We start from the raw sequence: 57,671 nt of genomic DNA, 5'->3' as shown, positions 1-57,671 counted from the left end.
CGACGTCGAGCCGGCGGCCTTCGTGCCGCTCGGCCGCCGGGACCAGCCCGAGCCGGCCACCCTGCTCGCCGCGCTCGCCGCCGTCGACCTGCGCGGGGCCGGGGTGGACTGGCCGGCCCTCTTCGCCGGCAGCGACGCCGCGCGCGTCGAGCTGCCCACCTACGCCTTCCACCACGAGCGCTACTGGCCGGATCCGCCCGCCGTCGACCTGCGTCAGCCGGTCGCGCCGAGCGACGACGAGGAGTTCTGGGCCGCCGTGGCGGAGGACCGGCCGGCCGCGCTGGCCGCCGCGCTCGGCCTGGACGCCGACCGGCAGGAGGCGCTCGCCGAACTGTTGCCCGCCCTGGCGTCCTACCGGGACCGGCGACGTCGCGGCTCCGCGCTGGACGGGCTGCGGTACCGCGCCGACTGGGTCCGCGTCGCCGTGCCCCCCGCCGCCGCGGCGACCGGCGAATGCCTGGTGGTGGCCGGGGCGGGGACCGACGCCACGGCCGTGCTGGCCGCCCTGCGCGCCGAGGGCCTGGACCCGGTGCTCGTGCGCGTGGGCGACGACCCGGACGAGGTCGCCCGCGCCCTGCCCGACGGGGGCGCCCCGTCGGTCGTGGTCTCGCTGCTGGCGGCGGGGGAGCCGGCCGGGGCCACCGGGACGGTCGCGCTGGCGGGGACGGCCGCGCTCGTGCGGGCCCTCGGCGGCGCCGGGAGCGACGCGCCGGTGTGGACCGTGACCCGGGGAGCCGTGGCCGTCGACGCGGCCGATCCCGCGCCCGGCGTCGCCGGCGCGTACCTCTGGGGTCTGGGTCGGGTGCTGGCGTTGGAACACCCGCGCCTGTGGGGCGGGCTGGTCGACCTGCCGGCGGAGCCGGACGACGCCGCGCTCGCCGCGCTCGCCCGGCTCGTCGCGGCCGGCGGCGACGAGGACCAGCTGGCGGTGCGCTCCGGCGGGGTGTACGCGCGGCGGCTGTCGCGCGCCCCGGCCGGTGCCGCCGCCGACGCGGACTGGCGGCCCCGGGGCGCGGTCCTGGTGCACGGGACCGCGGCGGTGCGCACCCCGCACCTGCTGCGGTGGCTCGCCGACCGCGGCGCGACCCACCTCGTCCTCGCCGGCGCCGGGGCGCCCGCCGCCGCGATCGGCCGGGACGTCGCCGTCACCGTCGTCGACGACCTCGACGGGCTGTCCGGGGCGCTGGACCGGCTGGCCGCCGCCGGCACCGTCGTCCGCACCGTCCTGCACGTCGCCGACTCCGACGGGGCCGGCGACCCGGTCGCGGCGCTGGACCCGCGCGACCTGGCCCACGCCGTGGCCGCCCGCACCGCCGCGGTGGAGCTGCTCGACCGGGCCTGCGCCGGCCGGCCGGTCGACGAGTTCGTCGTCTTCACCTCCACCGCCGCCGTCTGGGGCAGCGGCGGAGCGGCGGTCGCCGCCGCCGCCGGCGCCGGGCTGGAGGCGCTGGCCGCCGGCCGGCGCGCCGCCGGCCACCCGGCCACCGTCGTCGCATGGGTGCCCTGGGCGGACGAGGTCACCGACCCGGCGCAGCTGCGCCGCCGGGGGGTCCGCCCGCTCCCCGCCGAACTGGCCGTGTCCGCACTTCAACAGGCCGTGGGCCGCGGCGACGACCAGCTCGCGGTCGCCGACCTCGACTGGCCGGCGTTCGTGCCGGCCTTCACGGCCGTACGGCCCGCTCCGCTGCTGCGCGGCGTGCCCGAGGCGGCGGTCGCCGCGGACCGGGACGCCGGCCGCGATGGCGAGGCGACCGACCCGGCCCGCGTGCTGCGGGACCGGCTGGCCGGCACCCCGGCCGGCGATCGGCACGGGATCCTGCTGGACCTGGTCCGGGCGCGCGTGGCCACGGTGCTCGGGCACGCCTCGCCCGGGGCGGTCGAGGCCGACCGGGACTTCCTGGAACTCGGCTTCGACTCGCTGACCGCCCTGGAACTGCGCGACGCGCTGCGCCAGGAGACCGGGGCGGAGCTGTCGGCCACCCTGCTCTTCGACCACCCCACCCCTACGGCGCTGGCCCACCACCTGCTCGGCCAGCTCGTCGGCGCGGACGCGGCCGGGGCCGCCCCGGACGCCGCCGGGGGAGCCGCCCCGCAGAGCGCCGGTGGTGGCCTGCTCGGTGGGTTGTTCAACCAGCCGAAGGCGCGCGAGGACCCCGCCGGGTACGCCGAACTCCTGGTCAAGCTCGCCCAGTTCCGGCCCAGCTTCAGCGAACCGGCGCAGCTCACCCGCCCGGCCGGCATCCTGCGGCTGGCCGAGGGGGATGCGGGGGCGCAGCTGGTGTGCTGCTGCACCATGTCCCTGCTCTCCGGCGCCCACGAGTACGCCCGGCTCGCCTCCGGATTCCGGGGGGTGCGCAACGTCTGGGCCCTGCCCAACCCCGGGTTCGGCGTGGGCGAGGAACTGCCCGCCGACCTCGACGCCCTGCTGCGGGTGCACGCCGACACGGTGCTGCGCGCCGTCGGCGCCGGCCCGTTCGTGCTGGCCGGTCACTCGGGCGGCGCGATGGTGGCCAACCTGCTCGCCGGCGAGCTGGAACGCCAGGGCCGGGTGCCGGACGCGGTGGTGCTGATGGACACCTACCCGGCGAACAGCGAGGTGCTCGGCGGGTGGGTGCCGCAGCTGCTCGACGGGATGATCGACCGGGACAGCGCGTACACGCCGATGGACGACTGGCGGACGACCGCGTGGGCCGGCTACCTGCCCCTGTTCCTGGACTGGCAGCCGACCGAGATGGCGGCGCCGACCCTGCTGGTCCGGGCCAGCGAGCCGTTGGGGGAGTGGGACGGCGAACCGGACGGCTGGCGCTCCCGCTGGCCCTACCCGCACGAGGTGGCCGACGCCGCTGGTGACCACTTCAGCATGGTCGCCGACCGGGGGCCGGAACTCGCCGGCACGCTACAGCGGTGGCTGACCGCGCGGGGCCTGTGACCGTTCCCGCCCCTGGCGTGCCCCTAGCGCCCCCTATCGGCGCACACACATCTATCGGACCGACGTTTCAGGACGGAGCATGACGACGTGGACGAGGCAGTGGTGGTCACGGAGCTGGTCAAGCGGTACCAGCCCAACATGCCACCGGCGGTGGACGGACTGAGTTTCTCCGTCGCCGCCGGTGAGGTCTTCGGCCTGCTCGGGCCGAACGGCGCGGGCAAGACGACGACGATCGGGGTGCTGACCACTCGGGTGCGGGCCACCTCGGGCCGGGCCCGGGTGTGTGGCGCCGACGTGATCGGCGCGCCCGCCGTCGCGCGGCAGTTGCTGGCGGTCGTACCGCAGCGGGTGAACCTGGACCGGGCGCTGACCGTCCGGCAGAACCTGCTGTTCCACGCGGCGTACCACCGGGTGCCCCGGGCGGAGCGCATCCGGCGGGCGGACGAGTTGCTGGACCAGATGGGCCTCAAGGACTTCGCGAACCACCGTACCGACTTCCTGTCCGGCGGCCTCGCCCAGCGCACGATGATCGCCCGCGCGCTGATGCACTCGCCCCGGGTGCTCTTCCTCGACGAGCCGTCCGCGGGCCTCGACCCGCAGTCCCGGCTCTTCGTGCACGACCGGATCGCCGAGCTGAAGCGGGCCGGGGTGACCGTGGTGGTGACCACGCACGACATGGACGAGGCGGAGAAGCTCTGCGACCGCGTCGGCATCGTCGACCACGGCAAGCTGCTCACCCTGGACACCCCGTCCGCGCTGACCCGTACGCTGCCGGGCAGCAGCACCCTGACCCTCGTGGTGACCCCCGGCGCCCCCGCCGAGGAGGTGCGGGCCGCGCTCGACGCGATCCCGGACGTGGAGCAGGTGGAACACTTCAAGGTGGCCGCCCCGGCGCCCGCCGCCGCGCCGGCGTTCCCCGGCATGCCGGCGATGCCGATGCCCGCGCCGGCCCCCGACGCGCCCGCCGATCCGGACGCCCCGCTCTCCTTCCGGGTCTACACCAGCGGTCAGCCGGCCAACGCCATCCCGATGGCGATGAAGATCCTCGCCGACCTGGGCTGCGAGGTTCGTGACCTCAACATCGGCCAGCCCAGCCTGGAAGATGTCTTCATCCACCTGACCGGAAGGGAACTTCGGTGAGCGTCGCCGCCCCCGCCCCCCCGTCCGCGCCCTCGACGGCCGCGGCGCCGCCGCCGGTGAGCGCGCTGGACCAGTTCGCCACGTTCCGCGCGGTGCTCTCGCGGGACCTGTTCGTCACCGGCCGGGAGCTGGTCGGGTTCCTGCTCCAGGTCTTCATCCAGCCGCTGTTCATGCTGCTGATCTTCGGCAAGGTGCTCAGCGACCTGGGCTATGCCAGCGACGACTTCTCAAACGTGCTGCTGCCCGGCGTCATCGCGCTGAACGCCTTCCTGATCGGGCTGGAGAACACCGCGCTGCCGATGATGATGGACTTCTCCTTCACCCGGGAGATCGAGGACCGCCTCCTGTCGCCCATGGCGATTCCGTTGGTGGCCCTGGAGAAGATCGTCTTCGGCGGCATCCGCGGCCTGATCGCCGGCGTGGTGCTGATCCCGGTCGGCATGCTCATGCTCGGTGTCACCTGGCCCTGGGCGGTCGTGCTCAAGGTGATCGGGGTGTTGGCGATCGGCGCGCTGGTCGGCGCGGCCGTCGGCCTCGCCTTCGGCACGCTGGTGCCGACGCAGCACATCCAGATCATGTTCACCGTGGTGATGACCCCGATCATGTTCACCGGCGCGACCCAGTTCCCGCTGCTCGGCCTGGACTCGCTGCGCTGGTACCAGGTGATCTGCTCGCTGAACCCGCTGACCTACATCAGCGAGGGGACCCGGTCGCTCGTCGGTCCGCCGGGGGTCGAGTCGCTGCCGCTCTGGCTGTCCATGTGCGTCCTCGCCGGGGTCTTCGTGGTGTTCTCGATGATCGGCATGCGTGGCTTCATGCGCCGCGCCATGGACTAACTCGACAGGATCCGATCCGCCGATGGCCCGAGCCGCTCCTGCGGCCCGGGCCATCGGCGTCGGTGTCGCCGGTGACACCTCGGCCCGTCCGGCCCGCCGGATCGCGAGACCCGGCAGCTGCCCTTCGTGGTCAGCGTCTCGCTGCCGCCGTCCAACTTCCTCCAGGAGCAGCTGCCGTCGCGCTACCCCGCCCCGTTCTCGGGGCTGCCGGAGCGGATGACGCCCCGGCAGCAGGCGGCCAACGTCGGCGACGACGAGCTGACCCGATGGCTCGACGAGCACCCCTCGGTGGTCTACGTCGGGTTCGGCACCATCATGCGACTGTCGCGCCGGCAGGTGGACGCGATCGTCGAGATCGCCGACCGGCTCGGGCCCGAGCACGCCGTGCTGTGGAAGGTGCCCGCGCGCCAGCAGCACCTCCTGCCGCCGGCGGAGCGGCTGCCGGGCAACCTGCGGGTGCTGGCGTGGGTGCCGTCGCAGCACCGGGTGCTGGCCCACCCGCACGTGCGGGTCTTCTTCGACCACGGCGCCGCCAACGCCATCCACGAGGCCGTCCACTTCGCCGTACCGCAGCTGGTGATGCCCTTCTGGCTGGACTGCCCCGACGGGGCGGTGCGCGCGGTCGACAGCGGGGTGGCGCTGTCCGTCGAGCGCGCCGACTCGCTGGACGTCGAGGACGTCCTCGGCAAGCTGGAGCGGCTGCTGGGCGAGGAGACGTTCCGGGCGCGGGCGCGGCTGTGGAGCCGCCGGATGCGGCAGGCCGGCGGGGTCACCCCCGCCGACCTCGTGCTGCGGCACCGCGACGAGGCGGCGGCCCGTCGTGGCGTCGGGCTGGCCGTCGGCTGAGCTTCCGGTCGTCGTACGCGTCGCAGGGGCGCGGTGGCCCACACCACCGCGCCCCTGCGACGTCCGTCAGGACGCGGCGCCCTGGGTCTCGTCGGCCAGCGCCTCCGCGTACGCGACGAGCCGGGACGGCAGGTCCGTGCGCCGCTTGACGTCCAGCTTGCGGTAGACCCGGGTGAGGTGCTGCTCCACCGTGCTCACGGTGATGAAGAGCTTGCTGGAGATCTGCCGGTTGGTGTGCCCCTGGGCGGCCAGCGCGGCGACCCGCCGTTCGGCGTCGCTCAGTCCGTCGTCCGGCTCCTGCATCTCGGCGGCGGCCGGGTACGCCGGCAGTCCGCTGCCCGGCTCCCGGCGGATCAGCCGCTGGGCCAGCACCGACGCCCCGCAGTCCTGGGCGAGCTGGTAGGCCCGGCGGACGAGCAGTCGGGCGCGGGCGGAGTCCCCGGCGCGTTGGAGCGTCTGACCGGTGTCGCCGAGGGCCCGGACGAGTTCCAGCCGGTCGCCGCTGGACTGCAACAGGTTGACCGCCTCGGAGAGCAGCTTGCGCCGGTGGTCCTGGGCGGCGGTGGTGGCGAGCAGCCGGAGCGTGCGACCACGGGTGCGGTCGTCGACCCCGTGCGGCACCCGCAGCTGCTCCTGGAGCAGCTGGGTGGCCTGCGTCTTGTTGCCGACGCTGAGCTGCACCCGGGCCAGCTCCAGCCGCCACGGCACCAGTCCGGCCGCGTCGATGCCCCAGGTACGCATCAGCTCGCCGCAGCGCCGCAGGTCGGTGGTGGCGGCGTGCGGCCGGCGCACGGCCAGGTGGTGCCGGGCCCGGGCGGCCAGGTAGTGCAGGCCCAGCGGCGTGCGGAACATGCCGGGCGGGACGGGGTGGGCGAGCCACCGCTCGGCCTCCGGGAACCGGCCCGACTCGGTCGCGCAGGCGACCAACGTGGCCAGCGGGCCGGCGACCGCCACCCCCCAGGCCGGGGCGGGCATGTCCTCCAGGGCGGCCCGCGCGTGGTGCTCCGCGCCGGGCAGGTCGCCGACGCGCAACGCCGCCTCCGCCCGGACGGCCCGGATGACGGCCCGCCACACCGGGGCGTGCTGGGCGGCCGGCCGGCCGAGCAGCACGTCGCCCCAGACCGCGGCCCGGTCGGACCGACCCGCCCAGAGCAGCGCCAGCAGGGGAGCGGTCAGCAGACCCAGCGCGCCGTCGTCGGTGTGGTGGCGCTGGAGAAGCTGCTCGGCGGTGGCCACGGTGTCGTTGTCCGCAGCCGGCGTCAGCGCGGTGCCGAGCACCGTCACCGCCTGGAGCAGCGGGCTGATCGTGGTCGGCGCGTTCGCCGCCCGGCTCCAGGTGCTCGGGGTCTCCCGCACGGTGGCCAGGTGGTCCGGGTGGGAGAGGGAGACCAGCAGCTGCATCATCCGCAGGCGACCGGCCGTGCCGGCCGAGGCGTGCTCCTCGTCCGACGCGACGGCGCTGACCGCCTCGGCGGCCTCGTCCACCCGGCCCTGCCAGAGCAGGTAGGGCACGGCGGACAGGCCCGCGTCGGTGGACCAACCGGCGGCCCGCGCCGTCTCCACCAGCTCGGTGAGCTGCCCATTCACGGTCAGCGGGTTGATCTGCCAGCGGGCGTTCACCAGCATCTCGGTGGTGGCGGTCCGCTGCTGCGCGTCCACGGGGGCGCGGGAGAGCAGGCGCAGGCAGGCGGCGGCCACGTCGGGCCGGCCCGACGCCAGCGCGTGGCCGGCGGCGTCCTGGAGCACCGGCACCATCCAGGGCGCGCTCGCCGCGCCGGCGGCCACGAGGTGCTCGGCGACCACGCTCGGCTCGGCGCCGTGGTCGTGCAGCACCTCGGCGGCCCGCTGGTGCAGGCTGCGCCGTTCGTCGGCCGACATGTCGCCCAGGATCGAGCGCAGGATGCGCGGGTGGCGCAGCTGGTCGGCCTCCATCAGACCCGAGGTACGCAGCACCCGTACCGCCGGGGCCGTCGACTCGGGCACCACGTCGAGGAGGTGGCCGAGCAGTTCGGTCGTCGCGGGCCGGTTGAGCACCGCCAGCGCCTGGGCCACCCGGCGCACCCCCGGCTCGTGCCGGTAGAGGCAACCGAGCACGGCCTGGTCGAACGCGTCGCCGACCGACGGGCCGTAGTCGTCGCTCGTCTCCCCGCTGGCCTGCTCCTCGAGCAGCGCCCGGGTGAGCAGCGGATTGCCACCGGTCATGCGGACGCAGCGTTCCGCCGTCCGCCGGGCGTCGGCGTTGTCGGCTTCGCCGCCGACCAGCCGGGCGACGGCGTCGACGGTCAGCGGTGGCAGGCCGATCCGGGAGAAGTGCGGCTGGCTGAGCAGCTCGGCCCGGAACAGCGGGTGCGGCGGGCGCAGCGTCGAGGCCTCCGCGAGCACGACCATGATCCGGGCGTGGCGCAGCCGGCGGGTCACGTAGAGAAGGCAGTGCAGCGAGGCCGGGTCCGCGTGGTGCACGTCGTCGACGGCGAGGACCAGGGGCCCGGCGGCGGTCAGGTCGAGCAGGGCGGCGAAGAGTCCGTGCAGCAGCGGCGCCCAGGCCCGGTCGCCGTCGGCCGCCTCACCGCCGGGCTCGGGCAGCGGTACGGCGAAGGTGCCGTCCCGCATCAGCTTCTCGACCCGGGCCGCCGCCTCCGGCGTCAGCCGTGCACTGTGGAACAGCTGCCCGATCACTCCCAGGTGGAGCCCCCGCTCGGCCCGGGAGCCCGCGGCGCTCATCACCTGCCCGCCGGCGCCCGCCGCCCACTCGCTGAACGACTCCAGCAGGCTCGTCTTGCCGCTGCCCACGGCGCCGGTGACCAGCGCGACGTGGCCGCGCTGCTGGTCCTCACAAGCTCGGAATGCGCGCCGGAGACGGGTGGTCTGTTCCTCTTGCTGCACCAACACCAGCGTGTCAGCCCCTCTCGTACGCGGCGCGGGACCGGGAACCCCGGTGTGACCGACGCCGCCTCCCCCTTGCCGGACAGCCGCCCCCTCCACCCGCGTCTTCCGGGTAGGGGTGGAGCGCACCGGGCCGCCGTGCCGGGTGGACCTGGAAATCTTTCGCCGGACCCGGGGTTCTCGCCGTACGGTCCGCGTGCTGAGGGGAGTCTGGCACCGGCGCGGGTGTGCGACAACGGGCGCGAGACCCCATCGTTTCGCGCACAAACCTGCGGCCCTGAAACGCATTTAGGGGTTGCGCGGAGCGCGGTGAGGGGTGTCGAACTCGACCCGGCGGGGGAGGTGGCCACCCGATGAGTGGCTGGTGTCGGGTGTGCGGCTTGATGGTGTCACATCGGGCGTCGCGACGCACGCCCGCTTGCACGGACCGTGGCGGGGCGCGGACACCCGGCGACGGTCGGCGGGGGCGGAGTCCCCAGTGAACGGCCGGCGACGATCGGCGGAAGGCGGGGTGAACGGCCGGCACCGGTCGGCGGAGAGGGCGGCGGAGTCCGCGGTCGACAGCCGGCGACGACCGCGGAAGCCGGAATGAACGGCCGGCCGACGATCGGCGGTGGTGTGAGCCGAGGGCGCACAGCGCAGAGCACCACGTGACCAGCGGCCGTGCTGGTCGGGGCGGTGGTCGAGCGGCGGCGGTCAGCGCCGCCGAGGTCCGGCGGTCAGCGCTGCCGAGGCCCCGAGGGCCGGTGGCCCGGGTCGTCCAGAGCGCGCGGCGGTGGGTCCAGGACCGTCGCGCCGGGTCGGTTCATCCGCAGTCGGGCGGCCAGTTCGCTGCGCGAGTTGACGTCCAGCTTCCGGTAGATCCGGGTCAGCCGCTGCTCGATCGCACTGACCGTCAGGAAGAGCTTCTCGGCGATCTCGCGGTTGGTGTGCCCCTGGGCGGCGAGGGTGGCCACACTGCACTCCGCGTCGGTGAGCCCCTGGACGACGACCGTCGCGCCGGCACCCCCGGCGGCGCCGCTCCTGGCGGTGGAGAGGCCGGGCCGCAGCATCGGGATCCCGCACTCCTCGGCGAGCAGCCGGGCCGACCGCGACGCGGCGCGGGCCTGCCGCCGGTCGCCGACCTGCTGGTAGGCCTGACCGAGGTCGGCCAGGTTGTGCGCCAGCTCCATCCGGTCACCACACTGCCGCAGCAGTCGGACGGCGCTGCGCAGGTGCGGGATCCGGTCCGGCCCGTCCTCCGTGGCGGCCAGGACCCGCAGGGCGGCGGCCCGGTGCCGGACGTGGACGGGACGCAGCCGGGCCAGCTCGTCGCGGACCAACCTGCCGGCCTGCTGGCGGCGGCCCATCCGGAGCAACGCCCGCGCCGACTCGGTCCGCCACGGGACGAGGCCCGAGAAGTCCAGCCGCCAACGGTTCATCAGCTGCCCGCACAGCTGGAAGTCGGCCAGTGCGGCCTCCGGGCTCCCGGCGGCGAGGGCGTGCATCCCGCGGGCCTGCAGGTAGTGCAGCCCGATCGGGGTCTCGAACATCGCCGGGGGCACCGGCACCTGGAGGGAGGCCGCCGCCGCGTCGAGCTGGTCCATGAAGGTGAGGGCCCGTACCCGGACGGCGAGCGGTATGCCGATCACCACCCCCCAGCCCTTCGGCGAGAGCTGGTGCAGCGCCTCGTCGGCCAGTTTCTCCGCGCGGGGCAGATCGCCGAGCCGTCCGGCGACGGCTGCCCGCAGGGCCGCGAGCGTCGCCGACGGGGTGGGGTAGCGCGGGGTGGCCGGGTTGCGGTTCAGTCGGTCGCACCAGTCGTCGGCCAGGTCCAGCCGGTCGGCGTAGATCATGGCGATGAGGGCGCAGACGGCGGTCCACATGTTCGGCTCGTCGTCCAGCCCGGTGGTCGACAGCGCCCGCTCGGCCTGCTCGACCGCGCCGGCGTCACCGCGGTCGAGTACGGCGGAGAGCAGGGTGGCGCCCTCGATCCCGCGCTTGACCTTGGCCAGCGTGAGCGGGTCCCGGGCGGCCACGGTGGGCGCCGGGCGGTCGACCATCACACCGGGGTAGAGGGTCGACATCCAGGCGGTGGTGACGAGCAGTTCGGCGGCGGATCTCGCGTCCGCCCCTTCACTGAGGTGGTTGACCAGCTCGACGGCCTTGTCGATCTCACCGTGCCAGAGCAGGTAGTGGATGGGACCGGCGGCCTGCTGGCTGCCGAGGTGCCCGGCGCGGATGGCGGTGACGACGTCGACCAGGTGGGGGATAGCGGCCTGCGGGTCGAGGCGCCACTCGGCGCGGGCCAGCGCGGAGCGGATCCGCGCCCGCAGGCATTCGCCGGCGCAGCCCCGGTGCGCGCGGCGCAGGTATCGCAGCGCGGTCTCCACCTCGCCGTCGTTCAACGCCTGCTCGCCGGCGTCCAGCAGTGTCTGCGCCATCCAGGGCTCGGCCAGCTCGTCGATCCCGACCAGATGCGGCGCGATCCGCGCCGGGACCGCGCCGTCGTCGTGCAGCAGGCAGGCCGCCTCCAGGTGCAGCCGTGCGCGTTCCTCGGCGGTCATGCCGTCGATCACGGCCTGGCTCACCGCCGGATGGCGCAACCCCTGCTCGGTGATGAGCCCCGCGCTGGTCGAGTCGTCGATCGCGCCGAGCGCGGCCCGTGACCGTGCGTCCACGAGGTGGGGCAGCAGGTTGCCGTGCAGCGGCTCGCCGGTCACGGCCAGTACCCGGGCGGCGTCGAGCACCAGGTGGTCGCAGCGGTACAGGCAGCTCAGCACGGCCTCCCGGAACGACTCCCCGACCACCGGGCGGTCGGCGGGCCGTGGCGCGGCCTCCTGGTCCTCGGCAAGCGCCTGCACCAGCAGCGGGTTGCCGCCGCTGATCCGGTGGCTCTCCTCGGCGATGGTCCTGGCGACCGGAACGCCGAGTCGCTGGGCGAGCAGTTGGAACGTCCCCTCGGCGGTGAGCAGCGGCAGGCGGATGCGCTGGAGCCTCGTGGGTTGCAGCAGCTCGGCGTGTACGTCGGGACGCCACGGCCGGGTGCGCGGCGCCTCCGTCAGGATGATCAGCACGGGTAGACCGGAGATGCGGCGGGCCACGTAGTCGAGGCAACGCAGCGACGGCACGTCGGCGTGGTGGACGTCGTCGACCGCGATGACCAGCGGCCCCTGCGCGGTCAACTCCAGCAGGGCCCCGCCGATCGCGGCGGTGGCCAGGGCGGTGTCCTCGTGGTCCGTGTCGTCGGCGTCGGCCCAGGTGAGGGCGCCCGCGTCCAGCAGCCGCCCGAGGCGGGCCCAGATGTCGGGATTGCCGGCCCCGCTCAACGGCGCCGCCCGGACGAGCTGCCGGACGACCTCCAGCGGGACGGTGCGTTCGGCGCGGGAGGCGCTCGCGCCGAGGACACGCGCCCCGGAGTCGCAGGCCCGCCGGGCGAAGGTCTGCAACAGCGTGGTCTTGCCGGAGCCGACCGGACCGGTCAGCACGGTCACGGTCCGGTTGGTCGGGGAGGCGTCGTTCCGGAACAGGTCCGTCAGCCGGCGTTCCAGCATGCTGAGCAGGCACGACCGCTCGGTCAGCTCCATCGACACGGCCCCCGGAGGAGCGTGCGGTCCGCGGTCACCGGAGGGGCCGCCCGCCCTGCGCGCCCCTGGAGCTCGACGAAATCGGAGACCGGCAATTCTTGACCCATTCCATTATTAGCAAATATAGACGACCGTCGAGCATAGCTCGCGAACCATCGACCGACTTGACCTGCTGGGTGACTCCGAGTCGCGCTCCCATCAGTGTCGGCGATATTCCCCGGGCGTCCGGGCCGGTCTCCCCTATCGACCGCCGTGATGGTGGGAGTATGGCAGTTCGGCAATTGGGCGGCAAGCCGAGGTTTGTAAAGGATGGGCAAACATCGGTTCTGTGTCCCGTCGCCCGACCGGGCCTTCGGTGCGCCGTTGACAGCGGAAAGTCGCGGGGCGGTCCCGTAACGTGACAGCATGCCGTTGCGGTCCATTGGTCACGCCTTTCCGACCCGCTCGGCGATTGGCGGACGCGTTCTTGCGTGCTAAGTGTCCGGTGCGCTTCCGTGGCGTCGCCGCGACGGGGCCCGATCGTCGACCCGTCGTCGACCCGGCGGCGGGGGCCGCCTCCCGTCGTCGGCGTTCCGGGCCGTCCCCGCCGCGAGGTGGGCCGGAAGCCCCGGAGGTCATCCCGTGTAAGCGCTGCTCAACTCAGTGTCAACATGGCCGACGGCCGGTCCGGCGGCCACGTGCACGGCTCGGCCCGGCGTGGGGGTCTCCCGCGTCCGGGAGGGGCGCCGACGCGTCCCGCCTGTCGGGCCGGACCGGCAGGGAGCCGCTCCGATCCCGGGCGTACGGCGCGACAATTGTTAAGGGTTCCCGATTGTTGCGGAGTGCAACATTGTCGGTCCGAGTGCGACTGCGGGCCGCCGGGTCGGGGCCGGGGATCGGGACTCGGCACCCGCCGCCGGCGCGCCACTGATTCGGACCTTTGGGAAATTCGCCGATTATGTTGTTAAAAAAGAATTATGCGGCCGGCGATCTGTCGCCGGACGTTGGCGGCGCCGTGTGGGCGACGAAATGCGATCGGACAATGGTGACAGGCATCAATGCATCGACGATTCCTGCGCCCCCGTCGACAATTTTGCGTCAAAAGTCGACTCCAATGTCCTTCGCTCCCGGCGGCTTGTCGTCCATCCATAGTGTCGGCCACGGGAAAGGGTGGCCGGCCCTGCCGTCGCCGAGAACCGGACGAGATCATGTCCTACCTGGCCTGTCGGCCTCGCAGGGGACCCCGGGCAGGGCGGCTAGGGGTTGTGCCGGGCGGATAGCGCGGCCTAATTTCGGGGCACCCGTTTCCACCATCGGGATAGCCGGATATGGGGCCACCCGCGCCCCATGACCTGAAGGGTTCTGTGGCCGTCGTGATGTCCCACCTGCCGCCGCGACTCGTTGTCGCCCTCCGCAGGGGATAGCGCAGATGACACTGCTGCCGGCGCTGCGGGGATTCGGCGCGGACCGGGCCGATGCGGTCACGGTGGCCGGCGGCACGCTCTCCAGCGAGGCCCTGCTCGGCTGCGTCACCGCGGTAGCCGACCGGATCAGGGGTGCGGTCGCGGTCGCGGTCGACGGCACGCCGACCCTGGAGACGGTGGTCGGAATGCTCGGCGCCGTCCACGCGGGCGTCCCGCTCGTACCACTGCCCCCCGACGCCGACGAGTGCGAACGGGGCCGCATCCTGAGGCAGTCCGGGGCGACGGTGCTCCTCGGGCGTAGCCGGTCCGAGACCCACCGGCTCCCCACCGTCCCGGTCGACCTGCGCCAGCGCTCCTCGACCCCGCACCCCGAGCCGGCACCGGGCACCGACGCCGTCATCCTCTACACCGGGGGCGCCGGCGGGCCGCCGCGCGGGGTGCGCATCTCGCGCCGCGCCATCGCCGCCGACCTCGACCTGCTGGCCGGCGCGTGGCGGTGGAGCGAGGAGGACGTCGTGGTCCAGGGCGCGCCGCTGTTCCGGGCGTACGGCCTGGTCGTCGGCCTGCTCGGCGCGCTGCGGGTCGGCAGCCGCTTCGTCCACCTCGACCGGAACGCCGCCGCCGGACCGGTCGGCACCATGTACCTGGGGTTGCCCGAACAGTGGGCGAGGATCGCGTTGAACGCCAGGTGGGCCCGGTCGCTGTCGGCGGCGCGGATCCTGGTCTCCGCGGACGCCCCACTGGCCTGCGCCGTGGCCGAACGTCTCCGGCTGCTCACCTCGCACACGCCGGTCCAGGCGTACGGCACCACCGAGACGCTCATCGCGCTGACCGGGCGGGCCGGCGACCCCACGGCCGCCGGTGCCGTCGGCACCCCCCTGCCGGGGGTGGAGACCCGGGTGCTGGACCGCGAGGCCCGACCGGTGCCGGCCGACGGCGAGTCGGTCGGCGAGTTGAGCATCTGCGGGCCGACGCTGTTCAGCGGCTACGTCGGGGGCGGGCGGGGTTCTGCCGCCGGCCAGTGGCACGCCACCGGCGACCTGGCCACCGTGGCCGCCGACGGCTCGTACCGGATCATCGGGCGGCGCGGGCTCGACGTGGTGCACAGCCGGGGCCGGCGGATGCACGCCGGGCAGATCGAGGAGGCGTTGCTGAGCCATCCCGGGGTCCGCGAGGCCGCCGTCGTCGGCACACCGCACCACGCGCTCGGCGAACAGGTCACCGCGTACGTCGTCGCCGAGGGGCTGACCGCGCAGATGGTCATCGACCACGTCGGTCGGTACCTCTCGGCGGGTCAACGGCCCCGGCGGGTGCACTTCGTCGACGAGCTGCCGCGCAGCCCGCTCGGCCGGATCAGGAAGTCCCTGCTGATCGCCGCCGGTTGAGCCGACCCGGCCGTGGGCGGGGCCCGGTCGGCCGCCGCCCCGCGCTCAGCCCTCCACCCAGCCGTGCCGCCGCGCCAGGTCCAGCATCCGGGCGCGCACCGCCACGATCTGCGCCCCGGTCAGGTCCGACACGGAGGTCACCAGCGCCTCGGTGGTCTCCGTGCAGAAGGCCCGCTCGGAGAGCACGTCGCACAGGCCCTCGTCGTCCTCGGCGCCCTGCCCGCTGTCCCTGCTGCGCCCGCCGGCGAGCGACCCGGCGGCCCGGGAGGGCCCCGCGGCGCCGGCCGCGCCGGTCCGCTCCGCTGCGGCGCCGACCACCCGCACCAGCACGGCCTTCGGGCCGCGATCGGTCCCCACCGCCTCGTACTCCACCGGGACACCGGGCGTCAGCGCCCACTTGTCGCCGTCCAGCATGTTCGCGTGCACGAACACGTCGTCGCTGCCGTCGTCCGGGGCGATGAACCCGTAGCCCCGCACCTCGTCGAACCGCACCACCTTGCCAGTGAGCATCGCTTTCCCGCATCCATCCGACCAAAATCCGCGTACCCCGCCCGTGGGACCGGGGCCCGCCCCCAGACTGGCAGCCGCCCGCGCGGCCCGGCACCCGTACCCGACCCCTATGGTGCACGGTACCGCCGGTGCGGGGGCGGCGAGGGTTGCCACAGCGCCTAACATCGGCGGACGTGATCGAGCAGATCCTGCCTCCCGCCGTGGCGGTGGCCGAGGCCTTCACGGACCCCGCCGGCCTGACCCTGTTCCCCGAGGAAGAGGCGCTGGTGGCCCGGTCGGTGGAGAAGCGTCGCCGGGAGTTCACCACCGTGCGGCACTGCGCCCGCACCGCCCTCGGCGAGCTGGGCCTCGCGCCGGCGCCGATCGTCTCCGGCGCCCGTGGCGCCCCGGTCTGGCCGGCCGGGGTGGTCGGCAGCATGACGCACTGCGACGGCTACCGGGCGGCGGTCCTCGGCCGTACGACCGCCTTCGCCACCCTCGGCGTGGACGCGGAGCCGCACGCGCCGCTGCCCGACGGGGTGCTCGACGCGATCGCCCTGCCGGCCGAGCGGGAGCGCACCGCCACGCTGGGCGCGGCCCGCCCCGCCGTCTGCTGGGACCGCCTGCTGTTCAGCGCGAAGGAGGCGGTGTACAAGGCGTGGTTCCCGCTCACCGGCCGGTGGCTGGACTTCTCCGAGGCGGACATCGTGATCGATCCGGCCGGCACCTTCGAGGCCCGGTTGCTGGTGCCCGGCCCGGTCCTCGGCGGGACCCCGGTGACGGCCTTCGCCGGCAGGTTCCTGGTCGACCGGGGACTGGTGGCCACCGCGATCAGCATCCCGGCCGTCCAGCCCTAGTCCGCCGTCAGCCGGGTCTTCTGCACCTTGCCGAGGGCGTTGCGGGGCAGCGCGTCGACCAGGCGTACCTCGCGGGGCCGCTTGTGCGCCGACAGGTGCCGGGCCACGAAGTCGATCAGCTCGGCCCCGTCCACCCCGTCGCCCACCACGTACGCGGTGACCTGCTGGCCGAGGTCGGGGTGCGGGGTGCCCACCACGGCTGCCTCGCGGACCCCCGGGTGCGCCAGCAGGGCGTCCTCCACCTCGCCCGCGCCGATCCGGTAGCCACCGCTCTTGATCAGGTCGGTGGACGCCCGGCCGACGATCCGGTGCCAGCCGTCCGGGTCGACGGTGGCGACGTCCCCGGTGCGGAACCAGCCGTCCGGGGTGCGGCTCGCCGCGTCGGCGTCCGGACGGTTCAGGTACCCGTCGAACAGGGTGGGGCCGTCGACCTGGAGCTCGCCCATCGCCACCCCGTCGGCGGGGAGCGTGGCGCCGTTCTCGTCGACCAGCCGCGTACGCACCCCCGGCAGCGGCAGCCCGACGGTGCCCGGCCGGCGCGGGCCGTCCGCCCGGGCGCTCACCGTGATCAGGGTCTCGGTCATCCCGTACCGCTCGACGGGCCGGTGCCCGGTGAGGGTGGCGAGGTCCGCGAAGACCGCCGCCGGCAGCGCCGCGCTGCCCGAGACGAGCAGCCGCGCCGGGCGCAGCGCCCGTGCCGCGTCCGGGTCGGCGGCGATCCGGGACCACACGGTCGGCACGCCGAAGTACATCGAGCCGTTGGCGGCGGCGTACCGCTCGGGTCGCGGCCGGCCCACGTGGTGCAGCCGGCTGCCCAGCCGCAGCGGCCCGAGCACGCCGAGCACCAGCCCGTGCACGTGGAACAGCGGCAGGCCGTGCACCAGCAGGTCGTCCGGCGTCCACGCCCAGGCGTCGGCGAGGCCGTCCAGGCAGGCGGCGACCGCACGGCGGGAGATCACGGCGCCCTTCGGGGCGCCGGTGGTGCCGCTGGTGTAGAGGATCACCGCGGTGCGGGCCGGGTCCGGCTCGGGGTGGACGGTGTCCGAGCGCCGGGTCAGGTCGACGGGCACGACGGCCCGGCCCGCGCCCCCGGCGGCGCGCTCCGCGCCGGCCGGGACCAGCAGCGCCGTCGACCCCGAGTCACGCAGGATGTGGTCGCGCTCCATCGGCCCGGCGTCCGGCGGGACCGGGACGACCGCCGCTCCGGCGGTCAGCGCGCCGACCACCCCGACCACCGTCTCCAGGGTGGCGGTGGCCTCGATCGCCACCCGGTCGACGCCGCGCAGCTCGTCGGCCACCGCGGCGGCCAGGCGGCGCAGCTCCACCCAGGACACCGCCCGGTCGTCGACCCGGATCGCGTCCGGACGATCGTCGGTGCCTCTCGCGAGCCAGCTCAGCAGCGGCATGGTGCGACCCCTCTCCAGCGGCTCGGGTCCGGACCGGTCCGGCCGGGCGTGCCGCGGCACGCCGACGGCGGGCACCCGGGACGCCGGTAGGGTCGGTGGGGCGCCGGCGGATCCAGGTGGGCGCGGCGCGCCGCGCGGGCGGGCCCGGGACGACGGTCCTGACCGTAGTCGTGGGCACCCCGGCCTGCCACCCCTACCGGCCGGCGCGGCGGGTCGGACGGGCGGGAGGTGGCGTCGGTGGTCGCGGAGGCGGCGGCGTGGACGGCGGTACCGGGCGGTGTCCGGGCCGTGGTGCTCGACCTCGACGGGGTGCTGGTCGACAGCCTCGCCGTGGCCAGGGAGGCGTTCGCCCTCGCGTACGCCGAGGTGGTCGGCGACGGCGTCGCGCCGGTCGAGGAGTACTGCCGCCATCCGGGCCGCTACCTGCCGGAGGTGCTGGAGCTGATGGGCCTGCCGGCGGCGCTGGCCGGACCCTTCGTGCGGGAGAGCAACCGCCTCGCGCACCGGGTCACCCCCGTCGACGGGGTGCCGGAGCTCCTCCGCACCCTGCGCGCGCGGGGGATCGGGCTGGCCGTGGCCACCGGCCGCAGCGGAGTCCGCGCCCGCGACCTGCTCGGCCGGCTCGGTCTGCTGCCGCTGGTCGACCACGTGGTGGGCTCGGACGAGGTGCCCCGGCCGAAGCCCGCTCCGGACATCGTGCGGCGGGCGCTGCGGCTGCTCGGGGCCCGCCCCGGTGAGGCGCTGATGGTCGGCGACGCGCCCAGCGACCTGGCCAGCGCGCGGGCGGCGGGGGTGCTGGCGGTGGCGGCGCTGTGGGGCGAGTCCGACGAGGAGACCCTGCGCGCCGCCGGCCCGGACGTCGTCCTGACCCGACTCGACGAGCTGCTGCCGTTCTGCCCGGCCCGTGGGTGACCGGCACGCGTGGACGGACACCTGCGGTGACCGGTCGGCACCCCTGCCCCCGCGCCGCGTTCGCGGCCGGCACCCCTGTCCCGGGCCGATTCCCGGTTCGATACCCCCGATTTGTCAGCTGATCAGTTGATCGACGCATCGGTTGGCCGGATGATGTCGGGCGTCGGCCGGCCTGGCTCCGGCCGGCACCGGCCCGTTCCCGCAAGCCGACGCCGCGATCAGCCGAGGGGTCCCGCCCTTCTCGACGGCAACCCGCACGTGAAGGAGGACCACCCCCCATGCCGGTCATCGAAGTCGATCATCTGCAGAAACGGTACGGCGAGAAGATCGCGGTCGACGACGTCTCCTTCACCGTGGAACAGGGCGAGATCTTCGGCGTGCTCGGTCCGAACGGGGCCGGCAAGACCACCACGGTCGAGTGCGTGCAGGGGTTGCGTCGTGCCGACGGCGGCACCATCCGGGTGCTCGGGCTCGACCCGATCCGCGACCGCACCGAGGTGCGGCAGCGCGTCGGCGCCCAGCTCCAGGAGAGCCAGCTGCCGGACAAGGTGCGGGTGTGGGAGGCGCTGGACCTGTACCGGTCCTTCTACCGCAACCGGGCCGACATCGACGAGCTGCTGACCGACCTCGGCCTGGCCGAGCAGCGCAACACCTACTTCCAGAAGCTCTCCGGCGGGCAGAAGCAGCGGCTGTCGGTGGCGCTGGCACTGGTCGGCAGGCCGGAGGTCGCCATCCTCGACGAGCTGACCACCGGCCTCGACCCGCAAGGTCGCCGGGACACCTGGGACCTGGTCGAGCGGATCCGCGACCGGGGCGTCACCGTCGTGCTGGTCACCCACTTCATGGAGGAGGCGCAACGCCTCTGCGACCGGCTCGCGATCATCGACAAGGGCCGGGTGGTGGCCATCGACAGCCCCGCCGGCCTGCTCACCCGGGTCGGCAGCGAGCACCGGGTGTACTTCCGTCCCGCCGAGCCGGTCGAGGACGCCCTGCTGCTCGCGGCGCCCGACGTGACGGGGGTGTCCCGCCACGGCGACGAGGTGACGGTGACCGGCACGAAGGACGTGCTCCAGTCGGTCATGTCCGTGCTCAACGGGCGCGGGATCGAGTACACGGCGCTCCGCGTCGAGCAGCCGACCCTCGACGACGCGTTCGTCTCCCTCACCGGCCGCTCGGGCCGGATCGCCGCGCAGTCCCCGACCGACGGGAGGTCGTCGTGAGCGCCCTGTCCAAGCTGATCGCCGTCGAGACGAAGCTGTTCCTCCGGGAGCCGGTGTCGTTGTTCTTCGTCTTCGCCCTGCCGATCGGCCTGATGCTCGTCTTCGGGCTGCCGCAGCGCGCCGGCACCGCCGCCGACACCGGCCAGCACGCCGAGCAGACCTTCCTGCCGTCCCTGGCGCTGGCCCTGACCATCGGCATGCTCGCGCTCTTCACCCTGCCGATGGCGCTGGGCATCTACCGGGAACGCCGGGTGCTGCGCCGCCTGGCGACCACCCCGGTGCAGCCCGGCCTCCTGCTGGTGGCCCAGGTGGTGGTCAACCTCGTGATGGGCGTCCTCGGGGCGGTGGTCACCGCGATCGCCGTACGCTTCCTGCTGGACCAGCCGGCGCCGGCCAACGTTCCCGGGTTCGTGCTGGCCTTCCTGCTCGGGGTGGCGTGCCTCTTCGCCGTCGGTCTGCTGATCGCGGCGCTGGCGCCGTCCGCCCGGGCGGCGCAGTCGATCGGCCCCGCGCTGTTCTTCCCGCTGCTCTTCCTGGCCGGTGCCTGGCTGCCCCGCGACCGGATGCCGAGCGCGCTGGCCGCCATCGCCGACTACTCGCCGCTGGGTGCCACGGTGGACACGCTCGGTGCGGCGTGGGCGGGCGCCAATCCGGAGCTGCCGCAGCTGATCGCCCTGGCGGTGACGGCCGTGGTCGGTTCCGTGGCGGCCACCCGGTTCTTCCGCTGGGAGTGATCCTCCGCACTCGCGTGTTCGGTGCGGGGGATGTCGTGGCTGCCCAGGGCCGTTCCTAGGGGTGCCCTAAGGGTGTCCGCCGAATGTGATCTGGATTACGTTCGGAGCAGAACGGGCGGCCGGTCACCGGACAAGGACGTTCGACCGCGAAGCGTCCGTTCACCCGGCAACGGGTGTCGTCAGGCCTGTGTGGACGCGTCCGCCGCCGTGCGGCGGCTCGTCCGAGGTGTGCGGAATGCGACGGAGGTCGTGCCATGAAGGACGTTTCGCAAGCTGATCCGGTCACCCGGGACGCGGTCGGCGTCATCGACGTCGTCCTGGAGGGCGGTCCGGCCGATCTGCCGGCCGACCTGCGCAACCGCCAGGTGGCGCGGGCGGAGGAGAAGATCAAGGTCCTGCACTACGGCGGGTACGAGCACTTCGAACGGGGCGCCACCCCGCCGGCGGTCGACCTTCCGGTGGTCTTCCGCTGGACCGGTCGGACCAGGATCGCCGAGTAGGGGAAGGGCGGCACCAGTCACATGAGGGCACAGAACCACCGGCCGGGTCCCCACCTGACGGTCAGCGACACGAACGAGGCCATCGCCTTCTACACGGATGTCTTCGACGCCGTCGCGATCGAGCGGGAGTGCCTGCTCGACGGGCGCGTACTGCACGCGGAACTGGCCGTCGGCGGCCACCGCCTGACCGTCAGCGAGTGGTACGAGGCGGGCACGCCGTCGACGGCCGAGGGCCGCGACGACGTGTTGACCATCGAGCGGACCGACCCCGAGTCGGTGCTGCGGCGGGCGGTGGCCGCCGGTGCCCGGGTGGAGACCCCGGCGGATCCGTCGCGCCAGGTGACGCTGCGCGATCCCGCCGGCCTGTGCTGGGCCGTCGTCGGCCCGCAGCGGGCGGCGTAGGCGAACGCCCGCAACGCCCACCGCCCCGTCGGGCCAGCGGTCACTCCGCCGGCCCGGAGCGGTGGGCGTTGCGGGTGCGTAGGGCGAAGAAGAGCGCCGCGGCCCGGCGGACCTCACCCGGTCGCCGCGGATCCGTGGCGATCTCGTGCAGCAGGTCCCGGTCGGCCCGGTCCGCCGCCAGCGTCGTCAACAGCGAGAAGCACTCGCGGGCGGCGTCCCGGCCGCCGGGACCGTCCGCGCCGCCGGACCAGTGGGTGAGCAGCGCCGCCAGCACGTCCGCCCGGAACGACGGCGCGCCGGCGGCGGCCGTGCCCCGGCCGGCGAGCAGGTGACCGGCGGCGATCGCCCCGACCGGCTCGGTCAGCCGGGCGCGCAGGAAGGCCGGCGTGACGGCGGCCCGGCTGATCGCCTGCAACGCGACGAACCGCGCCGAGCCGGTGTTCATCAGCGTCACCCATTCGTCCGGCCGCCAGTCGCGGGCGAGCGGCCCGGCGGCCAGGTACTCCACCAGGCTGGGCCAGACCGACGCCAGGGCGTGGCGGTCGGCCCGGAAGAGGTCGGTGGCGAGCAGGATCTGCCGTACGTGCGCGGGCCAGTCGGGCAGCACCGCCGCCGGGGAAGCCGGGGCGTGGGCCGCCGACCAGTCGACGACCGCCGCCACCGGGTCGCGCCCGGCGACGGCGGCGGTCGCCGCCACCTCGACGAGGTCGGTGTGCCGGGTGTCCAGCCAGGCGGCGACCGCCGCGCCCTCGGGCGGGCCGCGCCGCAGCGCCGCGCAGGCGGCGTCGAGGCTGGTCCGGCCGCCGCGCAGCAGGGCGCGGACGAACTCGTCGAGCAGGGCGGCCGGGCCCGGCCGCGTGGCCGCCTCCGCCTGCCCGCCCTCCCAGACCAGCACCGCGACGGTGGCGGTGAGCGGATTGTGTACCGGCTCGGTGATGCGCTGGGCGTGGGTCCAGTCCAGGAACCTGCGGGCCGTGGCACCGTCGGGGAACCAGCGGGCCGCCAGCAGCGCCACGTCCGCGTCGGTGAAGTGCGCCAGGTGGTACGCCGGATAGCCGTCGCCCAGCACGGCCAGCTCGTCCTCCGCCAGGTGCCGCGTGGTCACCAGGACCCGCCAGGGCCTCGGCGGGCCGGACGGGCCGGGGGAGCGGGCCAGCTCCGCGAGGCGGTTGAGGACGACGGCCCGCTCGTCCGGGTCGGCGACGGCGTCGAGCGCGTCGACGCAGACCAGCCACCGCCGGCCGGGGGCGGGGGCCTGCTCGACGTCGAGCGGGACGCCCTCCCGCGGGTACGCCTCGGCGAGCGCCGCGGGCAGCGTCTGGTGCACCAGGGCGGTGGCCGGCAGGCTCACCAGCACCGGACCGGGCGGGGAGCGCCGGCGTCGGCCGCGCCCGGCGAGCCACCGCCGCGCCGACCGGGCGCTCTCGTAGCGGACGAGCGCCGTCTTCCCGCTGCCCGGCTCCCCGATCAGCAGCACGTTGCCGGTGCCGGTGAGCAGGTCCGCCACGTCGACGCCGTCGCCGGACGTGGCGAGTCGCGGCACCGCGCGGCGCGGCACGTACACCTCGGACAGCGGTTTGACGTAGCCGCCGAAGCGGTGCGGGTGGACGATGCCGGCGTCCGCCTCGCCGCGCCAGACCGGGCGCAACGAGGTCCACCAGCCGCGCCGGCCCCGGGTGTGGCGGCGGACGGCGACGACCGCGGTGGCGAGCGCCAGGGTGCCGCTGACGACGCTGGCGACCTTGTCCGAGACGTCCAGGTCCATCAGCGGTCAGGACCGCCCGGCGGGCCGGTCCGCCGACAGGTGGTGGGCGCCGCATCCCTCGCAGTACGCGCCGCTCTGCTCCTCTCCGCAGTGCCGCCACGGCGCGGGCGGTCCGGCCGGCTTGTCCCGCTGCGCCGGCGGCTCCTGCGGTCCCCACCGCGACGTCTGGTGGGCCACGACCAGGGAGGACTGCGTGAGCCGGGCGTCGACGTCGGGCTTGAGGCGGACCCGGCCGCCGGCGGCGTCCAGGACGTCCACGACGCGGGCGAGCAGGGCGACGTCGTCGTCGCGGCCCGAGGCGTGGGCGAGCGCCACCGCGCGCCCGAGGTGCTCCTCCGCCTCGGCGACCCGACCCGCCCGGGCGGCCGCCAGCCCCCGCTGGACCGCCGCCGCGTAGTCCTGCTGGCGGGTGTAGTACGCGACGCTCTCGTTGATCTCCGAGTACCGCAGGGCGTCCTCGGTCCACTCCACGTCGAGCGGCGCCTCCACCGGCGTGCTGTCCGCCCCCGCGTGGACGCTCAGCCAGCCGATGCGCCGCCGGGCCCCGGGCACCATCGCGTCGACCTCCAGGGCGACGTGGTAGTCCCGCTGGTCGTGCGGGCTCCACGCGCCGACCGGGTAGTCGGTGCCCAGCTCGCCGGCCGGCTCGCCGCGCCCGCTCAGGTCGGCGAGCGCCGGGTGCACCTGCTTGACGAAGCGGACCCGGGCCAGCCCGGTCGTGCGCACCCGGAGCCGGACGTCGGGGACCCGCCGGGACATCGCGCGGGTCAGCACCGCCCGGAAGTCGTCGGCGAGCCCGGTGAGGTCCTCGACCGGCACGACGGGGTTGGCGCCCAACGCCTCCGCGATGCCGAGCAGCTCCGCCGCGTCCCAGTCGTGCACGCCGTCGGCGGAGCCGATGGCGCGGCAGTCGACGGTGAACCGGCCCACGCAGTCGTCCACCGCCGCCCGCAGGTCGGCGGGGCGCTGGGACTCGTTGCGCCCGTCGGTGAGCAGGATGACGTGCCCGATCGCGTCCGGCCGCGTGGCCAGCAGGTGGCGGGCCAGCAGCAGCCACGTGCCGATGGCGGTGCCGCCGTGCGGCGTCACGTGCCGCAGCGCGTTGCGGGCGGCGGCCCGGGTGGTCTCGTCGGCGACCGCCAGCCGCCGGTCGCCCGGGTAGACCATGGTGGCGTGGGCGGTGCCGGCCACCACCGCGAACGCGACCCCGTCGGGCAGGGCGTCGATGGCCGCGGCGGTGGCCTGCCTGGCGGCGCGCATCTTCGCCTGGGGCGCGCCCATCGAGCCCGAGGAGTCGAGCAGGATCACCTCCGCGAGGTCGTCGTGCCGGACGTCCGCGTGGACGGCTTCCTCGCCCCGGACGGTGGCGACCACGTCGAGGACCGCCCCGTCGGCGGAGACGCACTCGGTGTGGTGCACGCGCAGCCGCAGCGGCAGATCGTTGGCGGGGGACACGGGTGACCTCTTTCCGTCGGGGCCGGCGGCCGGGATCACCACCACGTCACCGGCCGGTACGCGTTGGCCAGTTCGACGAGCGCGATCCGTTCGCGCCGGTCGGCGGTGCGCCGGGCGCGGGAGCGGCAGCGGCGCTCGAAGGCGCGGCGGAGGGCGTCCTCGTCGAGCCGGTGACCGAACAGCCGCCGGCCGCCGTGGCGCCCCTCGGTCAGGTCGCAGTCCAGCGCGATCCGCAGGATGTGCGCCTCCACCTCCTCGCGTTCGCCGAACGGGGGCAGCTTGTCGACGATCGCGGCGGCGTCGAGCGCCGTGTCGAGCCGGTGCCCGTCGTCCGGCGCGTCGAGCAGGATCCGCACCGCGCAGGTCACCGCCGCCGTCGAGGCGCGGGAGGACTCCGGCACCCGCAGCAGGGCGTCCGCCGCGCTGCGCGCGTCCGCCGTCTCCAGCAGGCAGCGGGCCAGCCCGAAAGCCGCGCCCACCACGCCCGGGTCGGCGTCCCACACCCCCCGGTAGTGGTCGGCCGCCGTGCGCGGGTCACCGTCGAGTTCGCAGGCCACCGCGTACGCGAGCCGCGTGGACACCTCGCCCGGCAGCCAGCCGTAGACCTGCCCGAACCAGCGTCGGGCGGTGGCGGCGTCCCGCCCCACCAGGGCCACCAGGCCGCGGTGCCACCACAGTGCCCAGTCCCGCAACTCCTCGGGGAAGTCGGCGAGCAACGGGCCGGCCTCGTCCACCCGTCCGGTGGCGAGGTGGGCCCGGACGGCACGGTAGGTCACCTGGGCGGTCCGTTCCGGGGCGGTCCGCAACAGCTCGATGAGCTCGGCCGGGTCGGCGGAGCCGAGCGAGGCGAGGAACCCGGCGGCCGGGTCGGCGCCGTCGACCAGGGGCACGGGCAGGCCGAGCATGATCTCCACGACGTCCAGGGCGTCGCGGTCGGTGTGCAGGGCGAAGGCGCACGCGGACGGGCTGAACAGGGTGGAGCGGGTCGGCCGGGGCACGCCGTCGGTCGCCGAGCTGACCTGCCGTCGTACCCCCCGGACCTGTTCGCGCATCTCGGCCGCCGAGGCGAACCGGTCCTCCGGTTCGGCGGCGGTGGCGCGGGCGAGCAGCCGCAGGAACGGGTCGAGCCGCGCGGGCACGGGCAGCCGCAGCACGTCCTGCCCCGGCGGGATCCGGGTCACCTCGGTGGAGCGGGGGACCAGGGTCAGCGCGGCCAGCGTCCGGCCGACGGTGTAGAGGTCCGACCGCACGCTCGGACCGGCGGGTCCCAGCCGCTCGACCTCCGGCGCGGTGTAGCCCACGGTGCCCCACGCCGGGCTCACCGTGTTGTCGATCCGGCGGGCCGCGCCGAAGTCGACCAGCTTGATCGGGTCGTTGGTGCCCTGGCCGCCGACCCGCATCACGTTCTCGGGCTTCAGGTCGCAGTACAGCCAGCCCTGGTCGTGCAGGTACTCGAAGGCGTCGAGGATCTGCACGGCGTAGCCCAGCGCCTGCGCCACGTCCACGGCGCAGGACCCGCCGCCCGGGCCGGCCGCGCTGCGGGCCTCCTCCAGGGTGCCGCCGTTGACGTACTCCATCACCAGGTAGCCGGCGTCCCGGTCGGACTCGGGCCGCAGCGCGTGGGTGATGGTGACGATCCGCGGGTGGTTCAGCGCGATCAGCGCCTGCCGTTCGGCGACGAACGCCGCGATGGCCTCCCGGTCCTCCGGGTTGCGCTGCCCCTTCAGCACCCGCCAGGCGCCGTCCATGTCCTCGTCCCGGGCGAGGAACACCCAGCCGACCCCGCCGTTGCCCAGGCAGCCCTCGATCCGGTAGCGCCCGGCGCGCAGGTCGCCGTCGGCCAGGGGCGGGGTGAAGGAGTACCGGGTGCCGCAGTCGGGGCAGAAGCCGGCGACCCGGGGCAGCCGGGGACCGCGGTGGCGGGGGCACCTCGTGTTGCCGCAGTAGCGGGAGTGCTCGGGCACGACCGGCTGCGACACCACCGCCGTCAGGGGGTCGTGGGGGCGCGCGGTCGGCAGCACGGCCGGTCGCTCCCACGGCCGGGACGTCGTCCGCAGCGGCCGTGGGTCGGCCTCCGCGAGCCGGACCGGCCCGCCGACGGCGCCGGGCCCGGCACCCGCGCCGGCCCCGGCGCACTCGTGCCCCCACAGCCGGCAGAACCCGTCCTGGTCGACGGTGCCGGGGCAGTTGCGCTCCGCGCAGCCGCGGCTCGCCGTCATCGCGTACCCCCGTTCACGGCCCGCTGGTAGGCCCGTACCGCCCGGCTCGCGGCGGTGACGGCGAAGGCGTCGGGGCGCAGCGCGGCGAGCGCCTCCCGGTAGGCCCGCTCGACCTGCGGGTGCTCGGCCCGGCCCTCGTCGGCGGCCTTCTGCCGGTACGCCTCCAGCCGGCCGGTCAGCTCCGCGTGGCAGCCCCGGCGCAGCCGGCGCCGCGCGGTGTCGGTCCGCTCGACCGCGCGGTCGACGGCGGCCCGTAGCGACCCGTCGTCGCGTTCGGGCTGGACGTCGCCCCGCCACCACTGGCCACGGCCCGCCGCCTCGGCGGCGGTCAGCCGGTCCAGCAGCCCGTCGACCGCGAGCGCCGCCAGGGGATCCGTCCCGTCGCCCAGCCCCTCGCCGGCGGCCTCCGCCGCGAGCTGCCGGAGCCGCTCGACCGAGGAGCGCAGCCGCTGGGCCCGGACCGCCAGCCGGTCGCGGCCGTACGCGTCGACGATCCGGTGGATCCGGACCACGTGTTCGCGGGCCGCGACCAGGATCTCCTGGACGCCCATCGCCTGCACCTGCACCGGCTCGCCGGTGGCCGCGGTGAACCGGACCTGGCACGGGTCGGCCAGCAGCCGGGCCAGGGCCTGCTCGCCCGCGTCCGTCGACCGGTCGATCCCGTCGAGGTCGTCCACCAGCCGGTCGAGGGCCAGCGACAGGCAGCCGAGCCGGTGCAGCAGCTCCCGCGCCTCCTGCGCGGGCGCGGCGGCCGGACCGTCGGGCTGCCGGAAGGCGTCCGTCACCAGTTGCTGCACGTCGAGCAGGTGCTCGCAGACCCAGGCGTGCGCGGCCAGGGTGGCGTCGAGACTTTCCCGCACGGCCATTCGCCCACCGCCCATCAGTCGGCCGGCCGGGGGGTGGCCGGCGCGGGGTCCGGTGGCGGCCACACGGTGGTGACCGGCCCCGGCGACGGCATGCCCCGGTCCCGGTGGCCGGCGAGCCACCGGTCGTGGGCCTGCTGCCACACCACCGCCGTACGCGGCTGCGCCAGCACGTGGTTGACGAACGCGACCAGGTCCCGGCCGTCGGTGAGGCGGAACGCGAAGGCGTGCGGCTCGTCGGTGAACCAGGTGCAGTTCTCGTCGCGGTGGTATGCGCAGGACCGCCGCTCCGCCCGGGGCGCCTCGGTCACCAGCGTCGTGTCCGGGGCCATCCGGGCGAAGCCCAGCAGGATGTTGTCGTCGGTGCTGACCCCGTCGACCTGGCCCTGACGCAGCATGACCAGGCAGTCGACCGGGTGCGGAGCGTGCACCGGGACCGGACGCAGACCTCCCGTGGTGCGGTAGCCGGCGATCATCGCCAGCGAGGTGGTGTTCGTGGCGGCGCAGACCCGCCGGCCGCCGAGCTGTTCCATGCCCGCGAACTCGGGCGTGCCGTCGGCGCGCCTGCGGACCAGCACCGTCTGCCCGGAGTCGAGGTAGTCGTTGGAGAACAGCACCCGCCGGGCCCGCTCGCAGGACGCGGTCAGCGACGTGGCGACGACGTCGATCTCACCCTTGTCGAGCATGGTGAAGGCGCCCTGACCGGGCGGCACCGCCTTGAAGGTGAGCCGGTTGCGCGGCTCGTCGGCCGGCCAGAGGGCGCGGGCCACCGCCAGCATCAGCTCGATGTTGAAACCCTCGAACCGCTGGGTGCTGGCGTCCCAGTGGCTCATGGTGGCGTCGGACGGGTCCACGCCCGCGACCAGTTCGCCCCTGTCGAGGATCCGGCGCGGCGGCGTCGGGTCGGGCGGGAGGCTGCTGCGCACCGGGCAGACCCCGCCGGTCGCGTCGGTGGTCGGCGTCGTGGCCACGCCCGGTGGCCGCGCGGGGGGCGCGGGAGCGGGTGTCGCGGGCGCGGCGCACCCGGCCAGCGCCGCCAGGAGCGCGAGCGACGCGACGCGGCGTCGGGCCCGCTTCGGAGCCCGCCGGGACAGGGTCACTGGTACTCCAGGTGGCGCTGGCGCAGCCCGGCCACCACACCGGCGGCGGCGAGCAGGGTGACCCAGGCGGCCGCGCCGCCCAGGTGGCGGCGCGCCTCGGGCAGGTCGGCGACCATCCGGGAGACCTCCTCGTTGCGGGTGGTCAGTTCGGTCAGCAGGTGCCCCTCGGCGGCGACGAACGCCCGGCCCGCCGATCCCTCGGCGAGCACGGTGTCGACCGCGTCGCGGAACGCGTTGGGCGTCTTGATCTGCCGGGCCGGCCAGACGTCCTCCGTCAGTGCGGTGCAGTCGATCCGGTCCTTCGGCGGTTCCCGCCCGACCGCCGGCTCGAAGCAGAGGTCCCGGCCGTCGAAGTCCGCCTTGTGCCCGGCCGGGTCGACGCTCGCGCCGAGCCCCAGGTAGACGTCGGCCCGGCCGGCGAGCAGGGCGCCGAGCCGCTGCTGGGTGGCGCTCTGCGCGTCGATCGCCCGTTCCAGGTCCGGGAAGCCCCGGTCGGCGTCCGGCCAGTGCCACCACGAGGAGACCAGCATGGCCAGGACGGCGGTGGTGCCCACCGAGGCCAGCAGCAGGCCCGCGTTCAGCCGGCGCCGGGTCCGCCGGCGCAGCCACACCTGCACCACCACCAGGGCGGCGAGGGTGCCCAGCGGCACCAGCACGGACGCGGCCAGCCAGCGGCGGGCGTCGGCGCGGGCGTCGAGCAGCAGCCTCGTGTCGTAGTTCCACAGGCCCTGGGCCGCGGTGAGCAGCTCGGTGGACATGTAGTGCGACGCCTCCCGCGCGTAGGCCGAGGCGAGCACCGCGCGGGCCGCCGGACTGCCCGTCCCGGCCTGCTCCGCCGCCCCGGCCGGCGGGCAGGGTTGCCGGTTGCCCGTGGCCGCCGCGGAGAGCGGACCGGCGACCCGCAGGGCGGCACACACCACGTCGCGGTAGACCTTCAACCGGGCGGCGATGGTCGCCAGCCGGGTCAGGCGGTCCGGGTCGCCGACGGCGTTGCCCATCGAGTCGGTCAGCGTGCGTTCCACCTCGTGCACGGACGCGTCGTAGGCGGCCACCAGCGGAGCCCGCCGGTCCTCGGCGGGCGGCAGCAGGAAGACGGCGCTGGCGGCGACGTCCGCGTCGGCGAGGCCCTGGTAGATCTGCCGGGCCGTCGTGCTGGTGCCCACGGCGGTCGCCGCGGACCGCTCGCCCAGCGTGGTGGCCGACGCGCGGGACTGCACGGCGACGGCGGCGGTGGCGGCCAGCGCGGCGACCAGTACGGCGCCGCTGAGCACGATCAGCGCCGGGGTCGTCCGGAGCGCGTCGCGGAGCCGGCCCGTGCCACCGGAGCGTGTCGGCCGGCTGGCCGGAGCCGACCGGTCGTCCCCGGCCTCGTCCCCCGTGTGCGACGCCATGCCCGTCCTCCCGCTCGCCGTGGGCCCTCCGGCGGCCTCCTGGCGGAAGGCGTCGCGGTACCGGAGACGGCCCCGTCCGCCCCGCCGGGCGGTCACGCCGGCGGCCTCCGGCGGAGGCCGGCAGCCGGGTGGGTGAGCGCGGGCGGGGGAGGACCAGGGTGGCATCCCGGGTGCACGGGTGGCACGCGTATGTCCGGTATCTGACCTCAGCGTAACCGGCCGGCCACGGCGGGAGACGGCCGCTCCGGTCAGGACGGTGGGTCGTCGGCCTCGGTCCGGGGCGGGAAGGCCAGGGCGAGGGTGAGGTCGAGGACGGTCGCCGGGTCGGTCAGGCGCTCGCCGTACAGCTCGCGGAGCTTGCCCATCCGGTAGCGGACGGTCTGGGCGTGCACGAAGAGGTCGGCGGCCACGTCGTCGCGCCGGCCCTGGTGCAGCAGCCAGGAGCGCAGGGTCTCGGCGAGCCGGTCGGCGGTGCCGGGCGGCAGTGCCGCGAGCGGCGCCAGGACCCGGGCGCGCAGGTCGGCGAGCCCTTCGGGGTCGGTGCTCAGCACCAGCTCGGCGAGGTGCTCCTCGGTGTCCAGCGCCGGCCCGTCGTCGGCCGGGCGCAGGCCGAGCGACAGGGCCCGGACCGCCCGCTGGTAGGACGAGGCGACCAGGCTCCAGGGCCGGGCGGGGCCGAGCACGGCGCGGCGGCCGTGCAGCACCCGGGCGAGCTGCCGCCGCCGGTCGCCGTGCGTGTCGGGCACCAGCAGCACCGCCAGGTCCTCGCCCGCCCCGCCCGCCGGAAGGTCGTCGCCGCTCTCGAGGGTGTGCGGGTGCAGCCGCGCGAGCGCCGCGCGGAGGTTGGCCCGGGGCAGCAGGACGACGGTGAGGGTCTGCGGCGGCGGCCAGTCGGCCCGCTCGGCGCTGCGCAGCAGGGCCTCCTCGGGCTCCCCGGCGAGCAGCCGCTGGGTGAGCCGCTCCAGGTTGCGTCGCCGGGCCCGGCCGGCGCTGGCCAGCTCGTCGGCGTGGCCGGCCACGCTGGCGGCGGAGAGCTCGTCGATGTACGCGAACATCAGCTCGGCGAACTCGGCGACGGTGGCGGCCGACGATCCGCCCTGCACAGTGGTGGTGGACATCTCCCGCCAGGAGACCCGGGCACCGACGCGGTACGCGGCGAGCAGGGCGTCCATGCTCCGGCCGGAGCGTGCCTCCCCGCTGCCGAGGGCGTACGCGGCCTCCAGCGCGCCGACGAGCGGGGTGCTCGGGTCGCCGCCCTGGGTGCGCCCGATGAGCTGGAGGAACGTGCCGAGCGCGATCTGCACCGCCGTCTCGATCTTCTCGCGCATCTGGCCGGTCAGGGCGCCGGAGTAGCTCGGCACCTCGGCGGTGATGGCGGTCACCGTGCGCTCGGCGAGCAGGGGCAGCCGGTCGTGCAGCTCGCCGGCCACCCGGGCGTCCAACTCGAGGCGGGCCGCGCGCCGCGTGGCCTCGGAGCGTTCGGACACGTTTGTTCCCTCCGCACAAAAAGCCTCGTCCGGTTCACCTTCGCAGGTCAAGATTTTATGCCATTCTGCAGGCGACCATCGAATCATGACCACCACCGTCCCGAACCCCTCCGGGAAGGCGGCCCTACGGGGCCGGATCCTTCGGCTGGCCGCGTCGGTCACCACCCCGCTGCTGCCCGACGACTACCTCGACATGGTCGCCCCGCTGCGCTCCGGCGGCGACCTGCGCGGCCGGATACTCGCCGTGCGCCCCGAGACCGCCGACGCGGCGACGCTGGTGATCCGGCCCGGCCGCGACTGGCGCGGGCACACCCCGGGGCAGTACGTCCGCCTCGGCGTCGACGTCGACGGCGTACGCCAGTGGCGGGCCTACTCGGTCACCTCCGCCCCCGCCCGCCCGGGAGCGCCGATCTCGGTCACCGTGAAGGCCATCCCCGACGGTGTCGTCAGCAACCACCTCGTCCGCCGCACCCGGCCCGGGACGCTGGTCCAGCTCGACCAGGCCCAGGGCGACTTCGTGCTGCCGGGCCGGCCGCCGGCCCGGGTGCTCTTCGTGACCGCGGGCAGCGGCGTCACCCCCGTGATGGGGATGCTGCGCGCCGGCGTGCCGGGCGACGCCGACGTCGTCGTGGTGCACTCGGCGCCCACCCCCGCCGACGTGATCTTCGGCGCCGAGCTGCGGGACCTGGCCGCGCGGGGCGCGATCCGGCTGGTGGAGCGGCACACCGACACCGACGGGCTGCTCACCGTGGCCGACCTCGACCGCCTCGTGCCCGACCACCTCGACCGGGAGACCTGGGCCTGCGGCCCGCTCGGCCTGCTCGACGCCCTCGAGGAGCACTGGACGGCCGCGGGGCGCGGCGACCGGCTGCACACCGAGCGGTTCCGGCCGACCGTCATCTCGCCCGGCGAGGGCGGCACCGTCACCTTCGCCCGCTCGGGCGTCACCGTCGACGCCGACGGCGCCACCCCGCTGCTCGACGCCGGCGAGAACGCCGGGGTGCTGATGCCCTCGGGCTGCCGGATGGGCATCTGCTTCGGCTGTGTCCTGCCGCTGCGCCAGGGCGCGGTCCGGGACCTGCGAAACGGGGAACTGACCACGGCGGTGCCGGGTGACGGCGTCCGCATCCAGACCTGTGTGTCGGCCGCCGCCGGCCCCTGCGACATCGACCACTGACGGGAGTAGCCGACGTGACCGTGATCCAGAACAAGCCCGACAACCCGATCGCCCACCTGAGCGCCGAGGACATCGAGACCATCGGCAGGGAACTCGACGCGATCCGCGCCCGGGTGGTCGCCGACCGGGGCGAGCGGGACGCCGCGTACATCCGTCGGGTCATCTCGACGCAGCGCAAGCTGGAACTGGGCAGCCGGGTCGTGCTGCTGTTCTCCCTCTTCCCGCCCGCCTGGATCGTGGGCACGGCCGGCCTGACGGTGGCGAAGATCCTGGAGAACATGGAGGTCGGGCACAACGTCCTGCACGGCCAGTGGGACTGGATGCGCGACCCGAAGATCCACTCCACCACCTGGGAGTGGGACCACGTCTCGCCCGCCGACCAGTGGAAGCACTCGCACAACGAGCTGCACCACACGTACACGAACGTCCTCGGCAAGGACAACGACCTCGGCTACGGCATCATGCGCGTCGACGAGGACCAGCGGTGGCACCCGTTCCACCTGGGCCAGCCGCTGTGGAACTTCATCAACGCCTGCTTCTTCGAGTACGGCATCGCGGCGTACGACCTGGAGCTGGGGCGCAACCTGCGCAAGGGCCGGCACAAGAAGCCGGAGTTCCGGGCCCGGGCCCGGGCGGTGGGCCGCAAGATCCGCCGGCAGGTACTCAAGGACTACGTGGTGCACCCGCTGCTGTCGGGGCCCTCGTTCCTGCACACGCTGGCCGCCACCTTCACCGCCAACCTCCTGCGCAACCTGTGGAGCCACTCGGTGATCATGTGCGGGCACTTCCCGGAGGGCGTGGAGACCTTCTCCAGGCGCTCGATCGAGGGCGAGACCCGCGGCGAGTGGTACCTGCGGCAGATGCTCGGCTCAGCCAACATCAGCGGCAGCCGGCTGATGCACATCATGACCGGCAACCTGTCGTTCCAGATCGAGCACCACCTCTTCCCGGACCTGCCCAGCAACCGCTACCAGGAGATCGCCCCCGAGGTGCGGGCCCTGTTCGACCGCTACGGGCTGAGGTACACGACCGGCTCGCTGCCCCGGCAGGTCTTCTCCGCCTGGAAGAAGGTCGTCCGGCTGTCGCTGCCGAACCGGAAGGCGCCCCGCCGGGTCGACGACCGCCCCGCGCCGGCCCTCGCCGCGTCCGGGGTCTGACCCGCCGCCGCGCCGCCGCCCGCCGCGAAACGCGCTGGGCGGCGGCGCGGCGTCCGCGTACAGTCGGGGAATGGAGATCAGGCACCCCTTCGCCGCCGCGGCCGCGCGAGCTTCGCGCTCGTCGGTCGCCGCCGCCTGACCTCACCGACACCCGCCGGCGACCGGAAACGGTCCGCCGGCTTCTCGTACCCGTCGGCCCGCCGGTCCCCGGCGGCGGACCCTTTCCGGTCGTCCCACCCGGAAAGGCCACCGCCATGACGTACGACCCGATCAGCCGCACCTTCCTCGACTTCTTCCGCGAGCGTGGCCACGAACTCGTGCCCGACGGCTCCCTGATCCCGCCGCCGGGCGACCCGGTGCTCTTCACCACCTCCGGGATGCACCCGTTGACCCCCTACCTGGAGGGTCGGCCCCACCCGCTGGGCCGGCGGCTGGTGAACGTGCAGCGCTGCCTGCGCACCACCGACCTGGACGAGGTGGGCGACCCGACCCACCTGACCCTGTTCCGGATGCTGGGCTCCTGGTCGCTCGGCGACTACGACCTGCCGCGCAGCCTCCGGTGGGGCTACGAGCTGCTGCGCGACGGCTTCGGCGTGGCGCACGACCGGATGCACGTGACGGTCTTCGGCGGCGACGACCAGGTCGGCCCGGACGAGCCGTCGCTGCGCACGTGGGGGGAGCTGGGCCTGCCCGTGGAGCTGACCGGGGAGGAGAACTGGTGGTCCAACGGGCCGACCGGGCCGTGCGGGCCCGACACGGAGATTTTCCTCTGGACCGGCGACGGCCCGCCCCACGGCACCCCCGGCACCGACGACCGGTGGATGGAGGTCTGGAACCACGTGGGGATGCGCTACCACCGGCACCCCGACGGTCGGCTGTCGCCGCTGCGGCAGCCCAACGTGGACACCGGGATGGGCCTCGAACGGCTGGAGATGGTGCTGCGCGGGCACCGCTCGGTCCACGAGGGCGAGGGCCTCGTGCCGTGGGCGCGCGGCGTGTCCGACGTGTGGGGCCTGCGGGACGGAACGCTGCGCCTGGTCGGCGACCACCTGCGCACGGGCGTGGTGGTGGTCGGCGACGGCGTGCGGCCCTCGAACACCGGCCGCGGCTACGTGCTGCGCCGGCTGTTGCGCCGCACGCTCACCACGCTGTGGCGCGACGACGCGTCCAGGACCCTGTCCGACCTGCCGACCGGGCCGGTACGGCACACCCTCGGCGGGTTCCGGCAGTCCGTCACCGTCGACGAGGTGCGGGACGTGTTCTCCGGCGAGGAACGGCGGTTCCGGGAACTGCTGCGGCGCGGGCGGCCGGTGGTCTCCCGGCGCCGGTCCCGGGGTCCGTTGACCGAGGAGGACTACCGCGACCTGCACGACACGCACGGCCTGCCGCGCGACCTCGTCGACGGCCTGCTGGCCGAGGTGTCCTGACTCGGGCGCCCGTTGCCGGGGACCGGTGCCGGTGGTGCGCGCCGTGCCGACGCCGGACGGGTCGCCGCTGCCGTCCGGGACCGGCGCGCCGGTCCCGGACGGCAGCGGGAGCTGGGAAACTAGCTGGCGTAGGTCTCGAACTCGGCGACCTTCGGCGCGCCGTTCGAGCCGGTGATCCTGAACGTGATCTTGGTGAGCGACGTCGAGGCGAAGGAGATGCTCCCCGCCCCGCTGCCGGAGGCCAGGACGGCGCCGGTGCCGTGGTTGACGAGCTGCCAGGACCCGATGCTGCCCTGGGTGCCCGACGGCTCGCGGATGACGACCCGGGCCACCCTGGTCGCCGAGCCCCACTTGATCGAGATGTCGCCGGTCGCGCCCGACGGCGACCAGTGGGTGCTCAGGCTGCCGTCGCGCACGTTGCCGTAGCTCGTGCCGTCGGCCTTGCTGGAGCCGTCGGAGCCGGCGCCGATGCTGAGGTTGGGCCCGCCGGGCTGCTGGGTCGGTCCCGGCGTGGGGCTGGTGGTGGGCCCGGGCGTGGGGCTGGTGGTCGGCCCCGGCGTGGGGGTGGTCGGCGTCGGTGCCGGGGTCTGCGGCGAGCAGCTGCCGTCCGACTCCCGCAGGCCCGTGTTGGCGCCCGCCGTCTGGCGCACGACGTCCGGCACGCAGGCGGCCCCGTCCAGGCTGTACGGGTACGGGATGCTGACGCTGGTGTTGGACTGCGGGTTGGGCCCGGCGGGGTTGTTGTCGGTGCCGGGGCTGGACCAGGTCACGTTGTCGAAGACGTTGCCGGCGACCTGCCAGTAGCCGGCCTCGCTGGTGTAGAAGGTGCCCAGGACGTCCTTGGAGTTGCGGAAGTAGTTGTTCTCCACCTTGGCCTTGGCCCCGGCCCGCGAGTTGATGCCGGACTCGTGGAGGCTCACGTAGTGGTTGTTGTAGATGTGGGCGATGCCGCCGCGCAGCAGGGGCGTGCGGGAGTCGATGTTCTCGTACAGGTTGTGGTGGAACGTGACGAAGCCGTTCGAGCGGTCGCTCTCGCTGGACCCGATGAGGCCGCCGCGGCCGGAGTTGCGCAGGATGCTGTACGACAGGGTGACGTACTGGGTGTTGTCCTTCATGTCGAAGAGGCCGTCGAAGCCCTCCGACTCCCCGCCCGAGGCCTCCAGGGTGGCGTGGTCGACCCAGACGTTGCGGACGCCGCTCTCCATGCCGATGGCGTCACCGCCGTTGGAGGTGGGCGAGCCGGACTTCTTGACGTTCCGGATGGTCACGTTCCGGATGATGATGTTGCTCGACTCGCGGATGTGGATGCCCAGCTGGTCGAAGACGGCTCCGGTGCCGACCCCGATGATCGTGACGTTGCTGATCTGCTTGAGCTCGATCACGCCGTCGGCGGTGCTGCAGCTGTCGCCCGACACCTTGGTGGTGTTGCCGTGGTTGATGGTGCCCTGGACCTCGATGATGATCGGGGTGCTGCTGCTGGCCCGGGTGCACAGGGCCGTGTGGATCCCGGTGCCCGTGCTGACCCGCACCGTCTGCCCGCCCGCGCCGCCGGTGGTCCCGCCGTTCTGGGTCGCGTAGCCGGTGGCGGCGCCGGCGGCCGCCGACGCCTCCTGCATCGGCAGGGCCGCCACGCCGATCGCGGCCCCGACGGCTGTCGTGGCCAGTGCCACCTGGAGTCGCAGTGCGACTGGTCGTCTCATCTTCGCCTCACCTTCGTGTGAAATGCCGGGTGTTGCTGCCACGAGCCGTGTCCTGCCGGCGGGGCCGTCGAGGCTGCCGACGTGTCGCCGGTCGCCGGACGGGTCGCACGTCGACCCGGCTGTGGGGTGCTCTTCTCGATATGGATCGGGTCGGCGGTTCCGCTCCGGCCTCGACGCGTCGAGGTCGTCAGCGTCGACCGCGAGGTCGCCTGACCGTGCTTCCGCCCGTTCCGCCTGTGGTGGTGCCGTCGCCCGTATCCCGGAAAGCGCTTTCCAGCGAGGATAGGGACCTGTCTATCGCTATGGCAAGAACCTGTCCGGATTGCGGTGTGATGCCCCGCTCCGCCCGCCATGCCGCCCGGCGGCGGTCGCCGCGCCCCGCCCACGGGCCAGCGGCGTCGGGTGGTGCGGCGGCCGGCCGGATCAGTCAGGATGACCTGCGCGAGGGCATGCCGGGTCGCGCCGCGGCCGACGGCGTCCGTCGACGGAAGGAGACCCGTGTCGTCCACCCTGCTCTCCCGTCGTGACCTGCGCTTCCTGCTGCACGACTGGCTGGACGTGACCCGGCTGACCGAGCGGCACCGTTATGCCGAGCACTCCCGGGAGACCTTCGACGCCGTACTGGAACTCGCCGAGCGGGTCGCCACCGAGCGGTTCGCCCCGCACAACCGGGCCGCCGACCTCGCCGAGCCCACCTTCGACGGCCGCCGGGTGCACACCATCCCGCAGGTCAAGCAGGCCCTCGACGTCTTCGCCGAGACCGGGCTGCTGGGCGCCGGCATGGACGCGTCGGTCGGCGGCATGCAGCTGCCGCACGTCGTACGGGCCGCCTGCTTCGCCTGGCTCCAGGCCGCCAACGTCGGCACCTCGGCGTACCCGCTGCTGACCCTCGGCAACGCCAACCTGCTGCTCGCGCACGGCAGCCCCGAGCAGATCGACACCTGGGTCCGCCCGATGGTGCAGGGGCGCTTCTTCGGCACGATGTGCCTGTCCGAGCCGCAGGCCGGCAGCTCGCTGGCCGACATCACCACCCGCGCCGAGCCGCAGGACGACGGGACGTACCGGCTGCACGGCACCAAGATGTGGATCTCCGGCGGCGACCACGAGCTGTCGGAGAACATCGTGCACCTGGTGCTCGCCCGGATCCCCGGTGGCCCGCCCGGGGTGAAGGGGATCTCGCTCTTCATCGTCCCGAAGGTGCTGCTGCGCGACGACGGCGCGCTCGGCGCCCGCAACGACGTCGTGCTGGTCGGCCTCAACCACAAGATGGGCTACCGGGGCACCACCAACACGCTGCTCAACTTCGGCGAGGGCGTGCACCGGCCCGGCGGGCGCCCCGGCGCGGTCGGCTACCTGGTCGGCGAGCCGCACCAGGGACTGGCACAGATGTTCCACATGATGAACGAGGCGCGCATCGGGGTGGGGGCCGGCGCCACCGCCCTCGGCTACACCGGCTACCTCAAGTCCCTCGCGTACGCCCGGCAGCGGCCGCAGGGCCGCCCGCTGGCCGACAAGGACCCGGCCACGCCGCAGGTGCCCATCGTCGCCCACCCGGACGTACGACGGATGCTGCTGGCGCAGAAGAGCTACGTGGAGGGCGCCCTGGCGCTCGTCCTCTACTGCGGTCGGCTGCTCGACGAGGAGCAGACCGCGCCGGAGGCGGCGGACCGGGAGCGGGCGCGGCTGCTGTTGGACGTGCTGACCCCGATCGCGAAGAGCTGGCCGTCGCAGTGGTGCCTGGCCGCCAACGACCTGGCCATCCAGGTGCACGGCGGCTCCGGCTACACGCGCGACTACGACGTCGAGCAGCACTGGCGGGACAACCGGCTCAACCCGATCCACGAGGGGACCCACGGCATCCAGGCGCTGGACCTGCTGGGGCGCAAGGTCACCATGCGCGACGGGGCCGGGCTGGCGCTGCTGGTGGAGACGGTCCGGGCCACGACCACCCGCGCGTGGAAGGCCGGGGGCGAGGCCGCCGAGCTGGCCGCCTCGCTCGGCGCCGCCCTCGACCGGGTCGCCCTGGTCACCCGGCGGCTGTGGAGCACCGGCGACCCGGAGGTGGCGCTGGCCAACGCCAGCGTCTACCTGGAGGCGGTCGGCCACGTGGTGATCGCGTGGATGTGGCTGGAGCAGCTGCTCGTCGTCGAGGCGGCCGGCGGCCCCGGCGACGGCCCGGACGCCGACCTGCACGCCGGCAAGCGCCAGGCCGCCCGGTACTTCTTCCGACACGAGCTGCCCCGCACCGGCCCGCAGTTCGACCTGCTGGACAGCCTCGACCGGACCACGCTGGAGATGCGCGACGACTGGTTCTGAGCGCCGCCGCGCCGGGATCGCCCCTCTGCGTGATCGCCACCCCGCCGGGATCGCCGCCCGCCGGGACCGGCCGCAATCCGCCGGGATCGACCGCCGCCCGTCGGGACCGTCGGTGCGCGGCCCCCTATCCTTGCCAGCCATGAACCCCGGTGACGTGACCGTCCCACCGCCCGCCGACGGCGCCGAGGAGCGTCTGGAGATCCTGCGGCGCTGGTGGCGGCTGCCGGCTCCCGCGCGACGCGAGGTCCGGCTGCTCAGCCGCTCCGGACGGCACCACCCGGACCGGGAGATCGCCTGGGTGGCCTGGCGGTGGGCGCAGGTCGTGCTGCCGCCGGGAGCGCCGGAACCGGGCCGCGCCCGCAACATGCTCAGCGCGGCCGGCTTCTGGGTGCTGATCCTGCTGGAGCTGGCCACCGGCGTCGATCCGACGGACCCGCCCGAGCCACGGTGGCTCGACCGCCGCCGGGCCCGGCGCATCCTGCGGGCTGGCCCACCAGTCGCCTGACCGGGCGACGACCGGGGCGACCGCGATGATGCCCGACGGGATGCCGGCCGCCCCGAACCGCACCACCCGCGGCTGCGCCGCCTGACCTGCGACACCGCGTCGCCCACCATGGACGGCCGGGCCGTGGCGGTGTCAGCCGTCGGCGAGCAGCCGGTCGCGGACCTCGCGGCGCAGGACCTTGCCGATCTGGGAGCGGGGCAGGTCCTCGACGACGACCACGCGGCGGGGCACCTTGTACCCGGCCAGGTGTCGCCGGCACGCCGCCCGCACGTCCGCCTCGTCGGGCGGCTCGGCGCCCTCGTCCAGGACGACCGCCCCCACCACCTCCTCCCCGCCGTGCTCACCGGGCAGGCCGACCACCGCGGCGTCGCGGACGCCGGGGACGCGACGCAGCACGTCCTCCACCTCCGACGGGTAGACGTTGAACCCGCCGGTGATGATCAGCTCCTTGATCCGGTCGACCACGCTGACGAAGCCGTCGGCGTCGGCCACCACGACGTCCCCGGTGCGCAGCCAGCCGTCGGGCAGCAGCGCCGCCGCCGTCTCCGCCGGGCGGTTCCAGTAGCCGGCGAACACCTGCGGCCCCCGGATCAGCAGCTCGCCCGCCTCGCCCGGGCCGCGGTCGCGCGACGGGTCCTCGGGGTCGACGATGCGGATGTCGGTGGACGGGAACGGTACGCCGACAGTGCCCGGCCGGCGGGCGGGGGAGACCGGGTTGCCGAGCGCGACGGGGGAGGTCTCGGTCATGCCGTAGCCCTCGACGAGCAGCCCGCCGGTGACCGACTCCCACAGCTCGACCGTCGCCGGGGGCAGCGCCATGGCGCCGGAGATGGCGTACCGGGCCGAGGAGAGGTCGACCCGGCGTTCCCGGGCGGCCGTGGCGAGCTTCTCGTAGATCGGCGGGACGGCGGGCAGGAAGGTCGGCGGCCGGCGACGCACCGCCTCCAGCGTCTGGTCCAGGTCGAAGCGGGGGAAGAGCACCAGCGTGGCGCCGATGCCCACCGAGAAGGTGAGGCAGAGCGTCAGCCCGTACGCGTGGAACAGCGGAAGCACCGCGTACACCGTCTCCTCGCCGTCGCGCAGGCCCGGCACCCAGGCGCGGCCCTGCGCCGCGTTGGTCCGCAGGTTGCGGTGGCTCAGGATGGCGCCCTTCGGCGTGCCGGTGGTGCCACCCGTGTACTGCAACAGCGCCGTGTCGTCCGGGCCGGGGGCGGGATGCGCGGCGTCGAGGGGGGTGGTCGCGGCGACCATCCGTTCCCAGGACAGGGCCCCGGGCGCGGGACCGGTCATCGCCGCGCGGGTGGCCCGCGCCCGGGCCAGTGGCAGCCGCAGCGCCCAGCGCTTGCGCCGGGGCAACGCCCGGGTGAGGTCCACCGCGACCACCGTCTCGACGGCCGTCGCGTCGGCGCTGTCGCGGACGAGGGGGACGATCTTGTCCCAGACCACCGCGACCCGGGCGCCGTGGTCGGCGAGCTGCCGGGTGAGCTCCTGCGCGGTGTAGAGCGGGTTGTGCTCCACCACCACCGCGCCGAGTCGCAGCACGGCGTAGAAGGCGACCACGTGCTGCGGGCAGTTCGGCAGCACCAGCGCCACCCGGTCGCCCCGGCCGACGCCGAGCCGGCGCAGCGCCTCGGCCGCCCGGCCCACCTGGTCGTCCAGATCGGCGTACGTGGTGCCGGCGCCGAAGAAGTCCAGGGCGGTCCGGGGACCGAACCGGCGGGCGGCGTCGCGCAGCAGGTCGACCAGGGACTCGTCGGACGGCGCGACGGTCGCCGGTACGCCCGGGGCGTAGCTGCGCAGCCAGGGCCGATCCGCGCTCAGGTCCATGTCTCTCCTCCGCCGTCCGCACGATCGCCTACCCCACGGTAACCTACGGTCGCGTAGGTAGCGGCCGGGGTCCCGTCCGGGCGGCACCGGTCGCGGGCGTGCTGCGGCGGCTCGGGCTCGACCAGGCGTCGTCAGCGGTGGCCGGCGGAATGGCGCATCGCCTGCCGGCCCTTGACCACCGCCAGGACGATGACCACGGCCAGCGCCGCCGCGCCGATGATCACCAGCCAGCGGACCGCCTCCAGCAGCAGCCCGAGCAGGACGAGCGCGCCGGCGACGACGCCGACGACCCAGAGCATGGTCCGCATGTCCACCTCCCGTGACTCCGGCCGCAGTGGCGCGGCCTCCGGGCCCGCCTTCCCGGTCCGTCCCGGGCCATGCCGCCGCGACCCGGGGCCTGACGGGCCCCAGGGCCGCGTCAGCGCTGGGCGACGTAGACCGTGTTGGCCGACTGCCCGCCGGTCAGCGGGTTGGCGAACGGGACGACGTGCGCCCGCGCGGTGCGGAACACCGCGGTGAGGGCCGCCTCGAAGTCGGCATCGGGCGGGTCGTCCGACCAGAGGGCGAACACCCCGTCCGGGTGCAGGTGGGCGGCGAGCCGGCGCAGACCGTCGGGGGTGTAGAACGGGGCGTGGCCGGGGTGCAGCACGTTGCGCGGCGAGTGGTCCACGTCGAGCAGCACGGCGTGGAACCGCCGACCCGGCTCCTGCGGGTCGAAGCCGGTGCCGTCGGCCACCGCGGCGAAGAAGTCGGCCCGCACGAACCGGGTACGCGGGTCGGCGGCCAGCCCGGCGGCGAAGGGCAGCAGCTCTCGGCGGTGCCAGTCGATGACGTCCTCGATCGCCTCCACCACCAGCAGCGAGCCGACCCGGTCGTCTTCGAGCGCGGTGCGGGCGGTGTAGCCGAGGCCGAGGCCGCCGACGACCACGTCGAGCCCCTGCCCGGACAGGGGAGCCAGGCCCAGCCGGGCCAGCTCGATCTCCGCGACGGGGAAGAGGCTGGACATCAGGAACTCGTCGTCGAGCTTGACCTCGTACACCTCGACGTCGAGCGACGGGTCGCGGCGCCGGCGCAGGCTGATGAGGCCGATCGGGGTCTCCCGCCAGGCCAGTTCCTCGAATCGCACGCCCACGGGCCCGGATGCTACCCGCCGCCGCCCCGGGCCCCGGTGGCCGGCACGCGCATTCCTCCCGCCCGGCCGGGTATGCCTACCGGCCGAGGGGCCACCCGACCGGGGGCCGGGCAGGAGGCGCGCGGTGGCGGACATGCTGGCCGGACGGCTGCACCTGACGGAACGGGCGCTGCGGATGGAGTCGGTGCCGGTGCCCGAGCCGCAGGACGGGCAGGTGCGCGTCAGGGTCGAGGCGGCGGGGGTCTGCCTGTCCGACGTGCACCTGATCGACGGCACCCTCACGCCGCTGTACCTGCCCGGCGACGTGGTGACGCTGGGGCACGAGGTCGCCGGGGTGGTCGACGCGTTCGGCGACGACGTCGAGGGCTGGCAGCCCGGCCAGCGGGTGCTGCTCCAGGCGGGGGAGCGGGACCGGCGCGGCACCGTGCTGACCCGGGGCGTGGACTACGACGGCGGCTGGGCCGAGTACGTCGTCGCCAGCGAGGACACGGTGGTGCCGATCCCGGACGACCTGCCCTTCGAACAGGCCTGCATCATCCCCGACGCGGTCTCCACCCCCTGGGCGGCGGTGACGGACACCGCGCGGACCCGCCCCGGCGAGGCGGTCGGGGTGTGGGGCGTGGGCGGGCTGGGCGCGCACGCCGTGCAACTGCTGCGCCTGGTGGGCGCGGCCCCGGTGATCGCGGTGGAACCGCTGGCGGCGGCGCGGGACCGGGCGGCGGCCCTGGGGGCCGACGCGGTGCTCGACCCGGCCGACGCCGCGTTCCGCGAGGCCGTGCTGGAGTTGACGGGCGGGCGAGGGCTGGACGTCGCGTTCGACTTCGCCGGGGTGACCGCCGTACGTGAGCAGGCGTTGACCGTGCTCGCCCGTCGGGGCCGGCTGGTCCTCGCGGGCATCGCCAACAAACCGGTGACGATCGCCTCGGACAGCCCGTTCAACTACTTCCAGCAGGCGGTGCTCGGCCACTACGGCTCGGAGCCCGAGCACGTCGAGCAGTTGGTGTCCCTGGCCCGGCAGCGCCGGCTCGACCTGTCGGCGTCGATCAGCGACGTGCTGCCGCTGGCCGACGCCGAGGAGGCGGTGCGGCGGGTGCACACCAAGCAGGGCGACCCCATCCGGCTGATCCTGCGCCCCTGAGCGGGTTCCGCTACGTCCGGTCGGGCCGGCTCGGGCGCTCGGGCCGGCTCCGGCGGTCGGGCCGGCTGGGATCATCGGGCCGGCGGGGACGCCGGCGTCGCGCCCTCGCGACCGCGACCGCCGTCGCCGCCGTCGCCAGGGCGACGGTCCACAGCCGGGGGTCAGTCCGCAGGTGCGCGGGTAGTTGCCCGGCCAGGACGAGCACGCCCATCGTCGCGACGAACCAGCCGAACGCGCGGCGCAGCACGTCCTCCCGGACGTGCCCCGCGAGCCGGCCGCCGGTGAGGCTGCCGACCACGGCGGCGGTGGTCACGGCGGTGGCCAGGCCCGGATCGATGTCGACGGTGGACAGGTAGCCGGCCAGCCCCGCGAACGACTTCATCGCGATGACCACGAGCGAGGTGCCCACGGCGACCGGCACCGGCAGGCCGCCGAGCAGGGCGAGGGCGGGCACCACCAGGAACCCGCCGCCGGCGCCGACCAGCCCGGTGACCAGCCCGACCACGACGCCGTCGAGGAGCACCCGCGGTGTCGAGGGCGCGTGCCGTTCCCGCCCCGCGTGGTCGCGCCGGCCGCGCAGCATGGCCGCCGCGGTGGCGAGCATCATCAGGGCGAAGCCGGCGAGCAGGAGCGCGGCCGGGACGAACGCAGCCAGGCGGCCTCCGGCGTACGCACCGGCCATGCCCGCGATCCCGAAGAGCAGGCCGGTGCGCCACCGGACCCGGCCGGCCCGGGCGTGTGGCAGCGCGCCCACGGCGCTGGTCACCCCGACGACGAGCAGCGAGGTGGCGATCGCCTCCCTCGCCGGCAGGTCGGCGACGTAGATCAGCAGCGGTACGGCGAGGATGGACCCGCCGCCACCGAGCAGGCCGAGGCTGATCCCGATGAGCACGGCCAGCGCGACGGCCAGCGCGAGGCCGCCGGTCACGGCCGCGGCCGGGGCGTCGCGGGGTGCCCCGGTCGACCGACGTCGGTCCCCGGGTCACGGAGGTCCGGGCGGGGAGTGCCCCGCCCGGCCGGGGCGTGGACGGCCCGCCCCGCCGTCGTCCCGCCGTCGCGTCGGAACCACGCGGGAGTGCCCACGCCTCAGGCGTCGCCGGAGCTCATGGCGACGCCGGAGGCCTCGGCCCGGCCGAACTTGTCGTCGATCACGACGACCTCGCGGCCCGCGTTCGCCAGCAGCGACGCGGCGACCGTGGCCCGGTAGCCGGAGCCGCAGTGCACCCAGACGGTGCCGGCGGGCACCTCGGCGAGGCGCCCGGGCAGGTCGGGCAGAGGGATGTGCACCGCGCCCTCGACGTGGCCGCCGGTCCACTCGTTGCTCATCCGTACGTCGAGCACCACGTCCGGGGCGGGCAGCCCCGCCGGGGTGTCGCCGGCGCGGGCGGCGGCCAGCGCCGGGAAGTCGGCCATGCGCAGCTCCCGCAGCTGTTCCGGCCCGGCGGCCCACCGCCCGGGATCCCCGGTGGCCTGGGCGGCCGGCCGGTCGATGCCGATGCGGACCAGCTCGCGCTGGGCGTCGGCGACCTGCTCCGGCGTCTCCGCCAGCAGGGTGAGCGGCGCTCCCCGGTCGATGAGCCAGCCGAGCCAGGTCGACATCGGGCCGTCGAGTCCGAGGGCGATCGTGCCCGCCAGGTGCGACGTGGCGTACGCCTTGCGGTGGCGCAGGTCGACGACCCACTGGCCGGCGGCGATCCGCTCCCGCAACTCGGCGGCGTCGGCCCGGGCGATCGGGGTGAGGTCCACCGGCGCCGGACCGGCGAGGTTCGCCACGCCCATGTGGGCGTAGTACGCCGGGTAGGCGTCGAGCCCGGCCAGGGTCTCGGTGACGAACTCGTCGGCGGCGAGTCGCAGCACGGGGTTCGCCCGCTTCTCCCGGCCGATGGTCGACTCGGGCGCGTCGGACTGGCCGGCCGAGCAGAAGCTGCCGAAGCCGTGGGTGGGCCACACCTCGGCGCCGTCGGGCAGCAGGTCGGCCAGGCGCCGGGCCGAGGCGTGCTGGCGGTGGGCCAGCTCGTGGGCGTGCTCCCCGCCGAGCAGGTCGGTGCGCCCGGTGGTGCCGAAGAGCAGCGAGCCGCCGGTGAACACGCCGACGGGGCGCCAGCCGGCGTCGTCGGCCTCGTCGAGCACGTACGACAGGTGGTGGAAGGTGTGCCCCGGCGTGGCGACCACCCGCAGCCGCAGCGCGTCGGAGACGGGCACCGTGTCGCCGTCGGCGACCGGCGTCCGGTCGAACCCGACCTCGTCGTCGGCGCCGACCAGGTAGTGGGCGCCGGTCAGCCGGGCCAGGTGCAGGCCGCCGGAGACGTAGTCGTTGTGGATGTGGGTCTCCACCACGTGGGTGACGCGTACGCCCTTCCCGCCCGCGAGATACATGATCCGGTCGATGTCCCGCTGGGGGTCGACCACGATCGCCACCGTGCCGTCGGAGGCCAGGTAGCTGCGGTCGCCGAGCGAGGAGGTCGCGATGACGGACACCTCGACTGCCATTGCCGTGCTCCTTGTGGGATCAAATACCCCGGGGGGTATGCGGCGGACACACGTCGGGGTGTTGACGTGTGCAATCTGTCTACCCGGACACGTCGCTGTCACGCAACGTGTGCGATGCGTTTCTTTCGGTGGCGGTCAGGCGAGGGCGAGGAAGAGCTTCTCCAGCTCCTCCTCGGTCATCTCCGGGGAGTCGCCTCGCTCGCGGGCGGCGGTGCAGTGCCGCATGCCGGAGGCGATGATCTTGAAGCCGGCCCGGTCGATCGCCTTCGACACCGCCGCGAGCTGGGTCAGCGCCTCGCGGCAGTCCTGGCCGGTCTCCATCATCTCGATGACGGCGTTGAGCTGCCCCCGGGCCCGCTTCAGGCGGGTCAGGGCCTCGCTCGTCATCTCGGGTCGCAGCTTCACCGCGCGCCTCCTCGCTCTCTCGGTATACCCCCGGGGGTACCCGTACGGGCCCATGCTATCCCCTCAGGCGGGAGGCGTCCGCGCCCGCGCGGTGATCCTGCTCGCTCCGACGGGGCCGGTGCCCGGAAACCGGTGCCGTCGCGACGCAGGGTCCTCGGGGCATCGACGCAACGCTTATCCTGTGCCCCGACCGCCCACGGGAAGGGATGCGATGCCGTCGCGGCAGGACCAGCTGCACTCGTACCAGTTCACCGTCCAGCGGGCCGTCGCCGCCCTGGTGATGCGGGAGACCGACCCGGCCCAGTCGCCGTTCCGGCGGCTCGCCGGCGCCGGCCTGGCCAGCGTGCTGGTCGCGGCCATCGGCCTGGGCGGATTCGCCCTCTACGGCCTCTTCACCGGGGGCGGCAGCACCTGGCGCGACCCGGGCGCGGTGATCGTGGAGAAGGAGTCCGGGGCCCGGTTCGTCTACCGGGAGGAGAAGCTGCACCCGGTGCTCAACTACGCGTCGGCTCTGCTGATCATCGGCGCGGACCGGCCGAAGACCGTGCTCGTCTCCCGGCGCGCCATCGACGGGGTGCCGCGCGGGCTGCCGCTGGGCATCGCCGACGCCCCCGACTCGCTGCCCGCCAGGAACCGGCTCTCCGCCGCGCCGTGGACGGTCTGCTCCGTCGCCGCCGAGGCCGACCGGACGACGCCCCGCTCGGCGCTGCTGATCGGCGCGACCGCCGGCGGCGGCCGGGCCCTGGGCGAGGACGCGCTGCTGCTGCGCCACCCCGACGGCGGACTGCACCTCGTCTGGCACCAGCGCCGCTACCTGGTACGCGACCCCAACCGGGTGCTGGCCGCCCTGGCGGCCACCCGGGCCCGGGCGGTCCCGGCGGCCCCGGCCCTGCTCAACAGCCTGCCCGCCGGCGCCGATCTCGCCCCGCTGGCCCTGCCGGCCGAGGGGGAGCGCTCCGCGCGGGTGTCCGGGGCGCGGATCGGCGACGTCTACCTGGTGCGCAACTCCGGCGGCGGCCGGCAGTACGCCGTCGCGCTGCGGGACGGACTGGCCGGCATCACCGAGTTGCAGGCCGGCCTGCTGCTGGCCCGCACCGGCCAGGGCGAGCCCGAGCCGATCACGCTCGGGCGGTTCGCGGCGCTGCCCAAGCTGCCCGACCTCGCCCCGACGGGGCCCACCGCCCCGCCGACCGCGCCGCCCCGGCTGGCCGCCGCCGACGGCATGGCGCTCTGCGCCCGGGTGGGCGACGACGGCGGCGTCGCGGAGGTCCGGCTCGGCGTACGGCTGCCGGACCTCGCCGCCGCGCCGCGCACCGCCCCGGCGGCCGGGGGTGGGGTGCGCGCCGACCACGTCGTGGTGGAGCCGGGCCGCGGCGCGGTGGTCGAGGCGGTCGCGGCGCCCGGCGCGACCGGCGGCGCGGTCTCCGTGGTCACCGACCTGGGCCGGCGCCACGTCCTCGCCGGCGGCGAGGTGCTGGGCACGCTCGGCTACCGCGACGTGCGGCCGGTGCGGCTGCCGGCCAGCCTGGTCGCCCTGGTCCCCGCCGGCGCCGCGCTCGACCCGGCCGCCGCGCGGGTCGTCGCCGCCCCCGCCTGAGCGCGCCGCCCACCCGGGCTCGACCGGCCCCGCCGGCCGGTCCGGCGCGGGTTCAGTCGGCGGGGCGGCGCAGCACGGTGACGGCGAAGTCGGCGTCGTCGCGCCACGGGCGCAGGTCCCAGGTGGCGAAGCGGTGCTCCAGCCGCAGGCCGGCGGCCACCGCGTCGGCGTCGAACCCGGTCAGCGGATAGCCCCGGTCGGTGCCGAAGCCGACCGCCAGCACGCCGTCGGGGCGCAGGTGGGCGGCGACGCGGCGGAGCACCTCCCGCTCGGTGCCGGGGGCGACGAAGGCCAGCACGTTCCCGGCCACGACCGCCGCGTCGAACGGCTCCGGCTCGCCGGCCGCCGCCAGGTCCAGCTCGGCCAGGTCGGCGACCAGCCAGCGCGGGCCCGGGTGATCGGCGCGGGCGGCCTCGACCAGCGCCGGGTCGGCGTCCACCCCGACCACGGTGTGGCCCCGGTCGGCCAGCGCCGCGCCCACCCGGCCGGTGCCGCAGCCGGCGTCGAGGATCCGGGACCCGGGCGCGACCATCGCGTCCAGCAGCCGGGCCTCGCCGGCCAGGTCGGCCCCCTCGGCGGCCAGCCGGCGGAACCGGTCGATGTACCACTGCGAGTGCTCCGGACCGGTTTCGGTCTCCCATCGGGTCGGGTTTCCCATGCCGCCACCGTAGCCGGCTCCCCGGTGCTCGCGCGGCGGCGGGGCGGACGGGGACCTCCGCCGGCGGTGTGGTGTCCGCCTGCCCCGGCGGGGCGTCGCCGCGTGCGCGTTACGCCGACTAGCGGTCGGAGCGGGCCGACGGATCGACGACCCAGTGGTTGGTGCGGAAGAGGCGTCCGGCGAACTCCGTCTGCTCCTCGCCGACGAAGACGAAGCCGCCCGACCGGCAGATGGCGTTCGACGCCGCATTCGTCGTGGCGGGGAAGGCGTGGACGAGCCCCCATCGGCCGTCCGCCCGGGCCAGGTCGAGCACGGCGCGGACGGCCCTGCCTGCCAAGCCCCTGCCCTGGTGCTCCGGCACGACCATCCAGCCGATCTCCGAGACGCCCCCGTGGGAGTACAACGTCACCGTTCCGGCCGCCTCCGCGCCGTCGTCAGGGACGATCATCTTGATCCAGGCGCTGCCGTCCCGCACGGTCTCGAGGTCACGCCGGAGCTGGGCGGTCACGCGGTCACGCGGCTGCGGGCCGCCCAGCTCCGCCATCACGGCCGGATCGCAGCGCAGGCGTACGTAGACGTCGAGGTCGCCCGGCTGCACGTCGCGCAGCAGCATCCCGGCAGCGGGCGGGGCAGCCGCGGACGGGGCGTCGGGGAGCGCGTCGGGGGAGGGATCCACCCGGCACATGCTCCGTCGGCGCCCACGGCGCGGCAACCCCGCCCGCGGCCTCAGCCCTTCTCCGCGCCGCTGGTGAGCCCCTCGGTGAGCAGGCGCTCGCTGGCGAAGAAGAGGAGCACGATGGGGAGGGTGAGGATCACCGAGCCGGCCATGAGCACCGTCTTCGGCACCTCGACGCCGTCCGCGAGCTGCGCCAGCCCCAGCGACACCGTCCACCGGTGCGGCTTGTCGACCAGGAACAGCAGGGCGAACAGGAACTCGTTCCAGGCGATCATGAAGTCGTACAGGGCGACGGCCATGATGGACGGCGCCGCCAGGGGGAGGCTGACCCGGCGGATGATGCCGAGCCGCCCGGCGCCGTCGATCGCGGCCGACTCCTCGAGGCTGACCGGGATGGTCTCGAAGTAGTTGCGCAGCATGTAGACCGAGACCGGCAGGGTCTGCGAGATGTAGACCAGCACCAGGCCGAGCAACGAGCCGCGCAGCCCGGCCCGGGTGAAGACCACGAAGAGCGGGATGGCGATGACGATCGACGGGAACAGGTAGACCGCCAGGAAGAGGAAGTCGACCTGCCGCCGGCCGAAGAACCGCAGCCGGGCGACCGCGTACGCGCCGGGGATCGCCACGGCCAGCGTCAGCAGCGTCGCCGCGACGGCGACCAGGCCGCTGTTGCGCATGAAGGTGAGGAACCCCTGGCCGCCGTCGTCGACGGCCTTCACCACCTCGGCGTACGTGTCGAAGGTCAGCTCGCCGAGGCCCACCACCAGCGAGCCGGGGTCGAGCAGCAGCCGCTCGATGGGGCGCACCGAGAGCACCAGCATGTAGTAGAAGGGGAAGACGGTGACCAGCAGGAACGCGGCGATCACCAGCCGGCGCAGCCAGCGCAGGCCCACCGTCTCGATCCGGTCCCGGTCCATCAGCCGTCCCTCCGTCCGCCGAAGAAGCGCAGGTACACCACCACGAACACGATGAGCACCACGGCGAGCACGACCGCCTGCGCCGCCGCCGCGCCGATGTCCGTACGCGCGGTCAGGAACTCGTAGACCCGGACGCTGACCACCTCGGTGCCGGCGGCCCCGCCGGTGAGCAGGTAGACGTCGTCGAACTTGTTGAACGTCATGATGAACCGCAGCACCCCCAGCAGGCCGATCACCGGCAGCAGCTGCGGCAGCAGGATGTGCCGGAACCGCTGGCTGGGCGTGGCCCCGTCGACCCGGGCCGCCTCCTCCAGCTCCCCTGGCACCGCCTGGAGCCGGGCGAGCAGGAACAGGAAGGCGAAGGGGAAGTAGCGCCACGCCTCGAAGGCGACGACCGTGGCCAGGGCGGTCGACTCCTGGGACAGGAACGGCACCGGGGTGTCCCAGCCGAGGAACCGCCGGCCCCAGTCGTTGACGATGCCGAGCTGCGGGTCGAGCATCACCTGCCAGACGAAGGTGACCGCGACCACCGGCGCCACGTACGGCAGCAGCATCGACGCGCGGACCAGGGTGCGGCCCCGGAACGGCCGGCGGACGACCAGCGCCGCCACCAGGCCGAGCACGATCGAGCCGGCGGTGCTGGCCACGGCGTAGACCAGCGTGGTCCACAGCGTGTCGGCGAAGCCCGGGGTGTTCAGCACCCGCTGGACGTTGTCCATCGTGAACTCGCCGAACAGCCCCGTGCGGCGCAGCGTCGCCAGGCGTACCCGCTGGAAGGCCAGCACGACGGTCCAGACGATGGGGATGCCGATCACGGCGACCACGACGAGCAGGGTCGGGGCGACCAGCGCGAGCCCGGCGCGGGACTCGCGGCGGCGCAGGGTCATCGGTCTGCGGCGGCGGGCCGGGGCCGGCCGCTCCCGGGCGGGGGAGCGGCCGGTGTCCGGTGGGGCGGTGGTCAATTGACGCCCGCCTTGATCGCCTCCACGTCCTTCTTCGCCCGTCCGGCGGCCGCGGCGGCGTCGGTCTTGCCGGCGACCACGTCGTTGAGGGCCTTGGGCACCGGCAGCTCGCCGAGGATCGCGCCGACGAGCTTGCCCTGGCCCTGCGTGAGGCCCCAGCGCTGGAAGGTGTCGGGGCTGCGGCGCAGGGCCGCGAGCACCTCGTCGCCGTAGACCTCGGCGAGCGGCTTCTTGGCGTCGACACCGGCCTGGCTGGTGTTCCAGGCGGTGAGGAACTTCTCCGGCTCCTGGGCGGTGCCCTTGCGGACGGGGAAGCGCCCCTCGGGGGACATGCCGAACCAGCGCGGGTAGCCGTCGCCGAGCATGTGCTCCACGAAGGACCTCGCCGGGTCGGCGGCGGCGCCGTCGAGCACGGCCCAGGAGCTGATCTCGCCGTACTGGGCGGGTTCGGCGCCGTTCGGGCCCCTGATCGCGGTGACGAAGCCGCTGTTCTTCGCGAGGAACGTCGGGTCGGCCTGGCACTGCGGGCAGGTCGGCTTGGCGTCGTTGCGCAGGCCGGCCAGCTCGTCGAGGATGAACGGCGACCAGACCAGCATGGCCGCCTTGCCGGCGAAGTAGGTGGCCCGGGTGGTGTCGACGTCCTGCGCGCCCTTGACCGAGCTGGTGCGCATCATCTCGCCGTAGAACCGGAACGCCTCGACGCACTCCGGTGAGTCCAGCCGCACGGCCCCGGAGTCGTCGGTGAGCTGGCAGTTGTTGGCCAACGCGAGGTGTTCGAAGGTCTGCTGGGTGAACACGTCGCCGGGGGCGGTGGCGGCGGTGATGCCCGCGACGCCGCCGGTGTTGAGCTTCGTCGCGGCGGCGGCGATCCTCTCGTACGTGTCGGGGGCGGGCAGCCCGGCGGCGGCGAACAGGTCCTTGCGGTAGACGAGCAGTTGGCCCCAGCCGTCGCTGGGCACGGCGAGCTGCCGGCCGTCGTCGGCGGTCAGCTCCAGGGCCCGCGGCGAGAAGGTCTGCCGACCGAGTTTCTCGACGACCTCCGCGTTCGCCGAGGAGTGCAGCAGTTCGTTGCCGGCGAGGGTGCGCACGCCGGCGAGCGACACCGAACCGACCACGTCGGGCAGTTCACCGGCGGCGGCGCTGGAGGCGATCAGGGCGGGGAACTGGTCCTCGTTGACGGTGACCAGGTCGACGGCGATGCCGGTGCTGGCGGTGAAGTCCGCGATGATCGCCTTGGTGGCGGTGACCCGGTCGGCCACGTCCTCCAGGCTCCACACGGTGATCTTCTTGCTGTTGCTGTCGGATTCTTCGTCGCCGCAGGCCAGCAGGCTGGCCCCGGTGACTGCCATGATCAGGGTGGCGGCGAGTATCCGCATCGGAGGTGCTGACATCGGTGGCACTCCTCTCGAAGGGTATAGAAGGGATTCAACGCGCTGGATTGATCAATTACAAGACATATACCGATTTTCTGCCTACGATGGAGCCCAGTGCTACCGGGATGTGACTCATGGTCAACTGGGTTGTCTCACTCGCCGGGCCCCGACGGATCAGCCTCGAGCCCTGCCCCCCGGATCCGCTCGGCCCCGGCCAGGTCCGGATCCGCACCTGCTACTCCGGCATCTCGGCCGGCACGGAACTCACCCTCTACCGGGGCAGCAACCCCCGGCTGAGCAAGGACTGGGACGACGTCAGCCGGATGTTCGTGCCCCGGCAGACCGCCGTGCCGTACCCGCTGGTGGGCTTCGGCTACGAGGAGGTCGGCGAGATCGTCGAGGTCGCGCCCGACGTGGCCGACCGCCGGGCCGGACAGGTCGTCTGGGGCATCTGGGGGCACCGCGCCGAGGCGGTCGTCCCCGCCGACACGGTGCATCCGCTGCCCGCCGGGCTGGACCCCCTCGCCGCGGTCTTCGCCCGCCCCGGGGCGATCGCCCTCACCGCCGTGCTCGCCGGCGACCTGCACCTGGGCGACTGGGTCGCGGTCTTCGGGCAGGGCGTCATCGGGCTGCTCGCCACCCGGCTCGCCGTCCTCTCCGGCGCGCGGGTGGTCGCCGTCGACCGGGTGCCCGCCCGGCTGGCGCACGCCGGCCGGCTCGGCGCCCGGACCGTCGTCGACGCGGGCGCCGAGTCGGCCGCGGCCGTGCTGCGCCGGGCCACCGGCGGCCGGGGCGCGGACGTCTGCCTGGAACTGTCCGGGGCGTACCCGGCACTGCACGAGGCGATCCGCTCCACCGCCCACGCCGGCCGCGTCGTGGCCGCCGGCTTCTACCAGGGACAGGCCGACGGGCTCGGCCTGGGTGAGGAGTTCCACCACAACCGGATCCAGCTGGTGGCGGCCCAGGTCTCCGGGCCGACCCCGGCGCCCGGCATGGCCGGCCGGTGGACCGGGGCCCGCGTCGCACACACCTTCATGGACCTGGTGGCCGAGGGCAGCGTCGACCCGCTGCCGCTGGTGAGCCACGTCGTCGACGCGAGCGCGGTGGCCGACGCGCTGGCGCTGCTCGACCGCGGTGACGCTGACGTCCTCCAAGTGGTGCTGAGGTTCTGATGACGATTCCCCTGGCCTGTCAGGAGCAGCTCCTGCCGGGCACCGACCTGATCCAGAAGTACGCGCTCGCCACCGCGCTCGGCTACGACGCGATCGAGCTGCGCGGCTCCGGCGACCTCGGGCTCGCCCGCCGGCTGCCCGAGCTGCGCCGGGCCCGCGCCGCCGGGGTGGTCATGCCCACCGTCTGCGTGGAGATGGACCACTTCATCGGTGACTTCGACCCCGGGCGCTCCCGCGACGCGGTGCGCAACCTGCGCTCCCAGCTCTCCGTGATCGCCGAGGTCGGCGGCGTCGGCGCGATGACCCCGGCGGCGTGGGGGATGTTCTCCCGGCGGCTGCCGCCGTTCGAGCCGCCCCGCTCACCCGCCGCCGACCGGCAGGTGCTCGTCGACGCCCTGGGCGAGCTGGGGGAGCACGCCCGCGCCGAGGGGGTCACCCTCTTCCTGGAACCGCTCAACCGGTACGAGGACCACATGGTCAACCGGCTCGCCGACGCGGTCGCCCTCTGCGCGGCCGTCGGGCTGCCCTCGGTGCGGGTGGTGGCGGACACCTTCCACATGAACATCGAGGAGGACGACGTGCACCGGGCGCTGCGCGCCGCCGCGCCGTACCTGGGGCACGTGCAGGTCAGCGACTCCAACCGCCACCAGCCCGGCGCCGGGCACCTCGACTGGCCGGCACTGGTCCGCACCCTGCTGGAGATCGACTACCGGGGCTGGCTGGCGCTGGAGTGCCGGCTGCGCGGCGACCCCGTACGCGCCCTGCACCAGGCCGCCACCGTGCTGCGGCACGCCCAGCCCCGGCAGGCGGCGGCGTGAGCACCGGGACCGCCGGCGGCCCGCACACCACCGCCGGGGCCCGCGACGTCGGGGCCCTGCGCCGCCTCGCCGTCGCCACCCTCGACGCCAACTGGGAACACGACCACACGGTGCCGTCGCGCACCCTCTACCCGCACCAGTGGAGCTGGGACTCGGCGTTCATCGCCATCGGCTGGTCCCACGTCCGCCCCGACCGCGCCTGGTGCGAGCTGGCCAGCCTGTTCCGGGCCCAGTGGGTCGACGGGCGGGTGCCGCACATCGTGTTCAACCCGGCGCTGCGCGTCGGCTCGTACTTCCCGGGGCCGGAGTTCTGGGAGTCGGGGCTCGCCGAGGGCGCACCGGCGGTCGCCACCTCCGGGCTGATCCAGCCGCCCGTGCACGCGCCCGCCGCCTGGCTGGCGTACCGGCGGTCCCCCTCCGGGGCCGGGCGGGCGGCGCTGCGCCGGCTCTATCCCCGGCTGGTGGCCCAGCAGCGCTACCTCGCCACCCGCCGGGATGTCGGCGGGGGCGGGTTGGCCTGCATCGTCCACCCGTGGGAGTCCGGGCTGGACAACAGTCCCGCCTGGGACGCCCCGATGGCGGCGGTGCCCGCCGACGCGGCCGTCATGCGCGCGTACCGCCGGCACGACACCGCGCACGCCGACGCCGCGCACCGCCCCACGGACCTCGACTACGCGCGCTACGTCGCGATCGTGGCGGCCTACCGCGAGCGCCGCTACCGCGACGACGACCTCGCCGGCCGGCACCCGTTCCTGGTGGAGTGCCCGCTGGTCAACGCCGCCATGGGCGCCGCGGAGCACGCGCTCGCCCGGATCGCGCCGCTGGTCGGCGCCGACCCCGGCCCGCACCGGGAGCGCGCCGCGCGGATCACCGAGGCCCTGGTGCGCCGGCTGTACGACCCGACGACCGGCACCTTCCACCCCCGGGACCTGCGCGCCGACCGCCTCGTGCCGGCCCGGACGGTGCTCGGCCTGGCCCCGCTGGTCCTGCCCGACCTGCCCGCGCGGCAGGTGTCGGCGCTGGTCGCCGAGGCGTGCTCGCCGCGCTTCGGGCTGGCCGCCCGGATGGACCGGCCGCTGCCCAGCCACGACCGCACCGCGCCGGACTTCGAGCCGCTGCGCTACTGGCGCGGGCCGAGCTGGATGAACGTCAACTGGCTGGTGCGCCGGGGGCTGCTGCGCCACGGCCGCCCGGACCTGGCGGCCGGCCTGCGCGACTCGATGATCGAGCTGGTGGCCCGCTCCGGCTGCCACGAGTACTTCCACCCGGACACCGGTGCCGGGCTCGGCTCGCCGGCGTTCGGCTGGACGGCCGCGCTGCTGCTCGACGTCCTCGCCGACGACCCGGCCGGCTGAGCCCGCCCGGGCGCCCCGGTCAGCCGGCCGGGACCAGCTCCCGCAGCAGCCGCTGCACCCGCGCCCGGATCTCGTCGCGGATCGGCCGGACGTCCTCGACGCTGCGGCCGGCGGGGTCGTCGAGCTGCCAGTCCTCGTAGCGCCGGCCGGGGAAGACCGGGCAGGCGTCGCCGCAGCCCATCGTGACGATGACGTCGGAGGACTCGGCGGTGGCGTACTCCAGCAGGGTCGGCGTCTGTGCGCTGATGTCGATGCCGACCTCCCGCATCGCCTCGACGGCGGCCGGGTTGACGGTCCCGGCCGGCGCCGATCCGGCGGAGCGCACCTCGACGGCGTCGCCGGCGAGGTGGCGCAGCCAGCCGGCGGCCATCTGCGAACGGCCGGCGTTGTGTACGCAGACGAAGAGGACGGTGGGCTTCGTGGTCATGGGTGCTTCCTCTCAGTGCGCGACGGGGACGGTGGGCCGGCCCGGGGCGGGCGACGGGAAGAACCGGCGGCGTGCCCACAGCGAGACGTGGACGAGGGCGACCAGGACCGGCACCTCGATCAGCGGCCCGACCACGCCCGCCAGGGCCTGCCCGGACGTGACGCCGAAGGTGCCGATGGCGACCGCGATGGCGAGCTCGAAGTTGTTGCCGGCGGCGGTGAAGGCCAGCGTCGTGGTGCGCGCGTAGCCGAGGCCGACCGCCCGGCCGAGGGCGTACGACCCGGCCCACATCACCGCGAAGTAGACCAGCAGCGGCAGGGCGATGCGGGCCACGTCCAGCGGTCGGTCGGTGATCGCCTCGCCCTGGAGGGCGAACAGGACGACGATGGTGAAGAGCAGCCCGTACAGCGCCGTGGGGCCGATCCTCGGCAGGAACCGGCGCTCGTACCAGTCGCGGCCCCGGGTCCGCTCGCCGAGACGGCGGGTGAGGTAGCCGGCGAGCAGCGGGACGCCGAGGAAGATCAGCACGTTGCGGGCGATGTCCCAGCCCGAGACGGTCAGCTCGGCGCCCTCCAGGCCCAGCCAGTCCGGCAGGACCGCGAGGTAGAACCAGCCGAGCACGCCGAACGCGAGCACCTGGAACACCGAGTTGAG

46 protein-coding genes (2 of these 46 only partly in view) are annotated in these 57,671 nt (G+C 74.9%); 21 read left to right on the top strand and 25 right to left on the bottom strand.

Going from position 1 to position 57,671, the window contains the following annotated elements:
- The 4 genes from AB0883_RS19845 to AB0883_RS19830 all read left to right on the top strand — a co-directional run.
- Positions 1-2,929 carry the 3' portion of a type I polyketide synthase gene (locus AB0883_RS19845; protein WP_366642633.1) on the top strand. Its footprint begins 2,558 nt before the window's first position, so 2,929 of the gene's 5,487 nt are visible here — the last part of the coding sequence; the start codon falls outside the window, past its left edge; its stop codon occupies positions 2,927-2,929.
- An 87-nt stretch (positions 2,930-3,016) separates the two neighbouring features.
- On the top strand, positions 3,017-4,069 hold the full coding sequence (locus tag AB0883_RS19840; RefSeq protein ID WP_366642632.1) for an ABC transporter ATP-binding protein: 1,053 nt from the start codon (positions 3,017-3,019) through the stop codon (positions 4,067-4,069).
- Positions 4,066-4,905 carry an ABC transporter permease gene (locus AB0883_RS19835; RefSeq protein WP_366642631.1) on the top strand — a complete coding sequence of 280 codons (840 nt, stop codon included), beginning with the start codon at positions 4,066-4,068 and terminating at the stop codon, positions 4,903-4,905. Before AB0883_RS19840 ends, AB0883_RS19835 begins: the two co-directional genes overlap by 4 nt.
- Positions 4,906-5,031: 126 nt before the next feature.
- The gene (locus AB0883_RS19830; RefSeq protein ID WP_366642630.1) at positions 5,032-5,751 is read left to right on the top strand and encodes a glycosyltransferase; all 720 of its coding nucleotides are present in this window, start codon (positions 5,032-5,034) and stop codon (positions 5,749-5,751) included.
- A gap of 66 nt (positions 5,752-5,817) precedes the next feature.
- Here the strand turns inward: AB0883_RS19830 and AB0883_RS19825 are convergent, their stop codons facing one another.
- Together AB0883_RS19825 and AB0883_RS19820 are read right to left on the bottom strand one after the other, a co-directional pair.
- Complete coding sequence (locus AB0883_RS19825; protein WP_366642629.1) at positions 5,818-8,634, bottom strand: AAA family ATPase; 2,817 nt, start codon at positions 8,632-8,634, stop codon at positions 5,818-5,820.
- Positions 8,635-9,353: 719 nt separating this feature from the next.
- Positions 9,354-12,200, bottom strand: a complete 2,847-nt coding sequence (locus tag AB0883_RS19820) for an AAA family ATPase (RefSeq protein WP_366642666.1) — start codon at positions 12,198-12,200, stop codon at positions 9,354-9,356.
- A 1,408-nt stretch (positions 12,201-13,608) separates the two neighbouring features.
- Here AB0883_RS19820 and AB0883_RS19815 point away from each other — a divergent pair.
- Positions 13,609-14,988, top strand: coding sequence for an AMP-binding protein (locus tag AB0883_RS19815; RefSeq protein ID WP_366642628.1), 1,380 nt, complete (start codon positions 13,609-13,611; stop codon positions 14,986-14,988).
- A 45-nt stretch (positions 14,989-15,033) separates the two neighbouring features.
- Here the strand turns inward: AB0883_RS19815 and AB0883_RS19810 are convergent, their stop codons facing one another.
- A complete protein-coding gene (locus AB0883_RS19810; protein ID WP_366642627.1) occupies positions 15,034-15,498 on the bottom strand; it encodes a cold shock domain-containing protein in 465 nt (154 codons plus the stop codon).
- 173 nt (positions 15,499-15,671) lie between these two features.
- On the opposite strand from AB0883_RS19810, the gene AB0883_RS19805 reads away from it, so the two are divergent.
- The gene (locus tag AB0883_RS19805) at positions 15,672-16,334 is read left to right on the top strand and encodes a 4'-phosphopantetheinyl transferase superfamily protein (protein WP_366642626.1); all 663 of its coding nucleotides are present in this window, start codon (positions 15,672-15,674) and stop codon (positions 16,332-16,334) included.
- Here AB0883_RS19805 and AB0883_RS19800 read toward each other — a convergent pair.
- Entirely contained in the window at positions 16,331-17,740 is a 1,410-nt protein-coding gene (locus tag AB0883_RS19800) for an acyl-CoA synthetase (protein ID WP_366642625.1), read from the bottom strand. The genes AB0883_RS19805 and AB0883_RS19800 overlap by 4 nt on opposite strands.
- A gap of 237 nt (positions 17,741-17,977) precedes the next feature.
- Between AB0883_RS19800 and AB0883_RS19795 the strand changes: the two genes are divergently transcribed.
- From AB0883_RS19795 to AB0883_RS19775, 5 genes are all read left to right on the top strand, one after another.
- Positions 17,978-18,652, top strand: coding sequence for an HAD-IA family hydrolase (locus AB0883_RS19795; protein WP_366642624.1), 675 nt, complete (start codon positions 17,978-17,980; stop codon positions 18,650-18,652).
- A gap of 278 nt (positions 18,653-18,930) precedes the next feature.
- Positions 18,931-19,872: an ABC transporter ATP-binding protein gene (locus AB0883_RS19790; protein WP_366642623.1), complete on the top strand. Its 942-nt coding sequence runs from the start codon at positions 18,931-18,933 to the stop codon at positions 19,870-19,872.
- Positions 19,869-20,606 (top strand): ABC transporter permease, encoded by a 738-nt coding sequence (locus AB0883_RS19785; protein ID WP_366642622.1) that lies wholly within the window; start codon positions 19,869-19,871, stop codon positions 20,604-20,606. Before AB0883_RS19790 ends, AB0883_RS19785 begins: the two co-directional genes overlap by 4 nt.
- Before the next feature lie 254 nt (positions 20,607-20,860).
- Positions 20,861-21,106: a DUF5988 family protein gene (locus AB0883_RS19780; protein ID WP_366642621.1), complete on the top strand. Its 246-nt coding sequence runs from the start codon at positions 20,861-20,863 to the stop codon at positions 21,104-21,106.
- Between the two features lie 21 nt (positions 21,107-21,127).
- The gene (locus AB0883_RS19775; RefSeq protein WP_366642620.1) at positions 21,128-21,508 is read left to right on the top strand and encodes a VOC family protein; all 381 of its coding nucleotides are present in this window, start codon (positions 21,128-21,130) and stop codon (positions 21,506-21,508) included.
- A gap of 40 nt (positions 21,509-21,548) precedes the next feature.
- On the opposite strand, the gene AB0883_RS19770 is transcribed toward AB0883_RS19775, so the two are convergent.
- The 7 genes from AB0883_RS19770 to AB0883_RS19740 all read right to left on the bottom strand — a co-directional run bounded on the left by AB0883_RS19770 (position 21,549) and on the right by AB0883_RS19740 (position 31,788).
- Positions 21,549-23,273: a hypothetical protein gene (locus AB0883_RS19770; RefSeq protein ID WP_366642619.1), complete on the bottom strand. Its 1,725-nt coding sequence runs from the start codon at positions 23,271-23,273 to the stop codon at positions 21,549-21,551.
- A 6-nt stretch (positions 23,274-23,279) separates the two neighbouring features.
- Complete coding sequence (locus tag AB0883_RS19765; protein ID WP_366642618.1) at positions 23,280-24,728, bottom strand: VWA domain-containing protein; 1,449 nt, start codon at positions 24,726-24,728, stop codon at positions 23,280-23,282.
- Between the two features lie 35 nt (positions 24,729-24,763).
- The gene (locus AB0883_RS19760; RefSeq protein WP_366642617.1) at positions 24,764-26,947 is read right to left on the bottom strand and encodes a tetratricopeptide repeat protein; all 2,184 of its coding nucleotides are present in this window, start codon (positions 26,945-26,947) and stop codon (positions 24,764-24,766) included.
- Positions 26,944-27,813, bottom strand: a complete 870-nt coding sequence (locus tag AB0883_RS19755; RefSeq protein WP_366642616.1) for a hypothetical protein — start codon at positions 27,811-27,813, stop codon at positions 26,944-26,946. The genes AB0883_RS19760 and AB0883_RS19755 overlap by 4 nt, the downstream gene beginning before the upstream one ends.
- Before the next feature lie 14 nt (positions 27,814-27,827).
- Entirely contained in the window at positions 27,828-28,910 is a 1,083-nt protein-coding gene (locus AB0883_RS19750; RefSeq protein WP_366642615.1) for a transporter substrate-binding domain-containing protein, read from the bottom strand.
- The gene (locus tag AB0883_RS19745; protein WP_366642614.1) at positions 28,907-30,301 is read right to left on the bottom strand and encodes a hypothetical protein; all 1,395 of its coding nucleotides are present in this window, start codon (positions 30,299-30,301) and stop codon (positions 28,907-28,909) included. The genes AB0883_RS19750 and AB0883_RS19745 overlap by 4 nt, the downstream gene beginning before the upstream one ends.
- Before the next feature lie 248 nt (positions 30,302-30,549).
- Positions 30,550-31,788 (bottom strand): helix-turn-helix domain-containing protein, encoded by a 1,239-nt coding sequence (locus tag AB0883_RS19740; protein ID WP_366642613.1) that lies wholly within the window; start codon positions 31,786-31,788, stop codon positions 30,550-30,552.
- 85 nt (positions 31,789-31,873) lie between these two features.
- Between AB0883_RS19740 and AB0883_RS19735 the strand changes: the two genes are divergently transcribed.
- From AB0883_RS19735 to AB0883_RS19725, 3 genes are all read left to right on the top strand, one after another.
- Entirely contained in the window at positions 31,874-32,965 is a 1,092-nt protein-coding gene (locus AB0883_RS19735) for a ferredoxin reductase (protein ID WP_366642612.1), read from the top strand.
- Positions 32,966-32,979: 14 nt separating this feature from the next.
- Entirely contained in the window at positions 32,980-34,122 is a 1,143-nt protein-coding gene (locus AB0883_RS19730; protein ID WP_366642611.1) for an acyl-CoA desaturase, read from the top strand.
- A 254-nt stretch (positions 34,123-34,376) separates the two neighbouring features.
- A complete protein-coding gene (locus AB0883_RS19725) occupies positions 34,377-35,549 on the top strand; it encodes an alanine--tRNA ligase-related protein (protein WP_366642610.1) in 1,173 nt (390 codons plus the stop codon).
- Between the two features lie 119 nt (positions 35,550-35,668).
- Here the strand turns inward: AB0883_RS19725 and AB0883_RS19720 are convergent, their stop codons facing one another.
- A complete protein-coding gene (locus AB0883_RS19720; protein ID WP_366642609.1) occupies positions 35,669-37,249 on the bottom strand; it encodes a pectate lyase in 1,581 nt (526 codons plus the stop codon).
- A 498-nt stretch (positions 37,250-37,747) separates the two neighbouring features.
- On the opposite strand from AB0883_RS19720, the gene AB0883_RS19715 reads away from it, so the two are divergent.
- On the top strand, positions 37,748-39,565 hold the full coding sequence (locus AB0883_RS19715; protein ID WP_366642608.1) for an acyl-CoA dehydrogenase: 1,818 nt from the start codon (positions 37,748-37,750) through the stop codon (positions 39,563-39,565).
- A 139-nt stretch (positions 39,566-39,704) separates the two neighbouring features.
- Positions 39,705-40,070, top strand: coding sequence for a hypothetical protein (locus AB0883_RS19710; protein WP_366642607.1), 366 nt, complete (start codon positions 39,705-39,707; stop codon positions 40,068-40,070).
- Positions 40,071-40,202: 132 nt separating this feature from the next.
- On the opposite strand, the gene AB0883_RS19705 is transcribed toward AB0883_RS19710, so the two are convergent.
- The 3 genes from AB0883_RS19705 to AB0883_RS19695 form a co-directional block, all read right to left on the bottom strand.
- Positions 40,203-41,897 (bottom strand): long-chain-fatty-acid--CoA ligase, encoded by a 1,695-nt coding sequence (locus AB0883_RS19705; RefSeq protein WP_366642606.1) that lies wholly within the window; start codon positions 41,895-41,897, stop codon positions 40,203-40,205.
- Positions 41,898-42,028: 131 nt separating this feature from the next.
- Positions 42,029-42,205: a hypothetical protein gene (locus AB0883_RS19700; protein ID WP_366642605.1), complete on the bottom strand. Its 177-nt coding sequence runs from the start codon at positions 42,203-42,205 to the stop codon at positions 42,029-42,031.
- A gap of 110 nt (positions 42,206-42,315) precedes the next feature.
- Complete coding sequence (locus AB0883_RS19695) at positions 42,316-43,029, bottom strand: spermidine synthase (RefSeq protein WP_366642604.1); 714 nt, start codon at positions 43,027-43,029, stop codon at positions 42,316-42,318.
- A 133-nt stretch (positions 43,030-43,162) separates the two neighbouring features.
- Between AB0883_RS19695 and AB0883_RS19690 the strand changes: the two genes are divergently transcribed.
- Positions 43,163-44,167 (top strand): zinc-binding dehydrogenase, encoded by a 1,005-nt coding sequence (locus AB0883_RS19690; RefSeq protein ID WP_366642665.1) that lies wholly within the window; start codon positions 43,163-43,165, stop codon positions 44,165-44,167.
- A 10-nt stretch (positions 44,168-44,177) separates the two neighbouring features.
- On the opposite strand, the gene AB0883_RS19685 is transcribed toward AB0883_RS19690, so the two are convergent.
- The 3 genes from AB0883_RS19685 to AB0883_RS19675 all read right to left on the bottom strand — a co-directional run bounded on the left by AB0883_RS19685 (position 44,178) and on the right by AB0883_RS19675 (position 47,062).
- The gene (locus tag AB0883_RS19685) at positions 44,178-45,095 is read right to left on the bottom strand and encodes a sulfite exporter TauE/SafE family protein (protein ID WP_366642603.1); all 918 of its coding nucleotides are present in this window, start codon (positions 45,093-45,095) and stop codon (positions 44,178-44,180) included.
- A gap of 158 nt (positions 45,096-45,253) precedes the next feature.
- On the bottom strand, positions 45,254-46,657 hold the full coding sequence (locus tag AB0883_RS19680) for an MBL fold metallo-hydrolase (RefSeq protein ID WP_366642602.1): 1,404 nt from the start codon (positions 46,655-46,657) through the stop codon (positions 45,254-45,256).
- A gap of 135 nt (positions 46,658-46,792) precedes the next feature.
- Positions 46,793-47,062, bottom strand: a complete 270-nt coding sequence (locus tag AB0883_RS19675) for a metal-sensitive transcriptional regulator (protein WP_089000744.1) — start codon at positions 47,060-47,062, stop codon at positions 46,793-46,795.
- A 211-nt stretch (positions 47,063-47,273) separates the two neighbouring features.
- Here AB0883_RS19675 and eccB point away from each other — a divergent pair, with 211 nt between their 5' ends.
- Entirely contained in the window at positions 47,274-48,659 is a 1,386-nt protein-coding gene (eccB, locus tag AB0883_RS19670) for a type VII secretion protein EccB (RefSeq protein ID WP_366642601.1), read from the top strand.
- Positions 48,660-48,711: 52 nt separating this feature from the next.
- Here eccB and AB0883_RS19665 read toward each other — a convergent pair whose 3' ends face one another.
- The 5 genes from AB0883_RS19665 to AB0883_RS19645 all read right to left on the bottom strand — a co-directional run bounded on the left by AB0883_RS19665 (position 48,712) and on the right by AB0883_RS19645 (position 53,263).
- The gene (locus AB0883_RS19665; RefSeq protein WP_366642600.1) at positions 48,712-49,317 is read right to left on the bottom strand and encodes a class I SAM-dependent methyltransferase; all 606 of its coding nucleotides are present in this window, start codon (positions 49,315-49,317) and stop codon (positions 48,712-48,714) included.
- A 118-nt stretch (positions 49,318-49,435) separates the two neighbouring features.
- Positions 49,436-49,993, bottom strand: coding sequence for a GNAT family N-acetyltransferase (locus tag AB0883_RS19660; RefSeq protein ID WP_366642599.1), 558 nt, complete (start codon positions 49,991-49,993; stop codon positions 49,436-49,438).
- Positions 49,994-50,043: 50 nt separating this feature from the next.
- On the bottom strand, positions 50,044-50,910 hold the full coding sequence (locus AB0883_RS19655; RefSeq protein ID WP_366642598.1) for a carbohydrate ABC transporter permease: 867 nt from the start codon (positions 50,908-50,910) through the stop codon (positions 50,044-50,046).
- Positions 50,910-51,872, bottom strand: coding sequence for a sugar ABC transporter permease (locus AB0883_RS19650; RefSeq protein ID WP_366642597.1), 963 nt, complete (start codon positions 51,870-51,872; stop codon positions 50,910-50,912). Before AB0883_RS19650 ends, AB0883_RS19655 begins: the two co-directional genes overlap by 1 nt.
- The gene (locus AB0883_RS19645) at positions 51,869-53,263 is read right to left on the bottom strand and encodes an extracellular solute-binding protein (protein WP_366642596.1); all 1,395 of its coding nucleotides are present in this window, start codon (positions 53,261-53,263) and stop codon (positions 51,869-51,871) included. The genes AB0883_RS19650 and AB0883_RS19645 overlap by 4 nt, the downstream gene beginning before the upstream one ends.
- 116 nt (positions 53,264-53,379) lie before the next feature.
- Between AB0883_RS19645 and AB0883_RS19640 the strand changes: the two genes are divergently transcribed.
- From AB0883_RS19640 to AB0883_RS19630, 3 genes are read left to right on the top strand one after another with little or no spacing between them, the layout of a single operon-like run.
- Positions 53,380-54,417: a zinc-binding dehydrogenase gene (locus AB0883_RS19640; protein WP_366642595.1), complete on the top strand. Its 1,038-nt coding sequence runs from the start codon at positions 53,380-53,382 to the stop codon at positions 54,415-54,417.
- A complete protein-coding gene (locus AB0883_RS19635; protein ID WP_366642594.1) occupies positions 54,417-55,235 on the top strand; it encodes a sugar phosphate isomerase/epimerase family protein in 819 nt (272 codons plus the stop codon). The genes AB0883_RS19640 and AB0883_RS19635 overlap by 1 nt, the downstream gene beginning before the upstream one ends.
- The gene (locus AB0883_RS19630) at positions 55,232-56,590 is read left to right on the top strand and encodes a hypothetical protein (RefSeq protein ID WP_366642593.1); all 1,359 of its coding nucleotides are present in this window, start codon (positions 55,232-55,234) and stop codon (positions 56,588-56,590) included. Before AB0883_RS19635 ends, AB0883_RS19630 begins: the two co-directional genes overlap by 4 nt.
- A gap of 19 nt (positions 56,591-56,609) precedes the next feature.
- On the opposite strand, the gene AB0883_RS19625 is transcribed toward AB0883_RS19630, so the two are convergent.
- Together AB0883_RS19625 and arsB are read right to left on the bottom strand one after the other, a co-directional pair.
- Positions 56,610-57,017: an arsenate reductase ArsC gene (locus AB0883_RS19625; RefSeq protein ID WP_366642592.1), complete on the bottom strand. Its 408-nt coding sequence runs from the start codon at positions 57,015-57,017 to the stop codon at positions 56,610-56,612.
- A gap of 12 nt (positions 57,018-57,029) precedes the next feature.
- Positions 57,030-57,671 carry the 3' portion of an ACR3 family arsenite efflux transporter gene (arsB, locus tag AB0883_RS19620; RefSeq protein WP_366642590.1) on the bottom strand. 468 nt of this gene lie beyond the right edge of the window, so the window shows 642 of its 1,110 coding nt (coding positions 469-1,110); its start codon lies beyond the right edge, outside the window; the stop codon is at positions 57,030-57,032.

This window comes from Micromonospora sp. NPDC047812, assembly GCF_040704175.1.
Taxonomy (GTDB): domain Bacteria; phylum Actinomycetota; class Actinomycetes; order Mycobacteriales; family Micromonosporaceae; genus Micromonospora.
The sequence above is the reverse complement of the archived record's forward strand: the minus strand, read 5'-3'. Positions and strand labels throughout refer to the sequence as shown.

Excerpts from the sequence above, each read along its gene's own strand:
- AB0883_RS19815 (WP_366642628.1), top strand. The coding sequence starts at position 13,609 with ATGACACTGCTGCCGGCGCTGCGGGGATTCGGCGCGGACCGGGCCGAT.
- AB0883_RS19655 (WP_366642598.1), bottom strand. The coding sequence starts at position 50,910 with ATGGACCGGGACCGGATCGAGACGGTGGGCCTGCGCTGGCTGCGCCGG.
- AB0883_RS19710 (WP_366642607.1), top strand. The coding sequence starts at position 39,705 with ATGAACCCCGGTGACGTGACCGTCCCACCGCCCGCCGACGGCGCCGAG.
- AB0883_RS19780 (WP_366642621.1), top strand. The coding sequence starts at position 20,861 with ATGAAGGACGTTTCGCAAGCTGATCCGGTCACCCGGGACGCGGTCGGC.
- AB0883_RS19810 (WP_366642627.1), bottom strand. The coding sequence starts at position 15,498 with ATGCTCACTGGCAAGGTGGTGCGGTTCGACGAGGTGCGGGGCTACGGG.
- AB0883_RS19725 (WP_366642610.1), top strand. The coding sequence starts at position 34,377 with ATGACGTACGACCCGATCAGCCGCACCTTCCTCGACTTCTTCCGCGAG.
- eccB (WP_366642601.1), top strand. The coding sequence starts at position 47,274 with ATGCCGTCGCGGCAGGACCAGCTGCACTCGTACCAGTTCACCGTCCAG.
- AB0883_RS19680 (WP_366642602.1), bottom strand. The coding sequence starts at position 46,657 with ATGGCAGTCGAGGTGTCCGTCATCGCGACCTCCTCGCTCGGCGACCGC.
- AB0883_RS19735 (WP_366642612.1), top strand. The coding sequence starts at position 31,874 with ATGACCACCACCGTCCCGAACCCCTCCGGGAAGGCGGCCCTACGGGGC.
- AB0883_RS19705 (WP_366642606.1), bottom strand. The coding sequence starts at position 41,897 with ATGGACCTGAGCGCGGATCGGCCCTGGCTGCGCAGCTACGCCCCGGGC.
- AB0883_RS19775 (WP_366642620.1), top strand. The coding sequence starts at position 21,128 with ATGAGGGCACAGAACCACCGGCCGGGTCCCCACCTGACGGTCAGCGAC.
- AB0883_RS19640 (WP_366642595.1), top strand. The coding sequence starts at position 53,380 with ATGGTCAACTGGGTTGTCTCACTCGCCGGGCCCCGACGGATCAGCCTC.
- AB0883_RS19720 (WP_366642609.1), bottom strand. The coding sequence starts at position 37,249 with ATGAGACGACCAGTCGCACTGCGACTCCAGGTGGCACTGGCCACGACA.
- AB0883_RS19820 (WP_366642666.1), bottom strand. The coding sequence starts at position 12,200 with ATGGAGCTGACCGAGCGGTCGTGCCTGCTCAGCATGCTGGAACGCCGG.
- AB0883_RS19760 (WP_366642617.1), bottom strand. The coding sequence starts at position 26,947 with ATGACGGCGAGCCGCGGCTGCGCGGAGCGCAACTGCCCCGGCACCGTC.
- AB0883_RS19665 (WP_366642600.1), bottom strand. The coding sequence starts at position 49,317 with ATGGGAAACCCGACCCGATGGGAGACCGAAACCGGTCCGGAGCACTCG.
- AB0883_RS19800 (WP_366642625.1), bottom strand. The coding sequence starts at position 17,740 with ATGCCGCTGCTGAGCTGGCTCGCGAGAGGCACCGACGATCGTCCGGAC.
- AB0883_RS19745 (WP_366642614.1), bottom strand. The coding sequence starts at position 30,301 with ATGGCGTCGCACACGGGGGACGAGGCCGGGGACGACCGGTCGGCTCCG.
- AB0883_RS19635 (WP_366642594.1), top strand. The coding sequence starts at position 54,417 with ATGACGATTCCCCTGGCCTGTCAGGAGCAGCTCCTGCCGGGCACCGAC.
- AB0883_RS19790 (WP_366642623.1), top strand. The coding sequence starts at position 18,931 with ATGCCGGTCATCGAAGTCGATCATCTGCAGAAACGGTACGGCGAGAAG.
- AB0883_RS19770 (WP_366642619.1), bottom strand. The coding sequence starts at position 23,273 with ATGGACCTGGACGTCTCGGACAAGGTCGCCAGCGTCGTCAGCGGCACC.
- AB0883_RS19645 (WP_366642596.1), bottom strand. The coding sequence starts at position 53,263 with ATGTCAGCACCTCCGATGCGGATACTCGCCGCCACCCTGATCATGGCA.
- AB0883_RS19625 (WP_366642592.1), bottom strand. The coding sequence starts at position 57,017 with ATGACCACGAAGCCCACCGTCCTCTTCGTCTGCGTACACAACGCCGGC.
- AB0883_RS19690 (WP_366642665.1), top strand. The coding sequence starts at position 43,163 with ATGCTGGCCGGACGGCTGCACCTGACGGAACGGGCGCTGCGGATGGAG.
- AB0883_RS19700 (WP_366642605.1), bottom strand. The coding sequence starts at position 42,205 with ATGCGGACCATGCTCTGGGTCGTCGGCGTCGTCGCCGGCGCGCTCGTC.
- AB0883_RS19755 (WP_366642616.1), bottom strand. The coding sequence starts at position 27,813 with ATGGCCGTGCGGGAAAGTCTCGACGCCACCCTGGCCGCGCACGCCTGG.